This is a genomic window from Aequorivita iocasae, from assembly GCF_016757735.1.
Lineage (GTDB): Bacteria > Bacteroidota > Bacteroidia > Flavobacteriales > Flavobacteriaceae > Aequorivita > Aequorivita iocasae.
On record NZ_CP068439.1, the window covers coordinates 3,091,371 to 3,149,041 of the forward strand.

59 protein-coding genes (1 of these 59 only partly in view) are annotated in these 57,671 nt (G+C 36.4%); 35 read left to right on the plus strand and 24 right to left on the minus strand.

What is annotated here, in order from left to right:
• Positions 1 to 36: 36 nt before the first annotated feature.
• A complete protein-coding gene (locus tag JK629_RS14190) occupies positions 37 to 981 on the minus strand; it encodes a toll/interleukin-1 receptor domain-containing protein (protein WP_202336258.1) in 945 nt (314 codons plus the stop codon).
• A 217-nt stretch (positions 982 to 1,198) separates the two neighbouring features.
• Here JK629_RS14190 and JK629_RS14195 point away from each other — a divergent pair, with 217 nt between their 5' ends.
• Positions 1,199 to 2,773, plus strand: coding sequence for an IS1182 family transposase (locus tag JK629_RS14195; RefSeq protein ID WP_202336259.1), 1,575 nt, complete (start codon positions 1,199 to 1,201; stop codon positions 2,771 to 2,773).
• A 108-nt stretch (positions 2,774 to 2,881) separates the two neighbouring features.
• Here JK629_RS14195 and JK629_RS14200 read toward each other — a convergent pair whose 3' ends face one another.
• The 7 genes from JK629_RS14200 to JK629_RS14230 all read right to left on the minus strand — a co-directional run bounded on the left by JK629_RS14200 (position 2,882) and on the right by JK629_RS14230 (position 9,618).
• Complete coding sequence (locus tag JK629_RS14200; RefSeq protein ID WP_202336260.1) at positions 2,882 to 3,334, minus strand: hypothetical protein; 453 nt, start codon at positions 3,332 to 3,334, stop codon at positions 2,882 to 2,884.
• Positions 3,335 to 3,396: 62 nt separating this feature from the next.
• Positions 3,397 to 3,570: a hypothetical protein gene (locus JK629_RS14205; RefSeq protein WP_202336261.1), complete on the minus strand. Its 174-nt coding sequence runs from the start codon at positions 3,568 to 3,570 to the stop codon at positions 3,397 to 3,399.
• A gap of 192 nt (positions 3,571 to 3,762) precedes the next feature.
• Positions 3,763 to 4,977, minus strand: a complete 1,215-nt coding sequence (locus JK629_RS14210; protein ID WP_202336262.1) for a biosynthetic peptidoglycan transglycosylase — start codon at positions 4,975 to 4,977, stop codon at positions 3,763 to 3,765.
• Positions 4,978 to 5,180: 203 nt separating this feature from the next.
• Positions 5,181 to 6,755, minus strand: a complete 1,575-nt coding sequence (locus tag JK629_RS14215) for a hypothetical protein (protein WP_202336263.1) — start codon at positions 6,753 to 6,755, stop codon at positions 5,181 to 5,183.
• Between the two features lie 229 nt (positions 6,756 to 6,984).
• Positions 6,985 to 7,869 (minus strand): hypothetical protein, encoded by an 885-nt coding sequence (locus JK629_RS14220; RefSeq protein ID WP_202336264.1) that lies wholly within the window; start codon positions 7,867 to 7,869, stop codon positions 6,985 to 6,987.
• 286 nt (positions 7,870 to 8,155) lie between these two features.
• On the minus strand, positions 8,156 to 8,932 hold the full coding sequence (locus JK629_RS14225) for a hypothetical protein (RefSeq protein ID WP_202336265.1): 777 nt from the start codon (positions 8,930 to 8,932) through the stop codon (positions 8,156 to 8,158).
• 362 nt (positions 8,933 to 9,294) lie between these two features.
• Positions 9,295 to 9,618, minus strand: coding sequence for a hypothetical protein (locus JK629_RS14230; RefSeq protein WP_202336266.1), 324 nt, complete (start codon positions 9,616 to 9,618; stop codon positions 9,295 to 9,297).
• 520 nt (positions 9,619 to 10,138) lie between these two features.
• Here JK629_RS14230 and JK629_RS14235 point away from each other — a divergent pair.
• Genes JK629_RS14235 through JK629_RS14245 form a run of 3 tightly spaced genes read left to right on the plus strand, consistent with a single transcriptional unit; the run spans position 10,139 to position 17,218 of the window.
• Complete coding sequence (locus JK629_RS14235) at positions 10,139 to 13,120, plus strand: SusC/RagA family TonB-linked outer membrane protein (protein ID WP_202336267.1); 2,982 nt, start codon at positions 10,139 to 10,141, stop codon at positions 13,118 to 13,120.
• Between the two features lie 16 nt (positions 13,121 to 13,136).
• Positions 13,137 to 14,537, plus strand: a complete 1,401-nt coding sequence (locus JK629_RS14240) for a RagB/SusD family nutrient uptake outer membrane protein (RefSeq protein ID WP_202336268.1) — start codon at positions 13,137 to 13,139, stop codon at positions 14,535 to 14,537.
• Positions 14,537 to 17,218: a S9 family peptidase gene (locus tag JK629_RS14245; protein ID WP_202336269.1), complete on the plus strand. Its 2,682-nt coding sequence runs from the start codon at positions 14,537 to 14,539 to the stop codon at positions 17,216 to 17,218. Before JK629_RS14240 ends, JK629_RS14245 begins: the two co-directional genes overlap by 1 nt.
• 20 nt (positions 17,219 to 17,238) lie before the next feature.
• Here JK629_RS14245 and JK629_RS14250 read toward each other — a convergent pair whose 3' ends face one another.
• From JK629_RS14250 to JK629_RS14265, 4 genes are all read right to left on the minus strand, one after another.
• Positions 17,239 to 17,499, minus strand: a complete 261-nt coding sequence (locus JK629_RS14250) for a DUF6520 family protein (RefSeq protein WP_202336270.1) — start codon at positions 17,497 to 17,499, stop codon at positions 17,239 to 17,241.
• A gap of 54 nt (positions 17,500 to 17,553) precedes the next feature.
• Positions 17,554 to 19,071: a MauE/DoxX family redox-associated membrane protein gene (locus JK629_RS14255; RefSeq protein WP_202336271.1), complete on the minus strand. Its 1,518-nt coding sequence runs from the start codon at positions 19,069 to 19,071 to the stop codon at positions 17,554 to 17,556.
• Between the two features lie 97 nt (positions 19,072 to 19,168).
• Positions 19,169 to 20,146: a helix-turn-helix domain-containing protein gene (locus tag JK629_RS14260; protein ID WP_202336272.1), complete on the minus strand. Its 978-nt coding sequence runs from the start codon at positions 20,144 to 20,146 to the stop codon at positions 19,169 to 19,171.
• Between the two features lie 60 nt (positions 20,147 to 20,206).
• A complete protein-coding gene (locus tag JK629_RS14265; RefSeq protein WP_202336273.1) occupies positions 20,207 to 20,578 on the minus strand; it encodes a DUF7793 family protein in 372 nt (123 codons plus the stop codon).
• A 200-nt stretch (positions 20,579 to 20,778) separates the two neighbouring features.
• Between JK629_RS14265 and JK629_RS14270 the strand changes: the two genes are divergently transcribed.
• From JK629_RS14270 to JK629_RS14300, 7 genes are all read left to right on the plus strand, one after another.
• Positions 20,779 to 23,187 (plus strand): aminotransferase class I/II-fold pyridoxal phosphate-dependent enzyme, encoded by a 2,409-nt coding sequence (locus JK629_RS14270; protein ID WP_202336274.1) that lies wholly within the window; start codon positions 20,779 to 20,781, stop codon positions 23,185 to 23,187.
• A 26-nt stretch (positions 23,188 to 23,213) separates the two neighbouring features.
• Positions 23,214 to 24,053 carry an RteC domain-containing protein gene (locus JK629_RS14275; protein ID WP_202336275.1) on the plus strand — a complete coding sequence of 280 codons (840 nt, stop codon included), beginning with the start codon at positions 23,214 to 23,216 and terminating at the stop codon, positions 24,051 to 24,053.
• Positions 24,054 to 24,327: 274 nt separating this feature from the next.
• Positions 24,328 to 24,609, plus strand: coding sequence for a helix-turn-helix domain-containing protein (locus tag JK629_RS14280; protein WP_202336276.1), 282 nt, complete (start codon positions 24,328 to 24,330; stop codon positions 24,607 to 24,609).
• A 6-nt stretch (positions 24,610 to 24,615) separates the two neighbouring features.
• Positions 24,616 to 25,278 carry a hypothetical protein gene (locus tag JK629_RS14285; RefSeq protein ID WP_202336277.1) on the plus strand — a complete coding sequence of 221 codons (663 nt, stop codon included), beginning with the start codon at positions 24,616 to 24,618 and terminating at the stop codon, positions 25,276 to 25,278.
• Positions 25,262 to 25,918 (plus strand): P-loop NTPase family protein, encoded by a 657-nt coding sequence (locus JK629_RS14290; protein ID WP_202336278.1) that lies wholly within the window; start codon positions 25,262 to 25,264, stop codon positions 25,916 to 25,918. Before JK629_RS14285 ends, JK629_RS14290 begins: the two co-directional genes overlap by 17 nt.
• Before the next feature lie 11 nt (positions 25,919 to 25,929).
• Positions 25,930 to 27,042, plus strand: a complete 1,113-nt coding sequence (locus JK629_RS14295) for an exonuclease/endonuclease/phosphatase family protein (protein ID WP_202336279.1) — start codon at positions 25,930 to 25,932, stop codon at positions 27,040 to 27,042.
• A gap of 57 nt (positions 27,043 to 27,099) precedes the next feature.
• Positions 27,100 to 28,047, plus strand: coding sequence for a hypothetical protein (locus JK629_RS14300; protein WP_202336280.1), 948 nt, complete (start codon positions 27,100 to 27,102; stop codon positions 28,045 to 28,047).
• Between the two features lie 110 nt (positions 28,048 to 28,157).
• On the opposite strand, the gene JK629_RS14305 is transcribed toward JK629_RS14300, so the two are convergent.
• Positions 28,158 to 28,814 carry an N-acetylmuramoyl-L-alanine amidase family protein gene (locus JK629_RS14305; protein WP_202336281.1) on the minus strand — a complete coding sequence of 219 codons (657 nt, stop codon included), beginning with the start codon at positions 28,812 to 28,814 and terminating at the stop codon, positions 28,158 to 28,160.
• A 176-nt stretch (positions 28,815 to 28,990) separates the two neighbouring features.
• Here JK629_RS14305 and JK629_RS14310 point away from each other — a divergent pair, with 176 nt between their 5' ends.
• Genes JK629_RS14310 through JK629_RS14350 form a run of 9 tightly spaced genes read left to right on the plus strand, consistent with a single transcriptional unit; the run spans position 28,991 to position 36,122 of the window.
• Positions 28,991 to 29,278: a hypothetical protein gene (locus tag JK629_RS14310; protein ID WP_202336282.1), complete on the plus strand. Its 288-nt coding sequence runs from the start codon at positions 28,991 to 28,993 to the stop codon at positions 29,276 to 29,278.
• Positions 29,278 to 29,562, plus strand: coding sequence for a hypothetical protein (locus JK629_RS14315; protein WP_202336283.1), 285 nt, complete (start codon positions 29,278 to 29,280; stop codon positions 29,560 to 29,562). Before JK629_RS14310 ends, JK629_RS14315 begins: the two co-directional genes overlap by 1 nt.
• Positions 29,549 to 31,945 (plus strand): TraG family conjugative transposon ATPase, encoded by a 2,397-nt coding sequence (locus tag JK629_RS14320; RefSeq protein ID WP_202336284.1) that lies wholly within the window; start codon positions 29,549 to 29,551, stop codon positions 31,943 to 31,945. The genes JK629_RS14315 and JK629_RS14320 overlap by 14 nt, the downstream gene beginning before the upstream one ends.
• Positions 31,946 to 31,956: 11 nt before the next feature.
• Entirely contained in the window at positions 31,957 to 32,526 is a 570-nt protein-coding gene (locus JK629_RS14325; RefSeq protein ID WP_202336285.1) for a conjugal transfer protein, read from the plus strand.
• Between the two features lies 1 nt (position 32,527).
• The gene (locus JK629_RS14330) at positions 32,528 to 33,370 is read left to right on the plus strand and encodes a hypothetical protein (protein WP_202336286.1); all 843 of its coding nucleotides are present in this window, start codon (positions 32,528 to 32,530) and stop codon (positions 33,368 to 33,370) included.
• 12 nt (positions 33,371 to 33,382) lie between these two features.
• Positions 33,383 to 33,997 carry a conjugal transfer protein TraK gene (locus tag JK629_RS14335; protein WP_202336287.1) on the plus strand — a complete coding sequence of 205 codons (615 nt, stop codon included), beginning with the start codon at positions 33,383 to 33,385 and terminating at the stop codon, positions 33,995 to 33,997.
• Positions 33,987 to 34,910: a conjugative transposon protein TraM gene (traM, locus tag JK629_RS14340; RefSeq protein WP_202336288.1), complete on the plus strand. Its 924-nt coding sequence runs from the start codon at positions 33,987 to 33,989 to the stop codon at positions 34,908 to 34,910. Before JK629_RS14335 ends, traM begins: the two co-directional genes overlap by 11 nt.
• Positions 34,907 to 35,740 carry a DUF4138 domain-containing protein gene (locus JK629_RS14345; protein WP_202336289.1) on the plus strand — a complete coding sequence of 278 codons (834 nt, stop codon included), beginning with the start codon at positions 34,907 to 34,909 and terminating at the stop codon, positions 35,738 to 35,740. Before traM ends, JK629_RS14345 begins: the two co-directional genes overlap by 4 nt.
• Before the next feature lie 7 nt (positions 35,741 to 35,747).
• Complete coding sequence (locus JK629_RS14350; RefSeq protein WP_202336290.1) at positions 35,748 to 36,122, plus strand: DUF4878 domain-containing protein; 375 nt, start codon at positions 35,748 to 35,750, stop codon at positions 36,120 to 36,122.
• Here the strand turns inward: JK629_RS14350 and JK629_RS14355 are convergent.
• From JK629_RS14355 to JK629_RS14370, 4 genes are read right to left on the minus strand one after another with little or no spacing between them, the layout of a single operon-like run.
• Positions 36,119 to 37,750 carry a nucleotidyltransferase domain-containing protein gene (locus JK629_RS14355; protein WP_202336291.1) on the minus strand — a complete coding sequence of 544 codons (1,632 nt, stop codon included), beginning with the start codon at positions 37,748 to 37,750 and terminating at the stop codon, positions 36,119 to 36,121. The genes JK629_RS14350 and JK629_RS14355 overlap by 4 nt on opposite strands.
• Entirely contained in the window at positions 37,751 to 38,578 is an 828-nt protein-coding gene (locus JK629_RS14360; protein ID WP_202336292.1) for an SMODS-associated NUDIX domain-containing protein, read from the minus strand.
• Entirely contained in the window at positions 38,571 to 38,987 is a 417-nt protein-coding gene (locus JK629_RS14365) for a lecithin retinol acyltransferase family protein (RefSeq protein WP_202336293.1), read from the minus strand. Before JK629_RS14365 ends, JK629_RS14360 begins: the two co-directional genes overlap by 8 nt.
• Before the next feature lie 3 nt (positions 38,988 to 38,990).
• Complete coding sequence (locus JK629_RS14370; protein ID WP_202336294.1) at positions 38,991 to 39,164, minus strand: hypothetical protein; 174 nt, start codon at positions 39,162 to 39,164, stop codon at positions 38,991 to 38,993.
• 106 nt (positions 39,165 to 39,270) lie between these two features.
• Between JK629_RS14370 and JK629_RS14375 the strand changes: the two genes are divergently transcribed.
• Together JK629_RS14375 and JK629_RS14380 are read left to right on the plus strand one after the other, a co-directional pair.
• The gene (locus JK629_RS14375) at positions 39,271 to 39,939 is read left to right on the plus strand and encodes a sigma-70 family RNA polymerase sigma factor (RefSeq protein WP_202336295.1); all 669 of its coding nucleotides are present in this window, start codon (positions 39,271 to 39,273) and stop codon (positions 39,937 to 39,939) included.
• The gene (locus tag JK629_RS14380; RefSeq protein WP_202336296.1) at positions 39,926 to 40,657 is read left to right on the plus strand and encodes a hypothetical protein; all 732 of its coding nucleotides are present in this window, start codon (positions 39,926 to 39,928) and stop codon (positions 40,655 to 40,657) included. The genes JK629_RS14375 and JK629_RS14380 overlap by 14 nt, the downstream gene beginning before the upstream one ends.
• On the opposite strand, the gene JK629_RS14385 is transcribed toward JK629_RS14380, so the two are convergent.
• The 7 genes from JK629_RS14385 to JK629_RS14415 all read right to left on the minus strand — a co-directional run bounded on the left by JK629_RS14385 (position 40,654) and on the right by JK629_RS14415 (position 46,614).
• Entirely contained in the window at positions 40,654 to 42,036 is a 1,383-nt protein-coding gene (locus tag JK629_RS14385) for an RNA-binding domain-containing protein (RefSeq protein WP_202336297.1), read from the minus strand. The two genes, JK629_RS14380 and JK629_RS14385, sit on opposite strands and share 4 nt — an antisense overlap.
• Positions 42,037 to 42,090: 54 nt before the next feature.
• Entirely contained in the window at positions 42,091 to 43,683 is a 1,593-nt protein-coding gene (locus JK629_RS14390; protein ID WP_202336298.1) for a type IV secretory system conjugative DNA transfer family protein, read from the minus strand.
• A 4-nt stretch (positions 43,684 to 43,687) separates the two neighbouring features.
• Positions 43,688 to 44,737, minus strand: coding sequence for a MobB family relaxase (gene mobB, locus JK629_RS14395; RefSeq protein ID WP_202336299.1), 1,050 nt, complete (start codon positions 44,735 to 44,737; stop codon positions 43,688 to 43,690).
• A gap of 11 nt (positions 44,738 to 44,748) precedes the next feature.
• Positions 44,749 to 45,147, minus strand: a complete 399-nt coding sequence (locus tag JK629_RS14400; protein WP_202336300.1) for a BfmA/BtgA family mobilization protein — start codon at positions 45,145 to 45,147, stop codon at positions 44,749 to 44,751.
• 392 nt (positions 45,148 to 45,539) lie between these two features.
• Positions 45,540 to 45,737, minus strand: a complete 198-nt coding sequence (locus JK629_RS14405) for a hypothetical protein (RefSeq protein ID WP_202336301.1) — start codon at positions 45,735 to 45,737, stop codon at positions 45,540 to 45,542.
• Positions 45,738 to 45,755: 18 nt separating this feature from the next.
• Positions 45,756 to 46,181 (minus strand): DUF6876 family protein, encoded by a 426-nt coding sequence (locus JK629_RS14410; RefSeq protein ID WP_225626055.1) that lies wholly within the window; start codon positions 46,179 to 46,181, stop codon positions 45,756 to 45,758.
• A 79-nt stretch (positions 46,182 to 46,260) separates the two neighbouring features.
• Positions 46,261 to 46,614, minus strand: coding sequence for a single-stranded DNA-binding protein (locus JK629_RS14415; protein ID WP_202336302.1), 354 nt, complete (start codon positions 46,612 to 46,614; stop codon positions 46,261 to 46,263).
• Positions 46,615 to 46,926: 312 nt separating this feature from the next.
• Between JK629_RS14415 and JK629_RS14420 the strand changes: the two genes are divergently transcribed.
• From JK629_RS14420 to JK629_RS14480, 13 genes are all read left to right on the plus strand, one after another.
• Positions 46,927 to 47,205 (plus strand): hypothetical protein, encoded by a 279-nt coding sequence (locus tag JK629_RS14420; protein WP_202336303.1) that lies wholly within the window; start codon positions 46,927 to 46,929, stop codon positions 47,203 to 47,205.
• Positions 47,206 to 47,652: 447 nt separating this feature from the next.
• The gene (locus JK629_RS14425) at positions 47,653 to 48,348 is read left to right on the plus strand and encodes a toxin-antitoxin system YwqK family antitoxin (protein WP_202336304.1); all 696 of its coding nucleotides are present in this window, start codon (positions 47,653 to 47,655) and stop codon (positions 48,346 to 48,348) included.
• 8 nt (positions 48,349 to 48,356) lie between these two features.
• Entirely contained in the window at positions 48,357 to 49,580 is a 1,224-nt protein-coding gene (locus tag JK629_RS14430; RefSeq protein ID WP_202336305.1) for a hypothetical protein, read from the plus strand.
• Positions 49,577 to 49,921, plus strand: a complete 345-nt coding sequence (locus tag JK629_RS14435; protein ID WP_202336306.1) for a hypothetical protein — start codon at positions 49,577 to 49,579, stop codon at positions 49,919 to 49,921. Before JK629_RS14430 ends, JK629_RS14435 begins: the two co-directional genes overlap by 4 nt.
• A complete protein-coding gene (locus JK629_RS14440; RefSeq protein WP_202336307.1) occupies positions 49,908 to 50,387 on the plus strand; it encodes a PulJ/GspJ family protein in 480 nt (159 codons plus the stop codon). The genes JK629_RS14435 and JK629_RS14440 overlap by 14 nt, the downstream gene beginning before the upstream one ends.
• Entirely contained in the window at positions 50,377 to 51,513 is a 1,137-nt protein-coding gene (locus tag JK629_RS14445) for a type II secretion system F family protein (RefSeq protein WP_202336308.1), read from the plus strand. Before JK629_RS14440 ends, JK629_RS14445 begins: the two co-directional genes overlap by 11 nt.
• A gap of 42 nt (positions 51,514 to 51,555) precedes the next feature.
• The gene (locus JK629_RS14450) at positions 51,556 to 51,993 is read left to right on the plus strand and encodes a type IV pilin protein (protein ID WP_202336309.1); all 438 of its coding nucleotides are present in this window, start codon (positions 51,556 to 51,558) and stop codon (positions 51,991 to 51,993) included.
• Entirely contained in the window at positions 51,990 to 52,508 is a 519-nt protein-coding gene (locus tag JK629_RS14455) for a prepilin peptidase (protein ID WP_202336310.1), read from the plus strand. Before JK629_RS14450 ends, JK629_RS14455 begins: the two co-directional genes overlap by 4 nt.
• Complete coding sequence (locus JK629_RS14460) at positions 52,489 to 53,889, plus strand: GspE/PulE family protein (protein ID WP_202336311.1); 1,401 nt, start codon at positions 52,489 to 52,491, stop codon at positions 53,887 to 53,889. Before JK629_RS14455 ends, JK629_RS14460 begins: the two co-directional genes overlap by 20 nt.
• Positions 53,886 to 55,796: a type II secretion system protein GspD gene (locus JK629_RS14465; RefSeq protein ID WP_202336312.1), complete on the plus strand. Its 1,911-nt coding sequence runs from the start codon at positions 53,886 to 53,888 to the stop codon at positions 55,794 to 55,796. Before JK629_RS14460 ends, JK629_RS14465 begins: the two co-directional genes overlap by 4 nt.
• The gene (locus tag JK629_RS14470; RefSeq protein WP_202336313.1) at positions 55,797 to 56,969 is read left to right on the plus strand and encodes a PilN domain-containing protein; all 1,173 of its coding nucleotides are present in this window, start codon (positions 55,797 to 55,799) and stop codon (positions 56,967 to 56,969) included.
• Between the two features lies 1 nt (position 56,970).
• Entirely contained in the window at positions 56,971 to 57,495 is a 525-nt protein-coding gene (locus tag JK629_RS14475; protein WP_202336314.1) for a hypothetical protein, read from the plus strand.
• A protein-coding gene (locus JK629_RS14480; RefSeq protein ID WP_202336315.1) for a phage tail protein crosses the window boundary here: on the plus strand, positions 57,482 to 57,671 show its beginning. Its footprint extends 773 nt past the window's final position; only the first 190 of its 963 coding nucleotides appear in the window; the start codon lies at positions 57,482 to 57,484; its stop codon lies off the right edge, out of view. Before JK629_RS14475 ends, JK629_RS14480 begins: the two co-directional genes overlap by 14 nt.

Sequence of the window (57,671 nt, forward strand, 5' to 3'; positions counted from 1 at the left end):
AGGTATTTAACTTAGATCTTTGTTAAGCAACGTTATTTACCAATTCCAACGAATAACATACCTAGTCGCATATTTGGTAGCTTTTATTTCAAATTGATAAATTATACGATTGTCCTCCATAGACACCTTTTTTTCTTCAGTTATAATTCGTTCAAAGGTTCCTTCATTTTCAAAAATGTCAATTGAATAAGGTTTTCTTTCTAATGAAAAGTCAAAAATGATTTTCATTTTCTTTGATTGATGCCATTTTTGAATAAACCAATATTCTTCAGATTCAGGAAAACAATCAATTAGGAAGCATTTCAATTGCCTTTCTATTGTTTCGTTTTTTAATAAAGGTTTGGTGAATTGACTTTTGATAAAGGTTCTTTTATCATCAACTACATCAATAGATACTATTTTTGCTTTTGTAATCTCAATATTTTCAATTTTACCATCCACTATTATTCCATCAGTGTGAAAATTATAATCGCCTCGAACACATTTTAGGACTTGATTTTTCAAATAAGTAGTTCTATGGCCTGATTTATCAAAAGTTAGAGTTAGATCAGTACTAATAGAAACTATTTTAGATGATTCCAATCTTTTTTTATTTCTCTCAATGACAGAAATTATTTCATTAATACAATTCTTATAATTTTTATTGAATTTGATATACTTTTTGTCTTTTAAAAAAAGAGGCAACTCTATGTCATCAATAACAATTGGTAAAATCAAATTATCTTTTTTCTCAATTTCAAGCGTTATTGCTGCTGTTATTTCCTTCTCAACCCAAGGACTTTCTAGTGCTCTTCTTGAAATAAACAACAAAACATAATCTGTCATTAAAAGCCCTCTCTCTATGGATTTTAAGATTGAATCACCGATTAAAATTGAATCTTCATCAAGCCAAACATCAAAACTTTGTACTTCCAATAGTTTTTTAAATTTTCTCACTATTGGTTTGTCAATACTCGTATGACTTAAAAAGATTTTTTCCATATAGATTGCATAATGTTGCCTAATGGTTAGTATAAGAATAGGAGCCGATTGAGTGACCTTTTCCTGTCAAGTTACGAGAAAGTTGGAGCGGGTTACAACCCTTGAAAATACTAGTATCCCGGCAATTATTTTTATACATTGTGCCTGTTGCACAACCACCTCTTCAAATATAACAAAAGGCTTGTATAAAATTGAGAAGTTTATTAATTTCATGCCTATGCAAGGCAAGAAAAACTATCAGGAAAAACTCTTCACAAGCTTTAAGCTAAGTGACAGGGTTTCAAAAGAAAATTTTTACCGACGGCTAAAAGAAGTTCTAAACCTGGACTTTCTTTACCCACTCACCAATAAGTTCTATGGACAAAGTGGGCAAAAAAGCATAGACCCCGAGGTCTTTTTTAAGATATGCTTGGTGGTCTATCTGCAAAGCATAACCACAGACCGTGGCCTGATGGATCACTGCAGTATGCGTATGGACATCCTTTATTTCCTGGACTATGATATTGACGAGCCTTTACCTTGGCACAGCACCATCAGCCGCACACGGCAACTTTTCCCGGAAGATATTTTTGAAGAAGTCTTTACCCGTGTTTTAAAATTGTGCATAGAAGCCGGTCTGGTAAGCGGCCATACCCAAGCCATCGATTCAGCCCCTGTAAAGGCCAATACCTCGATGGACAGTCTTGAGATCAAAGTGCCGGCAGATGAACTTGAAGAACACCTTTCCAAGGTGCGCGTACAGAGCAGCAGGGACAGAAAGGCCAAAGAGAACAAAGCGCCTAAGGAACAACAAGAGATAACGGCCAGTAAAAAAGAATTACAAGAGATCAAGAGCCGTAACAAAAGATGGAGCGAAGACCAGGATATGCGCCCGGGAGCCAAGAACAAGGGCAGCCGTTACACCAGCAACAAGACCCATTACAGTCCTACCGATCCCGATTCCAGGATAAGTGTCAAGCCCGGGAAGGCAAGAAAGCTCAACTACCTGTGCAACATAAGCGTAGATACCGGGAGCCACGTGATTACCGATGTGCAGGCTTACCACGCCGACAAGAAGGACAACCAGTATTTGCAGGACACCGTGGCAAGGCTCAACAGGCGGTTGAGAAAGGAGGGAATGATCTGGGAGCACCTCTTGGCAGACACCGGCTACAGCAGTGGGGAGAACTATGCCTATCTGGAAGCCAGGGGCATTAAAAGCTACATTCCGCCCCACAGCCTGCCCCGAACTTGCTTTGGGGGGACTTACAAGGGCGGCCCCGAAGGCTTTAAATATATAAAAGAAGGAAACTACTGGCTGTGCCCACAGGGAAAGAAAGTAACCTTCCGCAAGCAGAAACTTGAAAAAGGCACATTAAAGGATAATTATTTTACAAAACGAAGTGATTGCAAGGGATGTCCCATCAAGGAAAGCTGTATAGGTAAAAGCCACGAAAAGCGGATCAATATCACTGCTTACCGGGAAGAATATGAACGCAACATAGCGAGAATAAAAAGCCCCACTGGTCGGTATCTAAAAAGCAAACGGCAAAGCACCGTGGAGCCTGTCTTTGGAACCCTCAAGGAGTTTATGGGTCTTCGCAAGGTCAATACCATTGGCATTAAACAGGCCAATAAATGCATGCACCTCTCGGCGATGGCCTACAACCTCAAGAAATACCTCAAGTTTATCCAAAAACGCGCAAAGAGCGGGGCGGAAAGCCTTGTTTTGTATTTTTTGCCAAAAATAGTGCTTCAGAATGTAGCATGGCATTTTTTAAAGGCACCAAATTTGGTTCATTCTCAAGCCTGACCAAAAAAGCAAAGCCGCTCATAGCGGCGTATATTGGTTTGGTTTTTAAAAATTATGGGCTTGTTCAACGGTTACAGATGTTGCCCTCCGGCTTTTTTACGTTTCCTTTTAAATATCTTCTATTCGTACAGGTTTCATAATCACAGAAAACCATCCCATTTGTGGTCCAGAAAATCCAATAATCTTGAAATTGCCTTTTAATCTCTTGGATGCTTGTCTATTATCATAAAAAAAATCGTCGCCGCTTTTTACATCTATTAAATATTCAATTCCCCCAATTAACTTTTCCCTTGCGTCAAAGTAATAAGAAAAACAAAATTTCGAATTTTCATTAATTTCATAGTTTTTATCATTGTCGAAATAAATATCTATGAAAATTATTTTACCTTGATTTTTAGTAACAAATTCAAACAATTTTTTAGTTACGATCCCATCATTTTCGTCAATTCCAATACGTCCTTTAAATTGAGGGATTTTATTATTTTTTTGGTATTCTTTGATTTGGAAAAAAAGTGCTATTCCGCCTACTAGTAATGCAAATACGCCAATAGCAATTTCCATAAATTTATTTTTCTAATTCAGGATTTGGTCTTAATCATTTGTCTGACATCTGCAATATCTACTTACCAATAATGCTCCTCTTTTAAATTTACTAAAAGCTGATTTTTATTTTTACCGTGTACTGTCCAATATTCATCATAATTGGATTGTGTCAATAATTTTCCGCTGTAGACATTATCGAAATAGATTTCATCTCCTATTTCAATTTCATCAATTTTGTATTTATTATATGCCATTTTTAAATTGTAATGAGTTATTTCAAACTTGTGGGCAACATATTTTCAGTTTCAAATCCCGTGATGGGCATTTCAAATGCAATAATAAATAGACACGGTTTTCAAAAGTGTCTTAGGTGTAATGCCATTCATTCTTCCATTGCTTATATTGGATCTTTAACGGCCAAAAATTTTTAGTAAATATAAATTGTTCTATTTAATGCGCTTATATCCCGAACTAGAATATAATGACAATAAATGACGATAATTTATAGTAAGCGGTTGACCGGTTATTTTTCTTAAAAGTAATTTAACCCTTTTTAAAGAATAATTCTCTTTAATACTTGATAATCTTTCGATCAAAAAGAAACTTTCTTCATTCGATAAGTCCTCATACCTATTGAAATTATGATGTTTAATAGCGTTTTTAATTCCATTTATTTTCGGATGAAATCTAGCTGAACTTAAGTATAAATTTAGTATCTCATTTTTTGTTAAAATCTTTTCAAGATAGAGGGCAAATATTATTTCTAAGATTTTTCTTCTCCACTTTTTATTATAATCTTTAATAAATAAGGTGCGTGCTAATTGCATAGTTATTGTTGAACCACCACTTTTAATTAAATTGAATTTTTTTCTAACTATTTTGAACCTACTTAAAAATCCTCTAATTAAAGATTTTGCCACAAAACCTTTGTGCGTTTTAAATTTCGGATCCTCAATACCCACCAATATTTTTGTGAAGTTTGGATTCTCTTTCTTAAAATATTTAGACCTGGCATAATATTTTAAAAAATGATGCTCAATATTTTCTACCAGACTTACATTTAAAATTTTTGATATTATAGTGGCTGTAAAAAATAGAAACCCCTTTCCAAATACTGCAACATCTTGTTTAATTAAAGTAATTGTACCAGTTGAATTAGCCGCTTCCGAAATAAACCAGCCTTCAAATCTATCTTTTTTGACGTTTTTTAAAAATACAAATGAGGAAATTTGTCTGCCATTATTATTTGTATGTTCATATATAAACTTTAATCTATTCTTTCTCGCCAGGTGCCATTCATAATCCCCATTAATTTTAAATTTGGTTCTTTCTTTAGCAACATAGTCTTTTAATCCTGCCTTTAAAGTAATTTCGGAAACTTTCTCTCCGGTTCCTTGTACATTTTTATCAGAGTGTAAAACATTAATCGTTGAAACGAGCTTCATTCCTATATATGGATTATAATCACTATTGTAAATCGTCTCATACATTAACCACCTACCGCTAATATTATTTTTCTTACTTAGGTAATCCTTAATAACAAAGAATACTATTCCCAGGAAAAGACCGGTGATAATTCCTGAAAATATTGATGAAAAAACCTCTTTGGTTAGAAAAAAATCAACAATCTTTATGAAATAACTGTATAAACTACAAATCATAATCATTTAAAATTTTTTTTCAAATATAAAACAAACTCAAACCCACCCATTATGGAAAACCATAAGAGTGGGTTTTTAAATCGGGGAGAATACCAAATATAAAGGTTTTTGCTCTATAGAACCGCCCTCTATTTAGTGTTTAGAAGATACCTAAAAATTTTGGGGTGGTGCAACGGTTACCATGGTTGCCAGTAGTTTTTTGTTCATTTATTTAGTAATTCCACAATAAAATCTCTAACTTTTTCAAATGCAAAAATGAAAGCAAGTATTCCAATAATTAATGAAACAACTTGTAGAATAAAATTAGTCCTATAAGTATTAAGTTCCTCTATATTTTTAAAAACCATATTAACATCATCTTTTTTCTTGGTCAAGTATTTTATTTGGTCTTGAAATTTTTCGATATAATAACTCAATATATTAGACTTCTCCATTTGTCTTCTATTTTTATCTGAATATTCATATTGACTAACATCACTACTATGATTTATTAAAAAGATAAGTGCTCTGTCATTAAATTCATTCTTGTATCTATTTGTAATTAAATTCAATTTTGTAATTTCCTTTTTGAGTTTTAAATATTTATTGTTTTGATGAAATAATAAAAAGTACTTATAAAACCTCCATTTATTGGTGTTTTCCAGAAAATCGTACATTTTTCTTTTAATGTGATTTAATTTAGAAAACTCCTCATTCAATATTGCATCAAAGACACAAGGAAAAGCCATACTTTGTAATAAATAATAACTTTCAAGCCAATCATAATCTGTATGGTCACTTCCAGTTCCAATTTTTTTACCGTGTTCTTCTTCTTTTATTATATATACTGCGTTATTTCCTTTGTTTGTATAGATATCAACAAGTTCATCTTTTGAGGTAAACTGAATAATATTTGAAAAATTAAAAAAAGAATAAAGACTATTGTTTTCCTTATGTTTTTTAAATTTCTTAATTGAATAATGTTCAATTTTTGGGATTTTATGAGTTAGTTTTGATGTAGTAAAATATCCATTTAAATGTTTTAAGAAGTTATAATCTAATTGAAACTGTAAATCTGAAATTAGATTATCAATATTTTCTCTTGTTAAGCTACCTTTAAAAGAAGTATAACCTGTAAAAAGTCTGTGTTTAAATATGTTTTTAAAAGAATGAAAATGGCGAGTAGATAAGCTTGTCTCTGAAGATTTAAAGATTTTGGCACTAATTTTATTAAACTTTTCACTTGGTTTTACTTCAATATGTAATATGAAGTACGATTCATTAGTTTTAATGTATGAAATGGTCAAAAAATCAACATAATCAGAATGATTTGTTTTAAGTTCTTTAAAGTTTAAGTTAATTAGGTTTCCAAATCCAGATGAATCTAAATCAATTTTGATTTTAGTTAGTTTTTTTTCTAATTCATCTTTATATCCAATTTCTTTACCGAATCTAGAATGTTTAGATGAAAATTTAGAAATAAGGTTTTTTTTGAAATTGTCAAATTTATCTATTTCTATAACTTCAAAAAAACTGATATATGGTAGTTTTAATTTTTTGTAATTTTTAGGTTGGTTTTTTGAAATTATTCTATCTGAATAGTAGTTTCGTGAGATATGAATTTCTCTATCATTTCTCAATTTAGTATGCCTATCAATTACATTGAGTTTCTTTTCGAAGTATTTGCTTTCTAAAAGAAAGTTGTATAGTTTTTGTTTTATTTTATAAGCGTATTCTTCTCTTTTTTCAGATTTAGTTTTATGCTTTTTATCGTAGTAGAAGTAATTTTCGCTTTTCACTATTTTCTTTTTCGGGTTTGAAGTGCCATATTACTACCAATTTGTTCAAATCGGCTACTTTGTATCCTTAAAATTCTCCTATTAAGCAACTACGCACAACTTATTAAAATATTCCTATTATCACGTTCCAAATATAAAACAAACACAACCCCACTCATTACGGAAAACCGTAAGAGTGGGCTTTTAAACCGGGGAGAATACCAAATATAATAATTTTATAGGAGTTGATTTAAGCCCTCTGTTTCAGTTTTACGTTTTTTCGCAAGTATGATTTAATGTTAGTTTCGTTTTGTAATTCCCTTTTCTTTAAGAGAATTATTTGATTAGCATTTTCTATATAATTGAAATTGATATTGGCATACTTTAAAATCGACATCCTAATTTTATATTTTCTGCTATCGGCAATAAATTTATATCGACTTAAATTCATAAAGGCCGTCTCATACTTTATGTAAAGCACTGTAAAGTAAATTAAAGGTACAAAGAGAAGTGTGAAAATGGGTGGGAGTAGAATGGACTTTAAATTGCTTAATGTAAAGAATTCAGAATAATTGGTTGTCAATTTATATATACTATAAATTAAAATTGCAAATCCAGTAATTGTAAGTATGCCTTTTAATAGTTCTGCAATAATCTTTGTATTTGGATCCTCTTTTTTCAGTTCTGCAACTACTGATAAAAGTGAAATAAAAGATACAATCGGAATTAATATTAGCTCCCCAACGAGTGAGAAATTATAAAATCCAATAATAAATTCAATTATAATGGTTAACGAAAGTGCCGTTAAAATTACCGTGGCAAAGTCTTTATAGGTTTTTAGATTATTAGAATTGAAAAACAATACAATTCCCGTGGTTAGAAACCAATAAGTAAAATCTTTATAAAGCGAAAATTCCCATATAGCATACTTATTTAAAAGACTTATAATTATACTAAAATAAACTCCGAATGTAATGTAGAATGGAATGAATTTTTTAGAGAATAATGCCTTTATTACACTCATTAATTTTCCAAAACTTCCTTTTGCTTTAATTATCAAAAATGTAAAAATTATTAATGTCCAAATTATTATGGAAATTTCTCTATTGGAAAGTAGTTTGAAAAATTCTAACATTATTAATTGCTAGGATAATTGCATATATATTTCACCTGTACCCAATCAAATTTCTAATCATCCATTTCAAATATAAGTCAAGCGTAGATACCATCATTACGGAGAACAGTAACAGTAGGCATTTTAACCGCGGATAATACCAAATATAAAGTTTTTTGCTAAATAAAACCGCTATCTATTTCAATTTTAGAAGATACTCAAAAAAACAAAGCCGCTCAACGCGGCTTATGTGGTTTTTTAAAAAATCTAAGGGTTGTGCAGCGGTTATTGATGTGGGCGGTAGTTTTTATTTATTAAATTCAAATTTTTCATCTCCAACCTCGAAAGTTGTTTTAAATCCATTTTGGATAAATTTCATTCCTAGGTCAAATGGTTCTTTCGCATTTTTTCCTTTAAATGACACATAAGTCTCAGCTGTTTCATAAAAAACCATTCTCAATGCAATTAGTCCAAAATTATCTGGTTTAAGGAATTGATAATAAAAAACTTTTGGATTCTCACCTTTAATTTCTCTATTCGATTCATATTCTAACTCAAAACTCTTTTTGAGCATTTTTTTGAACGTCTGCATATTTTCGTCCGCATATTCAATAAATTCTAAGACCATTTTTATTTCTCCTTCAAATCTTTCTTCGAACTCTTGATAATAAAGTCCGTAAGCGATATGTTCTAAACAATCAATAAGTCTTTCAGTATTCGGATTTCCTATTGAGACCAGTCGAAATTTTCCATCTGTTGTTTTGATTTTTGCATATTTATGATTTCTCAAAATTTGCTTTTCTATAAAATCTTTATTTTTTCTTTTTAATGACCTGTTGGCTTTAGTTATTTGATGGAAATTTCCAACAGGATTATTTTTCATTAAACCTGATAAAGACAATAAAAGAAATTCGTCATCGTCTGATTTTTTCGAATTGTGAACATCGCAGGAAGGAACTGTAATTAAATCTTTTCTATAATTAATTCCCTTTGTATCTTTCATTTCAGGAAATAAGCAAATCGGTGGAACGTGCTCTCTAGAAGTCGCTTTTCGTTCACATTTATAGCATATTTCCTTGTTCATTGTTCAATTCGTGTTCCTTTGTTCAAATTACTGGCAACTTGTTTATACTCCCACCTCTATTGGGTTGAGCCCATCAGTCTGTTTAGCTATGCCCAAGTTATTAAAAAAATTTCTTTGTATAGTTTCAAATATAAAGCAAACAAAAACCCACCCATTAAGGAAAACCATAAGAGTGGATTTTTAATCGGAGAGAACATAAAGTTATTGATATTTTATTATATCACTTTAGTACAATTTTCAAAAATTAAAATAAAATCTATACTTTTTTAAGGAGTAATAAAGAGATTATAAAATAAGAATGAAATATTTAATATTTCTATTTCGGACCTTATAAAAGAAAATTTATTAAAACGGAGGTTCGTCTATATTTTTCGTGTTTTTTTAAATTTTTCTACATCTGCTTCAGTAATACTGTCATATTTTTTGGCAAAGTCGGATAAAGTATATCCCATAGCTTTAACAATTAAAAAAACGGTGGTCGAGTTCGGACCTGTGATCGATTTAGCATTAAAAGCATCTGAAACTGTTGCTTTTCTGATATCAGCTTCTACGGCTATTCTATTATAGCTTTCAATAATTTGTTCATTTGTCTTATTAATGGGGCTGAATTTTTTGCTAGTTTCAAGCAAACTAATTAGGGTAATTGCGATTTGAATTTTAATAACTTGAATTAGTTCCTTTTTCATTTACGCAATTAAGTATTTCTCAAATAATTTATCGGTACGCTTTGGCGTACCGATAAATTTTAGTATATTTGATTTTGTATCTGAATATTTTAGATACATATTATATTTTTGCGAAAGCATTTCTAAACTTTTTAGAAGCATTCGCTTTGAATCTCGATCTGAAAACTGGTAATTTTTACGTGTACGAGATGATAAGCAAGGATGCTCACGACCCGGGCGTGGGCTCTCTTATCTGTACACAGGCATACCAGTGCCCCAGGTCGATAAGTTGAGTTCCGCGCCCACCTATTTTAGGTACCGCGTATCTTATTTTTCAACTTTATTTTTCAAAGCATCCGTTTTCAGTTTTGTTTAGGAGTTTTTGCAATGTCATTGAGTTCGTAGTGACCGCAAGGCAATATCCATTAGATTGCCGCGCTGCGCTCGCAATGACAAAAAAATGACCCGCTCCAAAGTTTTTGCACGACCGTAGGAGCAGGCCAGTAGTTAAAATTAATTCAAACTTAACTGATGCAAAATTATGAAAAATAAGTACAGGGGCTACTATGCCCTGCCCTTATCTTTTGCCCTACTCTGGGCATTAAGCGCTCCCCTAACCTCACAAAACGGCTCCCCTCCCATTTCGGGCATTGTAACTGATGCCAATGGACCACTTGGGGGCGTAAATATTATAGTAAAAAATACTTCTCGCGGTACGCAGAGTGATGTGGATGGGCATTATGAAATAACCACCAAAAGTTCGGATACTGTTGTGTTTAGCTATCTCGGTTATAAGACGCAAGAAGTTGCAGTAGGCAGTGGCAGTATTCTGAATGTAACTATGCAACCTGATGCTACTGCTTTGGATGCTGTGGTTATCAATGCGGGGTATTATAAGGTTACTGATAGGGAGAAGACTGGAAGTATTTCGCGGGTAACTGCTGAGGAAATCGGCACCCAGCCTATCAACAATCCTTTGGCCGCCCTTCAGGGAAGATTGGCCGGTGTCGACATTGTGGAAACATCTGGTGTGCCAGGGAGTGGTTTTCAAGTCCGTATCCGCGGTCAGGGAAGTATATTTGCAGGAAATGAGCCGCTATATATAATTGACGGTATTCCCTACGACGGCCAATCCTTGGGTTCCCAAAGTGCTGCGGGGTCTATAATTCCAAGTGGCGATATAAGTCCTTTAAACGCTATTAATCCTAATTCCATTGAAAGTATCGAAGTACTCAAGGATGCTGATGCCACTGCCATTTATGGTTCCCGTGGTGCCAATGGGGTGGTACTAATTACCACCAAAAAAGGAAAGGCTGGAAAAACTAGGTTTACCATTGGCAGTGGTACCGGTATAGCACAAATCACAAAAAAGTTTGAGCTGCTTAGTACAAAGCAGTATTTGGAAATGCGGCAGGAAGCATATGCCAATGACGGTATTTCGGATTATCCAGATACGGCCTATGATATTAATGGTACTTGGGAACAAAATAGATATACCGATTGGCAAGAAGTTCTTATAGGCGGTACAGCCGCTACGCGTTTTTTAAATGCTGCCATCTCTGGAGGAAATCAAGATACTCAATTTTTACTACAGGGCAGCTATCAAAATGAGACCAGCGTATATCCCGGCGACTTCAACTACGACCGTGTAAGCATAAATTCAAATTTACAGCATAACAGTAAGGACGGGAGATTCCATTTTGCTCTAACCACAGCCTATACCATAGAGGAGAATTTGCTACCTGGTGCCGACCTATCCGGCGCAGCCCTTCGACTTGCGCCCAATGCTCCTGCCCTCTATAACGAACAGGGAGACTTGAATTGGGAAAACAGTACGTGGACAAATCCGCTAGCGCAACTGCAAGGAGCGTATAATAACAATTCCAAAACCTTATTGGGCAACACAGTACTGGAATACGAAATATTTAAAAACCTGGATGTAAAATTGCAAACGGGCTACAGGCACACCAATTTCGAAAGTAATAACAAAATTCCACATACTATATACGATCCTGCCTTTGGGCTGGATAGTAGTGTCTCCCAATCTTATCTCCATACGGGAACCCATACCTCCTTTATTACTGAACCACAGCTAAACTGGACACTAAATAGGGCGAACCACCAATGGGATGCGCTGGTGGGAGCTACCTTTCAGGCGCAAAAAACCGAACAGCTTACCTTGCTTGGCTATGGTTTTGCCAATAATGGGTTTCTGGAAAACCTTAGCGCTGCGAATACGCTCATTATTTTAAATGAAAACAGTTACCAATATAAATACCAGTCCTTCTTTGCAAGGTTGAACTATTCCTTTAAGAAACAACTATTTCTAAACATCACCGCAAGGCGCGACGGTTCCAGTAGGTTCAGTGATTCCCACAGATATGGAAATTTTGGAGCCATAGGTGCCGCTTGGATCTTCTCAGAAAATTTGGATTGGGACTGGCTAAGTTTCGGAAAACTTAGGGGAAGTTATGGTATTACGGGCAACGACCAGATATCCGATTACCAATACCTACAGAACTATCTTTTGACGGACCATACCTATAATGGCAATATTGGTTTGCAGCCCGCACGGATATACAACCCGAATTACCAATGGGAGGAAAATGAAAAAAAGGAAGCCGCCTTCGAAATGGGATTATTGAAAGGAGCAGTGGAAATGACCATTGCCTATTATAACAATCGTTCTTCCAATCAGCTTATTGATTATGCCCTACCGGGAACTACGGGTTTTCCTTCCGTTCAAGCAAATTTGCAGGCAATCGTAGAAAATTCCGGCTTTGAATTTGAGCTGTCCACGGAATGGATTCACAAAGAAAATTTCAAATGGACCAGTGCCTTAAACCTTTCCCTACCAAAAAATAAGCTCATAGCGTTTCCTGACCTTGAAAATTCTACCTATGCCAATCAATTTGTGATAGGGGAATCTATAAACATCCTAAAACTCTATAACAATACGGGCGTGAACCCAGAAACGGGATTGTATGAATTTGAGGATTACAATGGGGACGGTGCTATTTCCGGTACAGAGGATAGACAGTATCTGGTAGACCTTACGCCTAAAGTTTTAGCCGGTCTCTCCAATTCATTGGACTACCGCAACTGGTCCTTCCATATGTTTTTTCAATATGTAAAGAAAGATGCCTTCAATGAATATTTTGGCACCGAACCTCCTGGAACCATGAGCAATCAACCCATTGGGGTTATGGATAGATGGCAGAACGTGGGAGATATTTCACGAATCCAACGATTTACAAGCGGGGCTGACAATGAAGCTTACACCGCACATTCCCGCTTCGTTCAAAGCAATGGCATTATTTCCGATGCATCTTTTTTACGTTTAAAATCCCTGTCCATCTCATATAACCTTCCCCTGGGATTAGATACTACTTCCTGTAAAATATCATTACTCGGGCAGAACCTTTTGACCTTTACCGATTTTAAGGGAGGGGATCCCGAACAGACAAAGGGGTTTCTGCCTCCTCTGAGAAGGATATCCCTCCAGCTACAAATTCAATTATAAATTTAAAAATTTGAAAATGAAATCATTCTTTAAATCATATCACTACCCTATTTTCCCGATAGTTATATCCTTCGTCCTTTTAGTATTCACGGGCTGTGAGGACTATTTGGAAGCTGAGGACCCCGTGGGCCAACTCAATACAACTACCGTATTTAATGATGAGAATACTGCCACGGCAGCTGTTACATCGCTGTATGGTCTGCTTAGGGACCAAGTTCTGCTCACTGGAAATTCCAATGGCCTTGGCCCCTTGATGGGCCTGTATGCCGATAAAATGGATTACTACGGTACTCCGGGGGAAAGCACAGAACATTTTTATACCCACCAAATAACCCCCGCCAACTTAATGGTCAAGGAGCTTTGGGATAATTCGTATCACCTAATTTACATGTGCAATGCAGCTATTGAAGGCCTAGAAAACTCCGAAAACCTTACAGAGGAAACTAAGGCACAGTTAGGTGGAGAGGCATTGGTGGTTAGGGCCATGGTCCATTTTTACCTTCTGAATCTTTTTGGTGATATTCCCTATATTCAAACAACTGATTACGAAACAAACACAAAGGTAAAACGTATGCCGGAGGCAGCTGTATACGATGCCCTAGTGACCGACCTAATAAACGCAAAGAATCTGTTAGGACCCGATTATCCTTCAGGAGAAAGAATAAGGGCAAATAAATGGGTGGCCTCGGCTCTACTGGCACGCATCTATCTCTATATGGGGCAATGGCAATTGGCGGAGGAGGAAAGTTCCCTATTGGTAAACCAGCAGTCAGTGTTTATTCTTGAACCCAATCCTGAAAACGTATTCCTTAAGGATAGTAGCGGTGCTATTCTGCAACTGAAACCAATAAATGAAGGCGACAATACCTTGGAAGGTGCCACCTATATATTTACTGCGCCACCCCCTCCTTTCGCTGCCCTAAACAATTCCCTTGTGGAGAATATGGATCCTATGGACCTAAGAAAACAGTATTGGATAGGGGAAGTTAGTGATGGCTCCAATACCTGGTACTTTCCTTATAAGTACAAGCAGAACCTCAACACGGGGACAACTATGGAATACTCGATTGTTCTGCGTATTGCCGAACAATTCCTCATTAGGGCCGAAGCGCGATTGATGCAAGGAGACCTATCGGGAGCTAATGATGATCTGAACAGAATCCGTTCGCGGGCAGGACTCGACAGTATTACCTTTTCAACATCCGAAGCAATTTTTGAAGCACTTATTAAAGAGCGGAATTTTGAGCTGTTTAGTGAATTTGGCCATCGCTGGTTCGATTTAAAGCGGTGGGGTCTAGCCAATAGCATTCTCGCTCCAATAAAACCCGGCTGGAAGGCTAGCAATATCCTGTTGCCTCTTCCAGAATCGGAACTTCTCCTGAATCCAAATCTCAAACCCCAAAATCCCGGCTACTAATGTTTAATACATTAAAACATAACATCATACACAATATTCTATCAAAGATTGGCATAGGAGATACTGCCTATCGACCTTCTATGATAGTGTTTATGCTCATCCTGATATTATGCAGCCGCCAACCTTCAGATGCACAAAACGTTTTGCAGGTAGTGGAGGAGGGAAAAGAAAAACACCAAAAACCCTACCCCTATGGACTCGATAAGGTATGGAGCAATAATGTGTCAGTAAACGCAATGTCACCCAATGGCAATTGGATTGTGTTTACGGAAAGTTTTTCCATTGGAGAAAATATCATGTACTTAAGACAAATAGATAAGGACACAAACATACGTTTGCAGGAGAGCTTTAAAAACAGGTTTTCGGAAAACAACCAATGGTTCGGGAGTTTATCTCAGGCGAATAACCTTGTTTTAATAAATCTCGAAAATGGGCAAAGCAAAAAGTTTGGTTCGGTCCAGGAATTTGAATTTTCATTTGACGGAAGATTTCTGGGTCTTCTTCAAAAAGATACGGACGATACATCTTTGCTGAAAATAATTGACCTAAAAAACAATAGGGACCGATTGGTTCAAAAAATAAATAAGTTCGTGTGGAATCCAACGGATAACAGCTTGTTAGCGGTTAAGACCGCGAATGAAAATGCCATTTTTATATATAATGCCGCCAATGGCATTGAAGTACAAATTGAAAAGGTACCGTTTGGGAATGTTGAATTTTTAAAATGGAACGAAACCGGATCTGCCGCAATTGTTATGGGATTTACCAAAAAAAGGCAGCGTATGGGCGTATATTACCCCAAAACAGGATTTGTCTCCTTCAAGGATGACCTTATGGAGCGGTATCTTCCCGATTTTGAACTTGCCAATAAGGAACCGTTTCTTTCCAAGGACGGAACCACTGTATTGTTTTTTAGAAAACAAAAGGGCCAGAAATTAGGGACGGAAGATAAAGTGGAGATATGGAAAACCAGTGATCCCTTACTATATCCCAGCTTAAAATTGCGAAAAAATTTTATTTATCCATTTCTTCTTACTGCTTGGTTTCCCCAAGGGGAAATGCTAAAAGAAATTGCGAGCCCGCAATTTCCAACTGCCGAAATGGATATAGAACACGGATTTGCTCTTGTATACAATGAGTTGCAGTATGGGGACCAGAATACGGAATTCCTAAAGGTGGATATTTATTGCAAGGATATTCAGACAGGAGAAATGCATCTTATTGTTGCAGAACAATCTTTAAACGATTTGGTATCCATCTCCCCTTCAGGAAAGTATGTTGCCTATTTCAAAAATGGGGACTGGTGGATATACGATGTCAGGAAAAACCAAGCTAAATGTTTAACACAGGGACTTGCTACAAACTTTCAAGATAGGGATGATGATTTTCCCAAAAACAGAATTGAAGTGTATGGTAGGCCTGCTTGGCTTAAGGACGACAGCAAAATAATAGTGTTCAATAAGTATGATCTGTGGGCGGTAAACACCGACGGTAACGAAGCAAAGAGGATTACAAATGGTAAGGAAAAGGAATGCCGTTACATTTTGAGAAGTAAAAATAATATAGAAGATTACTATAGATTAACGGTAGGGACCTTCGGGGGCAGAATAGTCGATTTGGAAGGTGACACACTTTTACTGAAAATTAACTATGAGCTTCAGGCCATGGGTATTTCATTACTCGGGCAGGATTTCTCAACCACAAATTTAATTTTTGGAGATAAAAGCATCTTTCAGGCCTATCAATCAAGCGACGGCAAGAAAGTGATATATAGTACGGAATCCACAATTCAGCCAAAGGCATTGCACTACTATAATTTGAAGACTGGAATAGGAGGTTTAATATACCAGTCGAATGCAGAACTATTGGAATATGACCTTGGGCAAAAGAACTTTATAGAATATACCATAAGAGACAAAAAATTGAGAGGAATCTTGATGTATCCCACGAACTTTGACCCCTCCAAAAAATACCCCTTAATAGTAAATATCTATGAAAAAACATCTCGAAACGCAATGGAATTTTATCCTCCTACAGGGTATAATTTTCAGGGTTTTAGCCTCTTGGATTATACTAGTTCAGGTTATTTTGTTTTATTGCCGGATATTAGTTATGAAATAGGAAAACCTGGTCTCTCTGCACTTGAATGTGTAAATGTTGCTACGGATACCGCTCTTAAAAATAAAAGTATAGATGCAGAAAGGATAGGGCTTATAGGGCATTCGTTTGGAGGCTACGAAACAGCATTTATCGCTACTCAAACCGATCGGTTTGCTACCTACGTTGCTGGTGCGGCCGCAACCGATTTGACCAGTCACTATCACGGAGTAAATTGGAATAATTCAGCTACTGATTTATGGCGTTATGAGGATCAGCAATGGAGGATGGGATTCAGCTATTATGAAAACAAACAAGCCTATTTACGGAATTCACCATTGGAATATGTAACCGATGTAAAAAGGCCCATTCTATTATGGACGGGTGATAAGGATTATCAGGTAGCCTGGATCCAAAGCCTTGAAATGTACATTGCCCTTAGAAGATTAAAAAAAGAAGCATCATTGATACTGGTAAAGGATGAAGGACATTCCCCTTGGGATACTGAAAAACAGTTGCTACTATCAACTGAGATTAAAAAGTGGTTTGAGCGCCATTTAAAAAAAGAAAATGGGGCATCATAATACGCCCCACTTCCTACAATTTAAAGAGGTCTATGAGTCATGGCATTAGCACACGATTTTCCCAAATCCAAGCTGTACACTTGGTTTCCTCCCACTTGACAGGGGATAGCACCCTGATTGTTACAAACCTTTGTGGTAGTAATACAGTCATTATTCCAAAAAATGTATCCCTGAACTAGGGCATCATCCTTTGGAAGGTTATTCTCTGTGGCAAAAGCAAAAACGATTCCCAGTAAAAATGCCATCAGGGGCATTCCGAACTTTAAAATTTTTGTTCTCATAATATAAAAGTTTTAATGAATTAGCGACCTACTATTTTTTACAGGTGTTCGGTCTTAATCCTGATACTGGCCAGTATGTGTTGGGTTAGAGCTGGAGTCAAAATACTCTGGCTTTAACCTATATATAAATAGTTTGTTCTTGGCAAGGGCTATAAGCACATTATTATAAACTTGAAAGTCATATAATTTAGTCCCAGGTTGATGGTATAGGTAAAAGCTGAAGTTATAGCTGTTCTCAATAATATTATACACATCTATTATGGAAGCAGACTTTAAGGGACCTTCATCCTCAAAACGTCCGAGTCTGTCGCTGTTTATAAACAAGTAATTGTTTGCTGATGTGCTCAGTCTGTTAATTGTTATAGATTTACCACCAAGTGTATACATATCTTCTTTTTTTGAATAAGTTACATGGAGGAGGGGTTTATTAACAGTATCGATAGTTGAACCGGTACGTATAAAGTTCAGGTCTTGGTCAAATACTTCATATTTATTTTTGTAATAATATGTATAGAGAAAATAGTTCAAATCTTCATTCCAGGTTAAAAGGCCGTCGTCGGCAAACGGTTCGGACAAGGCCGTCCTTAGTTTAGTAGGTTTAAAAAAAGTATCCGTGCCGTTTATTTTACTAGTTAAACCCACTAATTTATTAGCCGATTTAGCATCTACTGTGACTATACCTTGCCTTATGGAATCTATTGTAACAAATTGGGTGAAATAAATTGAATGAAAAGGTGTTTTACTCAAGGTTAAATCATCCATATCCCCCTGTAGCACTACAGGAACAGTTCCATCTGCCAGTGTAATAATAGGCGGCTTTACTCTTATTTTTATTTTTTTATATGGCAGGCTTTCATCGTTTAGTTCCAAAGGAAGAACTTTCTGTTCTTTAGTTATAATATTATTGGTGGTTAAATAAAGCGGGGCGCCGAAATTTCCCAAATAAGCTATTGAATCCGCATAACCCGCTAAATAAAAAGTATCATAATCCAAGGAAAACTCTCCGATTTTCTCTATCGGATGGGGCAAATAACGCCTTTGAAACGCATTGTTTCGATGGATCTTTTTCTCAGAAAATACAAAAAGTAAAGTCACCGTACCTATTCCAATAATTGCTAGTACGGCAAGTAGCAGCACTTTATTTTTTTTCGGATCAGGAGAACAAAGAAAAATGGCGACAGCGGCCATAGCAATAAAAACCACATTAAAAATAAGATGTTGTGTCCAGCTAAGGTTTTCGAGAACCCCACCGCAGGAGCAGGGAATAAAATCTGAATAATTAAGGATGATAAATATATAGGCCGTAAACATTATCATCAAGAAAAAAGCGGCGTATAAAGCCAGAGTTCTCGTCCTCTCGGAAATTAGTAAAACGGAAATGCATATTTCCATGCTAGGCACCATCCAAGCAATAATTCCAGCATAGGCACTAAGTACTGGGGATTGTGCCAGTTGGACGGTGAAGGTTTCAAAATCGAGAAGCTTACTTATGGCAGCATACACAAACAGAACAATAAATAGAAGACTAATTACATTTATTGTTAATTCCCAATGTTTTTTATTGAATATCATATCGTTTGATTTGATATGATAAAATTCTGTATAAAAATTTCAGGAAAATGAAAATAAACTTATCCCAGCGGTATTATTTTCAAGAAAGGGAAAAAAATCAAGAATTTTCTGATGTAAATTTCCTTCGAAGCTGTTTGGGTGTATAGCCAAATTCATTCTTAAAAGTGGTCGAAAAGGATGGAACACTTTTAAAACCGCATAGCTGGGTAATTCTTTTGAAGGTAATATTACTACCCTCCACCAACATTTTGGCTTTTCGCAATCGTTCGTTCCGAATAAAATGAAAAACGCTAACTCCATACAGTTCCTTAAAACCATATTTAATCTTGAAGGTATTGGTACCAAATTCACGTGCGAGCTTTTCGATTGGCGGAAAGTCCCTTTCGAGATTTTCTATGAAGTAGTTTCGCACCTGTCTTATTTTTGCTATATCTGAAGATGTTAGAATCACCTTGTGTTTGTTGACCATTGAAGAAAGAACTGGTTTTTCCCTTTTAGAATTTTCCCTACCATTTTTCTCTTTCTCCATAAGGTATTCCTCCAATTCCACCTGCTTTTTGGAATGTTTCACAACCGTTACAATTAAACTTTCCATACCACCCGCTTCCCCCCCTAGTCTATTAATATAGCACGCACTGGGAACCAATAAGCCATGTTTGTTTCTAAAGGTTAGATCAAGTGACGTATCCTTCATTTTTTTGTCCTTAAGTTTATTCCAATGCCGTTTCCATTTGGGAACAGACTTTTCATTTAAAAAACATTCAAAGGACTCTCCAACGATTTCCTCGCAGGTATAGGATAAGATATCACACGCTTGTTGATTAATGGCCTTAACTTTACCGTTCAAATCGATTTCAAAAATCATCAAGACTATATGTCTGATTGTCTCGTTTGAATTGACATATCCCTCGTGTAATAAAGCTTCACTAATTTCTTCAGCCATCATATTAATTCCAGATATAAGCGCGTCAATATTATCTTTCTTGCTGGATTTTTCAATATGGTAATAGAACCTTCCCGCTGCCATTTCCGCTAATGCTTCTGCAATTTTTTTGAGTCGTTTCTCTTTCGACATCTCGTTTTATTTTGAATTTCCCTTTTACATTTCCCATTTTCCCAATCTACAATTCAATGGTTAAATATATTTCTCCAAAAATAATTTCGCTTCTTCCACATTCTGAAAAGCTTTTGTTGGGATGGAGGGTTTAGTAGTCTTAAGGTAGAAATAGGAGATTATATTGGACATGGGGTTTCCCACAATAAAAGCTACCGCCTTAAGAAGAATGGAGCCCTCGCTTGCCAAGTAGTCCCTAGCAGGTTTGTCAACTTCTTCGACTCCTGTTATATCGCACAGGGCTGGGTAACAGATTCCTTGCTGGAACCGTAGGCGATCTGCCACAATTTTAACGGCGCCTTCATACTTGATTACAATATCTGCGTGATACCGAATGTATAAAATACCTCCGTCAAGGGTGTACAAAGCATAATTATTCTCAATAGAATTCATTTTGATTGAAAACTGGCAATTTCTTCGATAAAATTACAAAAATATCGATGTTTTAAACATTTAGTTAATGGTACAAGGCCTTAGTCAGCGTATTTTTCTTATTCAAAATGTAAAAAAACTTATCCCAGCGGTATTATTTTTAAATCGCACTTTTATTTCCCACTAAATGCAAGTAAATTTTATTCTTTAAATGAAGAATTATGGCAAAAATAAAACACAACAATTTTTTGGATACTGTAAATGAAGTATTTACAGATGCAAAACAGGAAGGCGTACTCCATCTGTACGCTGAAGGAGATTCTTTTACGGGACGTACGATAGAAGTGAGAAACAGAAGCCTTTTTCATTTTGGTACTACAGGCTATTTAGGTCTGGAACAGGATAAACGGTTGAAGGAAGCGGCCGTTGATGCAATACGAAAATACGGCACCCAATTTCCTTTGTCGAAGTCGTATATCTCCAATCCGCTTTATAGGAAATTGGAAGAAAAGGTAGGGGAAATGTACGGCCATCCGATTATCATTACCAAAAACAGCACCCTTGGCCATATAGGGGTAATCCCCAGTGCCGTGAAGGATCAGGATGCCATTATTTTGGACCATCAAGTACATTGGAGCGTGCAAAGTGCTGCGAAAATATTAAAGAATAGAAGTGTACCTATTGATATGATACGGCACAATGACCTGAACATGCTTGAGGACAAGATCAAGCGATATTCAGACCAGAGAAAGAAAATTTGGTATATGGCCGATGGCATCTATTCCATGTATGGCGACTTCGCTCCTATCTCCGATCTGATGAGCCTAAGCCAAAAGTATCCACAGCTCAATTTCTACTTTGATGATGTGCACGGCATGAGCTGGATAGGGAAAAACGGAACTGGATATGTACTGAGCGAACTCGGGGAATTATCGGAAAATGTACTGCTCTTTGGCACCCTAAGCAAGACCTTTGGAGCCAGCGGGGCGGTTTTGGTCTGTTCCAATAAAAAAATGTACGGTGAGATAAAAACCTTTGGTGGGCCTTTGACTTTCTCAGCACAACTGGAGCCGGCATCCATTGCGGCAGCGACTGCATCGGCCGAAATACATCTTTCCCCGGAAATTTATGTTCTGCAACAAGAACTTCGGGAACGGGTTTCATATTTCAATGAGCTGCTACAGCCGACAGATTTACCGATGATTGACGAGAATATTTCACCTGTGTTCTATATAGGCACCGGCATGCCAAAGACCGGGTACAATTTTGTAAACCGCTTGATGCAGGAAGGATTTTATGTAAACCTTGGCATCTTCCCTGCCGTTCCCGTCAAGAATACCGGTGTACGCATTACCATTTCAAGGCACAACCAAAAAGAGGAAATCAAAGGACTTGTTGAAGCGATGGAATACCATTTTCCAAAGGCACTGGAAGATACCCATACCCATAGTGAGCGGGTTTTCCAAGCATTTAAATTGGAGCCAAAACAAGAAAAGACTTTTTTAAAACCAAAAATGACTGCGGATTTAAAAGTACAATTAGAAGACTCAATTGTAAAAATTGACAAGCAGCTCTGGGACAGCCTATTGGGAAAATATGGTGTATTCGATTGGGATGGATTGAAATTTTTGGAAGAATCATTTAGAGGCAATTCCCAAATGGAACATAACTGGGAGTTTAGGTATTTGATTATCTATGACCAAGAGCAAAAACCAATATTAGCCACATTTATGACCGTGGGATTATGGAAGGATGATATATTGGCCGCCGTGGGAGCTTCTCAAATTGAGGAAGAACGGAGAAACGATCCATATTATTTAACCTCAAAAGTATTGAGCCTCGGTTCCTTATTTACGGAGGGCCACCATTTATATGTTAATAACGAGCATCCGCAAAAAAAGGAAGCTCTCAATGTATTGATAGGCACGCTGGAAAAATTGGAACACACGCTGGGAGCCAAAATGATCGTACTTCGTGATTTTAATGATGACAAAGACCTTCATGCCTACTTTCAAGGACAAGGTTTTATAAGGGTGCAGATGCCGGATTCCTGTGCTATTGAACTTAACAAGGAAGAAAATCTGGAAACTTATATCTCCCGTCTTTCCTCCAGAAATAGGAAGCACTTACGAAAAGAAATTTTGAGAATCGAAAATTTACTGGACATCCAGATAGTGCAGGATGCGAACTTAGTACAATTGGAACAGATCGCTGAACTATATTCGAATGTTCATCAAAATAATTTGGGGCTGAACACCTTTTCCTTTCCCACTAAACTATTTGCCAACATGTGGGTCCATCCCAATTGGGAATTTATTACCATAAGCCCTAAAGACGAACCGGAAAAAATGATAGGCGTTATGCTGTGTTATAAAAATATCCATAAAACCTATATTCCTGCCTTTGTGGGTATGGACTATAAATATTTGCAACAATTTCACATCTATAGACAATTATTATTCCAGACCATAAAGCGAGCTATTGAATTAAACTACAACCATATTGCCCTTGGCCTAACGGCAGGCTTTGAAAAAAGGAAATTGGGAGCTACCGTATATAGTACCTACGCGTATATACAGACTGCAGATAATTACACCTTGGAATTGATGGGTATACTGGAATCCAGTTGATCCCTCTAAATAACTGCCCCATATGTATGAAATATCAGGATTTAATATTGGAATTCGAAGGACAGTTGGAAGCTTTGGAATCTTGTACCGATGATATATTATACAAGGCGGAAACCGGTATTGCCTATACCAAAAAGTGCATCAATTCCCTAAGAAGGGAAGTTATAAAACATGGATTTAAATCGCAACAGGAAGAGATATATTTCTTTAAGCATACCAAGCCCCAAATACTGAGCAAGCTGATCTACTACGCAAAACTATTCAATATTGAAAGCAAGCGACCAAGGAGCAGTTCCAAATTTCAGGTTAAATACCTCAACAGACAAATTAATAGACTTCAGGTTTTCTTCAATGACAACCTGGAGTTCTACCATTACTATCGCCGAGGTGCGACCACCTTGGACGAACAATATTTTGTCCGTGGGAAATCAGATCTTCGGGCCACTACCGAAACCTTTCATCTTTCGATTGACGAAAACTTTTCCACCAGTCAGGATGGCACGGTGGCCACAATTATGGCCTATGACATGCTGATTGTTTATTTGCAACAGGAAATCGAAAAACTTGAAACCCATACCGATAACTCAAAAACTGATTTAATGAAGCATACATCAAAACTTTTCTGGACAGGAAGTAAAACTGAGCTAATAGAACTAATCTACGCCCTACAAAGTAGTGGTGCCGTTAATAGTGGCACTGCCGATATCAAGGAAATGGCCTTGCTCTTTGAGCAGGTATTCAATATAGATTTGGGGAACTACTACCACACTTTTATTGAGATCAGGGCGCGAAAAGGCAGTAAAACCAAGTTTTTGGACAGACTTCAGGAAACCTTGTTGAAACGCTTTGAGGAGTCGGATGCCTAATCCCAAGCTCTTCCCAAGTTGGGAAATTATTTGAATGGGAAACGCATAATACTATTTATGTTATTTCAGGATTATTTTTCTCATCTAGAAGAATTCTTCCCGCTCAAAATCCCTCAAAATTTATTTAAAAAAAATCTTTCCCACCTCTGGATTGACTATTGAAAGATATCCTCCATAGATCTTCAAATTTGTAGAACGAAAGTCAAATCAAGTTAGGGACTATCAAATTAGATAATAGCAATGTGGTAGTCCCTTTCATTTAAAACGTTCTATTATGCCAACAAGTATTATTACCACAGACGATCTTCGGGAATTCAAAATGGAATTGCTCGATGATATTAAGACAATCCTTAGCAAACAGACTTCCGGTACTTTGAAAAGGTATCTAAAATCCTCGGAGGTAATGGAAATGCTACAGATAAGCCCCGGCACCTTACAAAATTTAAGGATCAATGGCACTTTGCCCTATAGTAAAATGGGTGGGATTATTTATTATGATTCCGAGGATATACAGAAAGTCATGAATGACAGCAGGGTCCACCATAGCTATGAATAAGTATGTATGAACTATATAAGACATCTGAACGCTGTATTTCAGCAATTTTCAATGGATTCGCGGTTGAACCCTACGCATATCAGTCTGTATATGGCTTTGTTCCAGTACTGGAATATTAACCGGTTCCCACAGGAGTTTTATATAAACCGGGAGGATATTATGAAGATGTCAAAAATAGGTTCCAAGGCAACTTACCATCGGTGCCTAAAAAACCTCCACGGATGGAAATACATTCGGTATTTACCTTCACATAATCCCTATAAAGGGAGTAAGATCAGGTTGCCCAAATTTGATACAAGTACCGAACCAAATAAAGGTACAACTACCGAAACAACCCCTGAACAACTAGAGGGACAGGCACTGGTACCTTATACAAACAGTAACAAACAGATAACAAAGAGTAAAAAAGCTAAGCTGCCAAACAATAAAAATGAGGTGCTGGATTTTTTTGGGAAGCGAAAGTGGCCACCCCTGGAAGGAGAAAAATTTTACAATCATTACAGCTCCATTGGCTGGAAGGTAGGTGGAAAGATAAAGATAATGGATTGGCAAGCGGCTGCCGAGAATTGGATGTTAAAAGCCAAGGAAATTGAAACGGCCAAACCAGTGTCCCAAAAACGGGACAACCTAAAAACAAGTAAACACAAAAATTATGGTCAACCCCTCTAAAATAACCGAAGGTGACATAGAATATTCCATTGGAAGGTTCAATGGTTTTGAGATGTTCTATGATTTTCCAAAGATTCTGGTCTATTTGGAAGCGAAGGGAAAATTGTTGTTTGGGAAGCATTTTAAAATCTTTGATGAGGATAAGGACATCATTTATAAACTTAGTAATTACTTCATCCAGGACAAAGATAAATGCGAAAAAGCAGGATTGGACCCGGAAAAAGGAATTTTATTTTCAGGTCCCGTGGGCTGCGGTAAAACTTCCCTGATGAAATTATTAAAATTCATAGTACCCTTACAACGCCCCTATTCCGTGGTTCCGTGTAGAAATATTGTCTTTGCCTTTAACCATTTGGGCTATAAAATCATTGAGGACTATGGAAATGGCAGTTTCTTCTGTTTTGATGATCTGGGCGTGGAGCCGATGGGGCGGCATTATGGTCAGGACTGCAATGTAATGGGAGAAATTCTGCTTTCGCGTTATGAGCTTTTTTTGAAGAGCAAACTGAAAACCCATACGACAACCAATCTTAATGCGGAGGAGTTGGAGGAACGCTATGGCAGTCGGGTACGAAGTAGGATGCGGGAAATGTTTAACCTCATTGCCTTCGATGAAAGTGCTAGGGATAAAAGAAAATAAATACAGTAATTATGAAAATAGCAACCTTTAACGTCCAAAACCTGTTCCATCGGGATCGAAGTCTGCTTCAGAAAACCAGAGGCAAATGTGTATCCGATTGGATAGTGGAGTTTGATGCTTTATTATTAAAAGAAAGGTGCCCCTCGAATACAGAACGGTTAAAGGAACTATCCTTTCTATTGGATTTTGACAAAACCTACAATAATCCATACGTGGTAATGCGAAAGAAGGCAGGATTGCTATATTTAAAAGGAATGAATTGTTCCAAAGAATTAAAATCAGGAGAATTGACGGACTGGAATGGATGGATAAAAGTACAGACGCTGCCCATTGATCCAGAAGCCACAAACCATAAAGCCATGGTTATTTCCGAAATAGATCCCGATATTTTGGTATTACAGGAAGTAGAGGATAAAATGTCATTGGATGAATTCAATAACTTTGTTTTACCAAAATTCGACTGTGAAGCGTTCCAAGACATTATATTGGTACCAGGATCAGAGGGTAAGGGTCGTGAGCAATCGTTGTTATTGAAAAACGGATATGAACTTGAATCCGTTAAAATCCATAAACTGGAATCCTCAGAGTATGTAAAACAGAAATTATTGGAGTATGAAATCCAGTCGCCAAAAGGGGAAAAAATTAATCTACTCTCGGCATATTTCCCTGAAAATAATCTTGATAAAGAAAAAGCTTTTGAAATACGAAAAAATCAAGCTTATCAAACCTCAATGATTTATAAAATGCTACAGATGCAAGGGAAAACAAATATTGTTATAGCGGGAACTTTGAATGCTCCCTCCTACTGCAATTCCTTATCGCCATTACTACAGGAAACGGACTTAAAGGACATCAGTAAAAGCAAAACATTCAATGTAGATATTGATGAAGGGAAGGACGCGACATATTATCGCATGGGCGCATACCGAATGGGGGTCAATATTAAGCAGAAGGATTATTTGTTGTGGTCCCCTACTCTTTTTGCCAAAGTAAATAGGAGTGGACTGAACCGGAAGGGGGTTTGGCCTGAGAAGCGGCCTAATTGGCGGATTTATTCTTCGATACGGAATAAGGAGCAGGCTGCTAGTTTGCATCCTGGGGTTTGGGGAGAGATAATCTATTAATTGATGTAATCGAATATTTTTATTAACTTACTCAGAAGATAAAGTAAGAATAAGGTATTGGAAAACTGGAGTGAAAATTATAGTAAAGTAACAGCAATTTTGTCAAAATACGGTTGGTTTATTTCTCCAGTACTAACAGGTGGAGAATTTATTGAAATTGAAAAGATTTGTGAAAAAATAAGTAATTCAAAAATACCCGAAAATGAAATTAATAAAGAAATCAACAAAGTAATTGCCCCAATCATATTCCATCCGAATTATAGAGCATTTTTGGTTTTTAAAGCTATAAAGCTGACTCATCTTAATAAATTTTCACATTTAATAGATAAGGCGACTTTTCACTACTATAAAAAAGATTTTATTTCTGTAATAGTATGTTTGGTCACTATTGTAGAAGGCGTTTTGCTTTCTCATTATAAATGTTCAAATTCATTTCAAAATAAAAAGCCTTCTACAAGGGAGCTTATAGATACATTCTGTAATATGCCTTTAAGAACACTTAAACCATATTCTCGCCTTGTGTACTCTAAAGCTCTACAAGAATGCCTGTCTAACTGGTATTTTGCTAATACTAATAAATTTGATTTTTCTCATTCATTTTTAAATAGGCATTATATCGCACATAGTCTTGGCCATGAAAATTATTATTCTATTTTAGATTGCAACCGAATGTTTACAATTATAGATTTAATTAGCGAGATAATAGTAAATGACGATTACTACCATTTTCCTTTTATACCAGATGGAGAGGAAATACTTGATGAAAGAAGGGAATATTTTTTTAAGCTTATTAATGGAAATCTTTCATTAAATAAAATGAAAAAAATTGAATCTAAATTGCTACTTCAAAACATCTTTTATATTCCTACTGAAAACGATATTAACTTCAAGGAAATAATTAGTAATGAAGTTCGGAGAATCAAAAACTTTCAAGAAGATTTCGAAGAAAAATTTGGCTCAAGAAAAAAGAAAAAATCAATATTTGGAAAATTTAAACGAAAGTAAATCATATTGATTTAGAAATTAAAGTTTGTTTCTCTTTAAGTATTTTAAACCTTTACTAACTGTTTTCAAGACTTCTTTTAAATTTTTAAAAATTTTTACTGTGAACTCTTTCATTGTTTTCTAATTTTATAAATTGTTTCAATTATCAAAAGGGCCATTATGCTATTATTTTTTTTAAATTTTAAGAAAGCATTTTCATCCTCTTGGGAAAGAAAACCCATTTCCAAAAGGATAGCGGAAAGTTCATTAACCGTCTCTCTCAAAACATGAAAATTTGCAAATTTCACTCCCCTACTCTCAAATCCAAGATTAATCTTTAAATCCCTTTGAAGTGCATAGGCCAGTAATATTGATTCCGGAGAATATTTGCCTTGCTTCTTTGACACATAAACTTCTACACCCCGGGCATTTGGGTTGTCCGAATAATTACAATGGAGTGAAAGAAATAAATCAGCTTTAAGTGTCCTTGCCAACTTTGTTCTGTCTCCCAACGAAATAAGCGTGTCCTTATATCGAGTAAGATAAATTTCAAAGTGGTTTTTAAAAGTGATCTCATTTAGTTCAACAATTTCCTTCGCGATTTTCAGGACGATATCCTTTTCCAGACTACCATTAACCCCCACAGCCCCAGAATCCGTTCCACCATGGCCAGGATCAATTACAATTATCTGTTTTCTAGTTTGGTTTGTTTGTGCCAAAACAGGGCTGGGCAATCCAAATAATTCTAAGGCAAAAATGATCGAAATTAAAAACTTGATCTGAGTCATAATAACTTCTTGTTTTGAACAAAATTCAAAGATTCATTTCCATTTCTAACAATCCTCCAAAGTTTAACAATGGTTAGCGTTAAAATTTAAAGATTTTCTTTCCCTCCCTTCATTTCATAATAGATTTCGCAAAATTTCAATAACCAACCTATTCCAGGTCTATAAAACGCATAGTTATGAAAAGATCTATTTTCATTTTAACCGCTCTTTTATTTTCATTCACACAAAGCTTCGCGCAGATTGGCGGAATCGAAGAATCCGTAAATGATGTTTCCGATACTATACGGACCATCTTCCCTATTATTCTCGGAGTTATCTTTCTTATTGGATTTCTCTTTAATGCTGGGCATTTCTTTGGAGAGAACGCAGACCTAAAAAAAGGGATTACCCGAGTTTTGGTATTCGTCCTGATCGCGGGAGCCGTGGTCGGAATTTTTACTTATTTAATCGGAATTGTGGTATAATGAAACAATACGAGCCCTATAGAAACATCAGGAAAAGGGCGGTCATTTTTGGGCTGCCCATATCCCTGTTTGCCCTAATGATGATCTCAGTAGTGGCTTCGCTCTTGGTCATTATTTTCTCTTTCAGTTTCGGTATAATCGTCGGAGCAATAGTATTGAATATAGGCCTGTATATCGCGCTTATAAGGATTACAAACAATCCACAACTGTTCCATTTCTCAAAACCTTTTCCTCAGATTATCAGCAATAAGAAACCCACACTTTTCAATTATGAAGAAGATTAACGTGGCCGCATATCACCCAATAGTGGATATTCAAGAGAATGTCATTTTTGCCAATAATGGCAATGTGGTTTTGTGTTACGCGGGCAATCTTCCAGAAATATATTCCCTCTCCGAAAAAGATTTCGAGGATATTCACGGGGCTTGGTTTCAGGCCATTAAATCCTTGCCTACTGGATGCGTTGTTCACAAACAGGATATTTATCTAAAAAGAAACTTTTACTCAGAAAATCTACCTAACAAAACCTTTTTGGAAAAAGCCACACACAAGCATTTTAAGGGACGGGAATATATGAAGCACAAATGTTATCTGTTTTTCATTCTTACCAAAAACAAAGCGCTAAACAATTCAAAATATATCAACCCCTTTAAAAAGGTGACAAAAACAATTGTCCCGGAAATGGACGATACTATTCACAGTTTTCTTGGTGCCGTTAGTGATTCGGTTTCCTTTATAAACAACAGTCGAAAAATGGAATTCACTCCTTTGGATTCAAAGGAAATCCAAAGTATGACAAATGGCTTTTTCAATGGTTTCAATGAAGGGTTTGATACTGATATAATTTTAGAGAAAAGGGAATTGAATATTGGAGAAAACTATTTCGATGCTCTTGCCGTAAACAGTGAGCTCTGCTTTGGCGAAAATGTACAGAGCAGCAAGACCAATGAACATTTTACTTCAGACGATTTTGTGTTTCATCAAGGGTTTATCGATGGACTTGGACTTACGCTGAATGAAAACCATATTGTAAACCAAATTATGTATCTGGATGACAAACAGAAGTGGCGAAAGATCCTCGACAAGAAGATCGAAGAACTCAACAAAAGCTCCAATTTTGGATCGCAAAATAAAGTGGTTTTAAAGAAGATCCAATATATACAGGACCAAATAAATTCCGATGACAATGCGCGGGTAATCCGGGGACATCTCAATATTATTTATTGGGATAAGGAGATGAAAAATCTTGAAAAAATCAGTTCCAAGATAAAGACTGAATTTAAGGAATTGGACATTATTCCTTACTATCCCCGTGGCGAGGAACGTAAAAATTATATCCTGAATAGCTTTTGCTGCTTTTCTTCCAACTTTTCAAATGACGATCTGTATGTAACGGATTTAAAACATTCGCTATGCCTATTGATCAACAACACCAATTATAAATCGGATACAACGGGAGTAATATTCAACGATAGGGAACATAACATTCCTGTCCTTAAAGATGTCTGGGATGACAAAAAGAAACGCATCAAGGCCAGAAACTTCGCAATCTTCGCGCCTACTGGGGAAGGAAAATCCTTTTTAGCCAACAATATCTTGCGTCAATATTTTGAAAGCGGAGTTCGTCTTGTTATTATAGATTTGGGCGGCTCATACACCAAGTTTGCAAAACTTTATCCCGAGCAATACACCGTGCTCCGCTATGAAAGTGGAAAAAACCTTGGTATAAACCCCTTTTATATAAGTGACCTTAAAGACTTGACCCCTGAACGTTTGGAGGATCTTTCCGTATTCCTTTTTGAATTGTTCGCATCAGATTTAAAAGTTACCAAAGCGCAATCGGTATCCGTTAAGAAAATCCTACGCCATTATTATAAGCAAATCAAGACCAATCATTCACTTAGCAGTTTTTATGCTTTTATTGAGTCCAATCAGGATTCACTTTTAAAGAAATTGAAAATACATTCCGATTATTTCAACATTACCAATTTCCTGCACATTATGTCCGAGTATGTTGGGGATGGACTGTACAGTTTCCTCTTTGAGGTAAGTGAGGACCAAACCTATAAAATTGAGGACAAAAGATTGATTGTTTTTGAACTGGATGAAGTGAAGGACAATAAAGAAATTCTTTCCGTAATGCTGAAACTTATAAAATCGGCGATCCAAAGAACCATTTGGAAGAACCGTGCTGAAAAAGGTGTCATTTTGTTCGATGAGTTTGCAAAGCAGCTCAAGTTTGAAAATGTATTGGAGAGCGTGGAATTCTATTACCAGGCTATCCGAAAACAGAATGGAGCTATTGGTATCATCCTACAATCCATCAACCAACTTCCAAATAATTCAACATCCGCAAGTATTCTGGAGAACACACAGGTCATTTACAGCCTTCACAATGAAAAAGGATATGACGAGCTGCAGAAAAGGTTGCACCTCTCCAGCCACGATTTAAATCAGCTGAAATCAATCAAAAACAATCTTTCGGGGCCACGCAAGTACACGGAAATGTTTATAAAAATCGGAAGGGAAAGCAACATTTTTCGTTTGGAAGTTCCCAAAGAAGTTTATGCAGCTTACTTAACGGACGGGGCTGAAAATGAAGAAATAATGAAGCTTTATGAAAAGCATCAAAATATGGAAAAAGCAATCACTGAATATACATCCTAAAAACAGAAATTATGAAGTCAAAAATTTTAATTCTCGCAATGGCACTATTGTTCAGCCTAAATATCAAGGCCCAAGGAATGCCCGTTTATGACAACACAAACTTTATCAGTTTGATTAAACAGTTATTGGAGTCTGGAAAGCAGACGTCCAATCTTATGAAAACGGTCAAATTCTTAAAAACCCAGAAAGAAAACCTTGAAAAGGTAAACGATGTGATCAAACAGCTGAAGGCAGTTCAAGAAATCAACCGGGACAACCAACGTTTGATTGACATTGTAAATGAGGATTTACGAGATATATTGAACTCCCCTTTTATAAAACCTGACGAGATTACCCGTATCTCAGATTCCTTCAACGCTATAATCGATACCTCTTTGGACAATCTTGACTTTATAGATCAGATCCTCTCCAGCGATTATATGAAAATGAGCGATGCCGAAAGAGCCTCGATTTTGAAAGCAAAGGAAGTCCAAACAAAGGAAATGGTTGCCGAAATCACAAAAAAGACTGAGCGCTATCGGGATATTATTTCCTTTAGGAAAATGCAGGACAAGATAAATAACCGGGAAACAGCCTACTAAAATGACCGGCGCAATCTCATTGGGGATAGGTCTGGAATACGTTGACACGATTTACCAGACCATACAGAACAGCGACTTTTCGCAATACACAATTGGCGGAATGAAAACGCTCGCGGTGCTGTTCTTTCTGATCAACATTCTCAAAAAATACAATGAGGGTGCGGTAGATAAGGATGGATACACTTGGGGACTTAGTCCTGGCGAACTAATCAAAAATTTTATGATCGTCATCCTCGTCATTTTCTCAACGCAGGTATTGGGGTTCTTTGATGGCATATTGGTGGCCATTGAATCCCAATATCGCAACACGGCTCCTGCCTTACTTCCTTTACAATTGCAGGATATTCCACTGGAGGAGGATGTAGGGGCAATGGATATGTTCAAAAAGGCTATGGCCTTGTTGTATGATGCACTGGTTACTCCCTTGTATGGATTTAAGATTTTTGCATTTATCATCGGACTCTTTCTATGGATATTAGACCTATTCATCTACCCATTATTTTTGGCAGAACGATTTTTCCTTTTGGGAATTATGCGTGCCTTCTTCCCGCTTGTAATCAGCTTGGCGGTTTTTGAGAAATTCCGCACCCTTGCCTATAACTATTTCAAGCTTTATGCGGCAGTCTATATGTTGGTGCCGGCCTTCTTTCTGGTCAATGTTTTTATCAATGCGATCTACACGGAAATCAACACCAACTTTTGGGTAAACCTTTTTGGCACCGATGTGGGCAATAAAGTTTTTGCGCCCGTTGTAGAACTCGGCTCCATAGGATTTATTGTATTTCTAAAATTCAAGCTCTATAGACGTGCCACCACATTCACCTCGAGACTTTTTACAGCTTAAACGGATTTAATAATGAAAACACCCTATAAAAATATCTATAAGGTCCTAAAGACAAATCGGTTTATCGTAATTGCCGTTGTGGCTTTTTCCTTTCTGTCCAGCATCATTTCCGTTTGGTCTGTGTTCAATATCAATAATAAGGCATTGAACAATGCTTTCGCAATCAATACTGACGGATCTGTAATTCCCTTAAAATGGGTTGCACAAAAAGAAAATTTAAAAGTTGAAGCCTTGGCACATCTCGAACTGTTCCATTCCTATTTCTACAATATAGATGCGAGCAACTACGAAAAGAATTTGGAGAAAGCTTTGTGGCTTGGAAACAGCTCTGTCGATAATCTGTATCGACAAAAGAAAGCCGATGGCGTATATAACAGATTGCTCCAATATTCACTGGTTCAAAAAGTTATCAGCATTGAATCCCAATTGGACCTGCAGAGCAATCCTTATAAATTTCAGACCAAAACAATTTTTGAAATCAATCGCGGTACCGTGGTGGATCGGTATGAATTGATCTCCACAGGAAGGCTGATTGTCGTGGACCGAAACTTTCCCAAGAATACACACGGTCTTTTGATCACTGATTATTTTGAAAAATCACTTAAAAAACTTACAAATGAAAATTGAAAAGAATAAAATAGTTTTTGGTTCCGTCCTCGCCATTGTGGTAGTATTCATTATCGCCTACACCATATCAGTGATGTCGGGGGATGAATCCGAAAGCGAAAGTTTGACACAGACCGCCGTGCCGGAACTGGATGAAAACCAGAAAGAGTACAAGTCAAAACTGGAAGCAATTGATGCCCTAAAGGAAGTGAGGGAAACAAATGCCCCGAGTATCTATGACGAAAAGAACATCGATTCCCTTGGTTTCTACGATCCTGATTTTATGGACAAGGAAAAAGTGAGAATTGTGGATAGTATTTACAAACACAACAGGATCAACTATTCAAAAGACACCTACGTGGTTCCCGAAAGGTATCGAAGGAAACCAAAAGTGAACGAGGATACCCTAACGGCCAAGAAAGATGAAGCCATTGCACTAAAGGAATTGGGCCTGGAGCACCAATTGTTTTTTGCGTCGGATCCAATGGCCAATCCCAAGATGGACATTGCCAATACCGATGCGGAAATATTTGTGGAAGTTGACGGAAACCAAGTTGTAAAAACTAATTATCGATTGCGGATGCGCCTGTTAAAGGATGCATTGATAAATGGAGTGAAAGTTCCAAAGAACACACCCGTTTTCGGTTTTATTAGCTTCAAACCAAACCGTGCCCTGATTGAAATTGAGAACATTAATCATCGTCCCGTAAAACTAAAAGCCTTTGACCTCCAGGACGGAAGTGAAGGGATTTATGTGGAAAACAGTTTCCGTGCTGATGTGAGCCGCGAGGTCGTGGATGACATTGTGGGAGACATCAATATAGCAGGGGTTCCACAGGTTAGTGGAATCCAAAAAGTATTTCGTAAGAACCAAAGAACGGTCAAGGTTACCGTGACCAATAATTACAAACTCATTCTAAAACCAGCGTTATGAAAAATTCAATTTTATTGGGAAGTTTATTCCTTGCCAGCTTCTTTATGGAGGCCCAAAACACGGCCCCGCTCGACACCATCTTTGCCAACGACCAAAAGAACGTTGCGCTCTTTTTCCCAAATCCTATTCGACAAGGAATTACGGGTGCGGACAACTTTGTTTTCACGTATAATCGAGAAAAAGAACAATTCTTTGGATTGCTTCAGGCCAAGCCTGGAAAGGCAAGTAATTTGCTCGTAATCAATACAAATGGCTCAATTTTTTCGTATATTGTTAGCTATAGGGAGCAACTGGAAAAGCTGAATTATTTTGTTCCACAGTCCGAGAGTATCGGTTTTGAACAACCAAAATTTACAGAGGGTTCTGATTCTACTAATATTGCCAATCTGTTCACGGACAAAACATTTTACTACGAAAGGTTTTGCTCTTATCTGTTGACCAGAAAACAAAGAATTGGGAGTATCCAAAAACGTAAAAACGGTATTATTCTCAGTTTGGAAAACATAGTTTTTGATAAGGAAGAACTTTATTTCGTAATTAAAATTCAAAACAAATCTTCCTTAGATTACGATTTGAACTTCTTGGATATTTCGACCCAAACCAGAAAACAGGGAAAAAAGAAATCATTACAGCGAATTTCACAGTTTCCTAATTTTAAATATGATGTTCCTACGAAGGTTGCCGAGAAACAAATAAAAAGGATGGTTTATGTTCTTCCCAAGTTTTCATTGAGCAATGACAAAATGGTAGTTTTGAAACTGAATGAAAAAAATGGAGAACGAAATATAAAATTGAAAGTCTCAAATAAATATATCAATAACCCAAATTGAAACTTATATGAAAAATTTAGCGTTAATACTTCTGCTACTTGTTGGTGCAGCTTGCTCCCAACAAAACCTGTCCCCTACTGAAACCGCCAAAATTGTTGTGGAAAGCTTTTATAGTAAAGACAATCAGAAATTGAAAGAATACACAACTGTTGAAAGCTATGAATCATTCTTGGCAATACAGGATATAATGACCGCAAACACTTCCGGAAAATCAAACTTTAAAGTATTGCAGGAAAAAGTTGATGGAGATATTGCTTGGGTCCAGTTTTCTACTTCGTTTGAGGAGAAACCTGAGACTTTTAAGCTTGTAAAGGAAAATGGACAATGGAAGGTTACGGAAAAAGATTTAAAGGAAAAGGACCATTTTGAGATAAAAGATTAGTGCTTAATCTCGTTAGCCAACCAAATTCCATATTTTTTCCAAAGCTCGTACATTACTAGCCATTCTGATATCCAAGGAATTATATCAACAAAATTTAATTCTAGATGTTGTGGTAAATCTTTTGGGTAATAAAGACAAAGACTATTTCCAGGATATAAATGCGGTGTCGTTCCGAATTTAATTTTACTATCGTTCAAAATAAATACCCTTTCTTTTCTACCAGTGTCGTTAATATCATAACTAACAAGTATTTCATATTCTTTTTTGCAGCCTTTAGGTTTAATTTTGCCCTTGCCCAAAAGTTTGCCGTCTTTAACTACAGTTTGTAACCAAGGAAAGTTTTTATCAACATATTCCTTTTGAATGTATGGCGCAATATAATTCTTTGAAAATATTGTATGTTGTCTTGGACGAATGTCTATTTCCACACTCCCATAATTACGGTTGGGTTTACTTTTATATCCGTGGGTTTCAGTAATATTCCCGCCCCCATCTACATAATTATTTCCCGATAAAATAATAAGACCAGCTTTTTCAAGAGTGTTTGATTTTGTTGATGCCAAACTCTCCAGTTGTGCTTTTAAAATAGTCTTTGTTCTTGTACTACCGAATAAATCCTCTGCCACACCAAAATCACCATTTTTTAGACGCTCCCAATTTTCCTTAAAACTTCTTGCAAATGTAATAAACTGAATATAGTACTCATTATCTTTATCCCATTTCTCTGTAAAATCTTCGTCTTCATTCACAGGGTTTAAAACCTTGATTCTGTTATAAACACCACTACTTTCGTATAACATCTCATAGGCACTATATCTCCTTAAAATTTTATTTAGAACGTTATCAATGGTTTCATAAATAGACGCTTCACCATCGTAAAATTGCCCAAAAATCGTTGTAAGAACTATACTGGAAGTTCGATATTTTGGTTTATTTGCAAAAAAGATATCCCGATAACGTTTTGTGAGTTGCACAGAGCGTTTCAATGGCTCTTTGTCATAATAGTCCTCATTTGGCAAATCTTCTTGTTCTGCTTTTGCTTCGGAAAGGGCAATATATCCACTAAATGCTTTCTTCAATAAAGTTTCTCGAACGTTTTCTGCTCTGTCCAAAAACCATTTTGAGTATCCTTTTGGGAATGATGAAGTCCAAGATGCCAGTTCTCTGTCGGGAACCATCAATTTATCTTCTGTTTCAATGATTATACAACCGGGAAGTATATCGAGGTGAAAATCACCCTCGTAGTTTATTCTCGCACATCGATTTTTTTCAATTAGCTTTGGTTTGTAAAGTTGGTTGTTTTTGAATACCCGGATGAGATGATTATAAATCTCTGATGAAGTATAAATATGGTATGACTCTCTGATTTGGACTACTATATCCAAATCAAATTCATCTTGGCCAATGGGTTTTGTAGTCGTACCTATCGCTTTTGAACCTTGTGGATATACCACAAAGTCCACTTTGGAAAAAAATATTGGATCTGCCTTTAATACATCATAAATTGCATTGTAAGCGGATTCCATTCTTTTGGAACGTGATTCATCAAGTTCAAGCGATTCAGCGAGTCTTGCAAGTAAGTCTTCTCTTTGAAAACCGTGGTTGTATAAATATTCTTGAAAATTCATTTATATTGTAAATTTGGCGTGTTGTCCTATTTTAAGTTTGTGATTGTTAAAGCATTCTTTTTCAATTTCATCTTTAGTTACGAATGCGTATTTTTTGGTAAATCTGTTTGCATCCAATAAATTATTGAACTGGTTAAGTTGATCTTGGTTGAGTTCAATCTGAAAAATATCGTATATCAACGTATGATATGTCTCATCGCTAAACCTATTCTGTTTATTGAGAATATTCTCGTGAGTACCAAGATATTCAGCCCGTATGGTTTTAAAGTTTTCCGGCTTTAAAATTTTGGTTTCAACCAATTCTTCAAAAAATTCTCTCCACACACCAATTTCTCTATCTTTTCTTGACTTAAACCACTGTATAATATTGGGAATATGTTTTGCCCTTACAAAAAAGCGCAAGTCCTTCGGATTCTTGATGTCTGATTTTGGATAAGCTTCCCATTCTTTATAAGTATCCTTATTGCCAACCAATTTATATACGCCTCCAACAGGTTGGTACTGATTAATTTTAGAACCTTTCACTAAAAAATATAGCTCATTTCCCTGTATTTTTATCCGAAGCAAATAGCTCAATGACACATACACTTTTTTGTTTGGAATTAAGAGAGAACATTTTAAGGCTATCCAAAAATATTTGCCTTGACATTTTATGGTTTCGTAAATCCCCATCAAGCAGGCCGTAATAATTGCAATTGCAAATGCTACCAAAATTTCCTTATGAAAATCTGTTACTGGATTAAGGAAAAAATACCTATAAATTAAGTAGCCGATTGCTAAACAAAAACCGACGACGTAACCAAAAAATCTTTTTAATTCACTACTCATCCCTTGCCATCACTTTTAAGGCAATTGCACCTGCCAGAATAAGAAAACCGGTCGTCACTTGACTACTTTCTGCTTTACCGAACTGAACCCAATTTGCAAAGTGTTCACAGTTAAAATTTAACAAACTGTACCTGTTACCTAATTTAGAATAAGCCCTATGAATTGCTAATTGCCGTTGAAATATTGTTCCATTGAACGGCCTAACGCCTATTGGTTCATAATCTTGTAGTAATCTCATTAATTCGTGATGATGCAATTCTTTTACTCCATCAATAAGATTACCAATAAATCGGTTATCTCCAACATACACTATGTAATGATTAAGAATTCTACCGAATCCAGTACGTTTTTTAGCAATAATTACATCCCCTGGCGAAAGACCAGAGAGATTATATAATGTATTTATCATATTTTATTTTTCTTTTCTGACCCCTTTAAACTTTCCGCCAGTTGTTTTCACGTCCATAAATTGACCGTTTTCGCCATTTCTTTTTACGTACAAGTTTGTTTTTGGGTTAAGGACTTGTGACCTTTGTTTTACAGCTCCTTTTCGAGCATTGTCTCCCATTGGTTTATTTTTTGCCATCTTAAAATTTGTTAAAAATTATTATTAGTTTTACGCGAGCGTGTTACTACCCTTAATACGCTCAACCGTTCCCAACGCTTTTGCGTACAGTTAATGAACCAACTAAATGTCTGACTGGACTATACTTAAAGATGAAGAAACCCTACAATTGACTGAACTTTATCAGGATAAAGGTAATCCCGATTCTTTACGGGAAAACGCATTTCACGCTTTATGTCATAGATTTAAGAAAGATGTGTTGAACAAATGCGAAATCACTTCTAAAAGATTTGGTCACGACATTACGGTCGCTGAATTAGTTGCCACCGCTACATTCTCTTCATATGCAAAAAAGGGGGACTTCCAAATAAATAAGGCAAGGAAAAAAAATGTGGATGATGCTTTTAAAAATTATTTATATAAAATTGCGAGAAATGAGTTTACAAACTATTATCGTCAACAGCAACGGAAAATTAACAATCCTTATGACGGGTCAGAAGAAATTGTAACTGAATTGCCTAATCTAAAGGGTGTGCAACTCAATATGGAACAGGCTATTATCATCAAAGCAATAGAATCACTAACCCCAGCCCAAAGAACTGTTTATTTAACTTACACCAAGTATGAGAAGTTAGGATTTAATCTTCCTAAAAAACTTCGTGAAGAACTCCGCGCTCATTTAGGTGGAATTGAACAATCCACTATTCGTACTTATAAAAAGGAAGCGCTTGAAAAGATTAAAAGTTATAAGGAAGTAATGAAATTAACTCAAGAATTATCTGATGGAAAAGTCTAAAATAGATGAAATACTAGGTTCTTTAGGTTTTGGTTTACCTGAAAATAAAATTGAAATAAAAGCATTTGACGAAAGTTTTAGAAATTATCAGTTTGAGGCAGACGAAACTAAAATTAATTCAGAAGAGATTCTAAAAAATTTACGGCCTAAAATAAAACCTACTAATATTGATTTTCATCGTAGAACAGTTTTAGCCGCTGAAATTGTATTTAAACTTCATAAAGAAAACACTTTAGGACATCTTAAACTCCAAAAGTTAATATACCTATGCCAGCATTCAACACAAATGAATCTGCATACGAATTTTCTCAAACAGGCAATGGGCCCTTATGACAATCGATTGATGCGGTCATTGGATAAAAAATTTAGAGAAAATCAGTGGTTTACTTTTTCCTCAAACGACTACCTTAAGTATCAGCCGTTAGAAAAAGTTGGTGGTCATAGAGAATGGTATGAACGTTATTTTTCAAACGAGCTTTCTGACATCGATTTTATTATTGAAAAATTTAGAAAATTTAGAACTAGAAATGTAGAGTTAATCGCTACAGTTTTTGCTTGTTGGAAAGAAATTATAGAAGAAAAACAACTTCTCAATGATGACATTTTAATAAAGAAATTTTATGCTTGGCATCCAGATAAATCCAAATATCAAAGACAGGAAATACTTGATACTATAGATTGGATGAATAATGAAGGATTTTATCCCTCAAGTAATTAAGATTTATCTTCCACATTTACCTGCCAATATCCGCGAGTTCCACCTATGCGTTCTATATATCCAGCTTCTTTTAGATTATTTAGGTGCTTTTGAATAGCAGATTCATTTATATGAAGAACCTCTGCAATTCCAGAACGACTTATCCTATTATCTACGTATATAAGTTTTAGTATTTGCTTTTGTCTTTGTGTTAATTCAGAATTAGCATCTATTGCTTTTTCAGTTTCCTTATTTATTTGACCACCTTTTTGACCACCCATTTGACCACCTATTTCATTACCATCAGCATCATCTTTATTAACAGCAGTTTCTTTTGCCATAAAAGTCATTCGAAGAAAATTTTCGCTAAAGCTAAAACTTTCCTTTCCATAGTGTTCCAAGATGCGAGGTATGCCAGAACCCAGCTGTTCCACCAATTCCAAATCTTTAAAAACACGCATCAGTTCCTTATTCCGCGGAACGGAAAAGCCTTCAAAAAATTCCTGTTTGCTCAAACCTTCCGGTAAACCACCAGCAGATGTAATCTCAATTCGGTCTGAAAAGATTTCGAACTTTGGGGTAATTTCATTTGTATAGTCATTATGCACAAAGGCATTGATGATGGCCTCGCGTAAGGCAATGGGATTCCAAAGATTGTTCTGTTTTCGTTCTTTGGATGTAATTTTAGTATTGGTTCTATTTTCTACGGCAATCTTATCGATGACTTGCTTCGTTGCTTTTACCAAACTTTCGTGTCCATATTCGTTGCTTTCTATGAGATCAGCACGATTGGCACCTGAATATTTGGCAACTTTTATAGAGGTATTGTTTTTGTCCGCCAATAAATAGGCTGCATAATTGTATAAACCATCTTCAGTAAGCAATTCCAGATTTTTCGCAAAATTATTACCAAGATTATAACCCGATTCCTGATAGTATATCTTTAATTGACTAAAGGTTAAATCTTGCCTATTTGCCTTGATTTTACTTATGGAATTACGGGTTCGGCTGGCAAAAAGCTCATCAATCATCTTTTGGGGCATAGGTTCTGCGGCAGACCCTAAACGGATAAAACATCCCTTTTCACTCATCCCATATTTTTTGAGATGATAGGGCTTTTCCGGGCCACTGGCGACAATGACTTTGAGGATGTCCTTTCCTTCCCTAACTTCACTCACGATGTCGAACAGCCCCATTGCAGAAGGACGAATGTTGTTTTTTAACCTGTCTTTTATTTTGAGTTGGCCTCCATCAGCATCCGCCAATCCGTAAGTGTTTCCATTTTTATCGACACCAATGTATACAATACCGCCTTCACGATAGTTCAGGAAAGCAACGACCTCTTTTTCAAGACCATCGGACAATTCTCGTTTGTATTCTATTCGGTTGGTTTCTGGCATATAAATTTGAATTCCTTTTCTACCCGAAATTTTAAAAGCATTTGGATAAAGATATTAATTTTTGAAGATTGATCTCGCTTCTCTATAAACCCGTTCAAAGTTTTCTTCCAAATCCGCATCAGTATAATTATTTCTTTTGATAGGTAATCGTCTTTCTATTTTGGAAAGCTTGAATTGGACCTTTTTATCCTCTCCATCCGCAAAGGTTATAAACTCTCCCTGTTTAAGCCTAAAAAACACATCGGCTCTAATCTTTGACACCTCACGTTCCCCAGTAGTGATTCGGGTATCAAAATTGAGGTTATGTCCTCGGTTCACACTTGTGGTTTCCTTTTTGACTATTTCAAAGAAACGTTCGTAATATTTGGCAGTGTCCGGGTCGTTTACCTTTCCGAAGAATTGATAGGACAAATTGCTTAAGATTGCCTTGCTCGCCTTGTCGCCATACATCATATCATTCTGGATTTTGTCCTGCATTACGTAAATGGTCGCAATATCATAACTGCGCAATGTTGCAGGGATGCGGTGCATATTGAGCAATCGAATTGTGGGTGCTTCCTCCATCAACAGGAATGATGGTTTTGAATTCCGCACACTCATTTGTTTTGTTATCGTATGAATTATGGTTGCGATAATTGGCGAATAGGCCGTTTCATATTTTGGATTATTCACAACTGCTATTACGGTAGGCTTATCTTGGCTATTGATATTGAGCGGTACATCATCAGCGGAAAGCACCATAAAAATACGTTTGGTGCTTATCTTTTTAAGCGCATTGGCCAACGTGCTTTTAACCCCCGCGGTCTGTCTATCCGATTCCTTGCCACTGATAAAAGCGTCTGCCATTGCTCTGGACGTTGTATTTGAATTTAAAAATGCGGTTAGACTATCCGTGTCCAATAGCTGGTAAATGGCAATCAGATGTGGTAATGTGCAGTATTGGGGATAGGATGTACTCAGTTTCCAAATCAATCCTCCTATAAGTCCTTCTGCAGCATCATTGAAGAATTTACTCGTTCCCGTACTGCCAGATTCTTTCTGCTCCAATAGGTTTTCGATAAGCACCCTTGCTACTTCATTCACACTTTCCTCATCCTGCATATATTGGGGCGCAATGGGGTTCACACGGTCAAAAATCTCATCAAAGGAGATGATCCGAAATTCTATCTGCTTTTTTTCAAACAATGGATATGCCATTTCGGTAATTTCAAAGTGCTTGTAATCGTGGATCAAGCCACAAAATGAGTGGGAACTGAAATGTGATAAAAAGTTGTAAACCACACTTTCCGTCTTCCCACTTCCAGCAGATCCAATGACGGAAGCTCCACGTTTGATATTGTTGATTTTAAACGGCCTTCCCTTTGTCTTAAAATGAACCTGGTATTTATCATGCAGGTTCCGTGATTGATTGCCTTTGTGAAGAAATACATAGCATACCGTATTTATCAAAAGTAGCGGACAAAATAAGGTAAGTAGATAAAATATGAAGTCTGAATTCGTTTCAAAATAAAACAATATTGCAAAGCAGCTAATCAGTAGTACGACATTTATAAAAAAAGCAAATCGTGTCAGTTTAAACAGCGCATAGAAAAAAAAGCTTATACCAACAATCAATGTTATTATTACTGTTAAACTTGGTGTACCCATAACTCTAAATTCCTATTGAACCCGATTTAATGGCCACTTCAACCCCCCTTTTTAAATATCGAATGGTTTTCAATGCAACTTGAACCTTATTGGTGGGAAGGCTTGCAATGGGCACACCCGATTTCCCAAGAATCTTAAAGGCTATGACTTTTTGGCTTGCTGGCAGACCCAATAAAACTGAAAAATACAGCTTTGGATTTTTGATAAAATCCTTTTTCGATTGATAGGATTCGGCATAGTTACGTTTATAACCAAAAGTGGCATCGAAAGTTTTTTCAGCTTTGGCAAAAAATGAGTCCCTATCGAAGCCACGCTTTACCATTTTTCCATTCATCATTACTTCTGATGATCTATATTTACTTCCCGGTGAAAGGCTCACGGAATTGGAAGTATCCTTCCGACTGACTATGATGTGAATGTGGCTTTGGTTTCCCTCTTTCTGCATTCCCTGGACGATCCGTTTCCCATTTTGTTGGTGTGGCGCGCTGGCCTCAAGTTTAGCTATTTCTGATTTTAATTGTTTGATATTTCCAGTGAGCTGGCCGTTTTCTATCTTCCATAGCTCCTTTTTTAATTTAAGTATTTTGGTCGCGAAGGGTTGGTTCTCCCTCACCTGCCTATCCGTTCCCTTAAAGGTTCTTTGGTGTTCAATCTTCGCGAAGTATTTTATGTCATCAACGGTAATCGGTTTCCCATTTATCTCACGATTGAAGGAACTGGCGTAATCTTTCATTATGGCTCTGGTATATCGTTTCAAGTCCTCACTGCTATTCTGCAATTTTCTCAACTCATACTTACTTGGATTTATGGTAATCGAATAAAATTTGGGTTCCACTTTTTTGAGTTTTGCCGTATTGTTATCAATCTCTTTGATGACGTTTTCTGCACTGATTTCATCGCCATATTGATTGAAGAAATGTTCCATTCCTGCTTGTCCGTCAGGCAGGTCATCCTTTTCCAAACCTTGGTTTTCCTTCTCCAGATACTCTACAAATTCCGCAGCACTTTGTGCATAGGTCTTACCCAATTTCTGGGCTGTTATTGTGATATACATTTATAATGGTTTTATAGTTCGTTATTGGTATGTTTCTTCTCTTGGAATCGTATTTCATTCTTTCTAATCGGAATCTCCTTTTCCAAAATGAGTGGCTTCTTGGTAGGTTCCAATTCTTCAAAAAGCGATTGCATCATTGCGACCGTAGGCTTGGTTTGGTTCTTTTCTATGTGCTTCATAATGGCAATGACCCCATTGATCCTTTTCTTTATCAAAGCTTCCAATGTCTGCATTTTAGGCCCGATGGATTCATTTGGCGAAATCCCGTTATCCTCAAAAAAGTCAAGCATCAGAAGCAAGGCCATTGACTGGGATTTGGACATTTTTTTGCAAAACCGTCTGAATTTAACAGCCACGATCGTCTTGATTTTCAAGGTCTCAAACCGTTCTTTTTCATATCCTTTATCCATTCTTTTTAGTAAAAAAATTTCCTGTTTTATTGCGCCGACGTGTGTTTTTAGTAAAAAATAATCCCGAAATCCAAATATTCGAAAAGGAATCAATTTCAACGGCTTGATTTTTAATTGTTTGCAAAACCACAAATATCGAAACATCGCGCCAGCGTGTTACCCTCTTGCTATTCCTTTTCGTCCAGCTCGCAGGACCAAAAAAAATACCATTACCTCTGAATGTAATGGCTTATTTACTGACTGAAATGAGATTTGAATTTTTTAAGATTTTAAAAATGAAATTTTGTAAGTATTACCAAAGAAGAAATAGAATTATTGAGAAAAATGGAATCCGCTTAAAAACAAAGACCCTTGAAAATTCAAAGGTCTTGTGCTTTTTTCGTTTTTAAGATTTAAATGACAAATACAACATCATAGCTGTAAAGATTTCGCTGTGCTTCCTCTTCCAGCATCGTATCAAAATCAATGTGATTTTCATCGGCGTACCTTCGGATATCATCCCCAAACCGTTCCTCGATTTCCTTTTTGGAGTTTTCAAGAAGTTGGTTTTGGGTCTCCTCGTTCAAGTTTGAATAATTAAGATAAATCATAGCTTACATTTTAAAATCTTAATATTCACTTGGCAACAAGAGCGTGTTATCGATAAAATAAAGCCGGAGTTCATCCAATGGAAAATCCGTTGCCCTGTATTTATGGGTTTCCAAAATAGTTCCATTTCCATCGCCATAAGTGATGGTCGCCTCGCAACCCATTTTTTGCTGTTCCTCTTCCGGTAACCTTTTAAAATCAATGGTTATAAAATAGCTTTTCTTTAGTAAACTTTTAGCAATTATAGAAGTATCCGTGACCAACCAAAAACATTCAGCGGCTTCCACCAAATACTTAATTCCGTTGGTAAATCGGGTGCGTGTCAGTGGGATTTGATAGAACATATCCGTTCCAGAAAAATGTTGCAATCCCTGTTTTATTTCGTTAACTTGTGCTTTACTCATTCGCGAGTATTTATTTTGGTATTCGTGAATCTGTGATTTCATTGTTGAATTTTTTTAGAAGTTAATAATGAATAAGAGGGCGCTACTTTCGACGGGAACGCCCTCTTAAATTTTACCGCTGTTATTCAGCGTTTGTGTTGTCCTTGGTTCCGAGCAACAGGATTTCATCTGCTACCACTTCGGTAACATATCTTTTCTCCCCTTTTTCGGTCTCATAGGATCGGGAGGTCAATTTGCCCTCAATGGCAACTTCCTTTCCCTTGCCCACGTATTTCTCAACGATTTCGGCAATCTTGCCCCAGGCAACAATATTGTGCCATTGGGTATTCTGCTCTTTCTCGCCATTGGAATTCTTATAGAACTCATTGGTTGCAAGTGAAAAATTTGCGACTTTCCTGCCGCTCTCAAGGGTCTTGGTCTCGGGGGCATTGCCCACGTTCCCGATCAGATGTACTTTGTTTCTAAGTGTACTCATGATTGAAAAATTAAAGATTGATTAAAATTCCGTCCGAACCCTTCGGACGGTTAGCGTTTATTTTTTTTTAAGTGATTTACTTATTATATCCAGAGCGTTTTCCTTTTTTTGTTTTTTTAACTTTGTTCCCGCTTCCCTTTTATTGATTTTGTAAGATTCCATAATTTTCGTTTTAGATTTACTTCCCATAGAGCCGTCGCTGTTACCTTTTTTTGTTGCCGGTACATTTTCAATATTTGGAATTAATAAGGACTTATAAAAGGGAGCCCGCGACCGGTTATGCAGTCCGTTTAACTTCCAAATGTTGGTTCTTTGCCATCAAAAAAAGGTAGGGACAGTGGCGGCATGGGAAGTTTTCTAAAGAATGTATGTGAAATACAAAACCAAGGGAAGTGGGAACAAATGCAAAGTATGGAAATTCCGAATAGGCGGACTCAGTTCCCGATTTGTGGCTGGAATGTAGCCTTCCCTCCCAGCCTGCGGGAGGGTCAGCGCAATGGAGGGCAAAAATTGGGGACGGTGTCCAAGATAATTGTAGTGAAGCTCTTTTCCCGGAATGGAGCCTTCGCGGAATGTAGGGGAATGGGCTGAACGGCAAATAGAAATGGCTAATTTAAAAAGCGTGTGCAGAACGGACTGAATTCATTAGAAATAAACGGAAAAAGTTGAATCATCTCGCCGCTTGGAGCCAAAGGAAATAAATTCTGCGGGAGACCAATAACCCCAGTAATATTATCCATTGTTCACCATAGCAATATTTAAAATTGTATCACCTACTTCCTCATTCATTAATTGCTTCTATAATTTTTTATTTCATATTGTTTTTAAATTAACTTTAATAATAGTCAAAAGACGACAAAAGTAAATCAGAAAAAAATGTGGGATAATTCCTTAAATTAATTAATAAAAACAATCAAATGTTAAGGAATTTAACATTTAAAACAATATATTTAAGCCCAAAAAGTAAATATGTCTCTTAAATCGAAGACCCGCATTTTAATATTAATTGGTTGTATAATTTTAAGTGTGGGATTCAATATGGATCCTATACAAAAAAAAGTTATTCGGACAAAAGAATACGATATTCATTTTTATGTCTCCCTAAAAGATAGGATAACAAAAAAAGATAAGGAGTATTTCTGGTACAAAACCGGCGAAATACACAATTCTTTTGGTGGTGCAGCTGGGGAACTTTTACATCTTGGATATGTAAAATACTATGCGGGCAATAATCTTGCTGAAAAGGGAGAGTTCGAATACGGACTGAAGACCGGCATTTGGAAAAGATGGTATTCAAATGGTTCACTTATGGAAGAAAGCAGATGGGTAGACGGGGAAAAATATGGCCCTTATCATTATTATAATGAAAATGGTGAACTTATGACCCAAGGGAAGTATCGGAACAATATTAAAACGGATATCTGGATTGACATAAAATCAAAAGACACTACCTGGTATAGAAATGGTGAGCCGTTCAAAGATCATCCTCGCGTTGTAAGAAAACGTTTGGACTCTATAAATGGCAAAGAAAGTCTCCTAAAACGGATTTTTGGTAAAAGGGATAGTACAATCGTTGGAAAAAAAGAGGGCTTTTTCGGGAGGATATTTAAGAAAAAAGATAGCGCAAAGAATTCGAAACTTACACCTGATCCAAAAGAAAAGAAAAATAAGAATACTTCCATATTAAAAAGAATTTTTGGAAAAAAGGAAAGGGCTACGGACAAAAATAATTAGGTATTAAAATGTTAAAAGCAGCATCTTTAATCTATGCAATATTTATTGCTCTACTGATTGGAATTTTATGCTATTCTATCGTGTTGATGTTTTCAGTACAATTGAATATTGATAACCATTTTGATACAAAACAGGACCTACTAAACAATAATAGGTCCGCCGTGGAGTATTTTAAGGCCCATTATCAGGAGATGGACGCGAAGACAAGTGTTACTATATTTCCGCAGGCTAACAATATAGAGACAAGTTTTGAGATCAGTCCATGGGGATTGTTTAAAAAGGTTAAGATATCCAGTTTTATCAAGAAAGATTCGATAAGCCAAATATTTCTAACTGGTGAACGACATATTAGCTCTTCACCGGCAATTTACTTAAGGGATAATGATACCGAACTTAAAATTTCAGGGAAAACAGAAATCCAGGGTGATCTCTACATCTCGGATTATGGTCTAAAAAAAACTACAATTACGGGCAACAGCGGATTTTATGAACCCATTTTCCACGGCAATATATTCAAATCAGAAAAGGTGCTACCCCCAGTAGCTAAATATGAAATTAAGCAGCCGGAATATTCTGAGCTTTTACTGCTGGAGGATATACATGAAAGTTTCGTAATAAATGCTTTCGACAAAAAAACGAAGATTATTGAAGCTAATGGAATTTTAGAAAACATCGAATTAAAAGGAAATATAATCCTTCGCTCACAAGATACTCTCACCATAATGCCATCGGCACATATGGAAGACATTATAATAGAAGCACCCAAAGTTATTTTCACTGCCGGTACCCAAGGAAGTGCACAAGTTTTTTCTACCCACGAAATCCTTGTTGGGGAAAACGTAAAACTATTCTATCCCTCAATACTAGTGGTAAATTCGAATGATTTTCCAACTGGACGAAAAAACGTAACCATTGGTAAAAATTCAATCGTGGAGGGCGCTATATTACTGTATGGAGATGGAATAGTAGATGAGGAAAAAAACAAAATTATATTGGAAATTGATTCTATGGTTACGGGTGATATTTACTGCGATGGGATGTGCTCCATATATGGAAAAATACGTGGAAGCGTTTTTACTTCCTCTTTTTTACATAAAACTGAAATAACCGAATATAAAAATCTAATCTTTAACGGTACAGTCCTTAGCACTGAGGTGCCTGATTTTTTTTTCCAAGTACCCTTAATGGATCGTTTTAAAAGCATGGAACCGTTAATAATAAAAAAAGTATGACCATCTCTTCTAGAATAAAGGGAGCTTCATTGATCGAAACGGTTATTGCTATTACAATAATAACCATATGTTCACTTGTTGCAACCTTGCTATATTCGAAGATTGTCCAACAAGCTCCTCCCCTCCAAAAATATGAAAGTTCGTCGGAGATAAACAAGTTGATGGAGGCTAAAAATTATAAACCCTTTAAAAAGGAATATGAAGGGTATAGTATTGAAGGTAGAATACCACAAAAATTTAAGGATGAGGATCGACTAGGTTATTTTGAATTTGTCATTACCAGTGAAAAGGACACTTTCATTGTTCCTGTATTAAACTTCAGAGCTATTGATGAACATTAGAGCTTTTACAATTTTGGAAATGATTATAAATCTTGCCTTGATGAGTATTATTGTGAGCATGGTATATGTAGTGTATGGCTATATTTCAAAGAATGCTTCGGATTACTCCTTGATGACAGCCGAAAATTTAGAACTCAAAAGTTTCAGCACGAGACTGAAAGAGGATATGTTTAAAGCGGATCGAATTTCGACAACCAACTCCCGAGAATTTAGGATGACTTTTTACGACAACTCTTTTGTAGAATATGTCCACCAACAATCACATTTGATTCGCATGGCTGGAATCACAAGGGATTCCATTAAAGTTTCATCAATCTCCATTAATTATTTGGACACAATTCCTGGGCAAGGCGAAATGTTGATCAAAAATATGCTCATAAATGCTGACCTCTACGGTAGCACTGCTCCTATCTATATTTATAAAGACTATTATTCCAACTATTTAAACCGATCAGATGGGAATTGAAATAGGCAAGATACAGGCAAGAAAGGCCTATACAAAAGAGAGGGAAGTAAATGCTTCGCGGAAGCTAAAATCTTTTTTTGGTTCAAAAAAACTAAATTCAAAAAAGAAAGGGTTTATCTATAAGGACATGGCCACATTACTTACGGCAGGTATAGATTTCAAAACAACCCTTACCATCATTAGGGACCAACAAAAAAATGAACACGCCTCCGAAATAATAAATCAGTTGTTAACCAATGTGGTTAAAGGAAAAGCATTCTATGAGGCAATGGAAATTTCAGGAGAATTTACGCCGTATGAAGTTTATAGCGTCAAAATTGGGGAAGAAACACGCCGGCTGGATACCATACTATTGGAACTGCAAAAATATTTCGATAGAAAGCTAAAATTGAAAAAACAAATTATTTCCATCCTTACATACCCTGCCTTTATTCTGGTTTTGACATTGGCAACCCTCTATTTCATGTTAACATACGTGGTTCCCCTTTTCGAATCAGTTTTCAATCAGTTTAATAGGGAATTACCGACACTTACACGATACGTCATAATACTATCGGAACACTTCAACCTGATTACGCTATTTGTAGTTGGGATCATGGTTATTACTGTATTCATTTATAAGAAGGTGAAGAAACAAGAGGCATTTCAAAAGGCGTTTACCTCAATGATATTGAAAGTTCCCTTTTTCGGTAAGCTAATCAGGGAAATCTATATAACCCGTTTCTGTCAATCGATGGCCTTGCTTTTGGTATCGAAGACATCCTTGGTAGAGTCCATTGGGTTGGTTAGAAAGATGATTGCTTTTTATCCCATAGAGGCTGCACTGATTGTAATGGAAAAAGATATTTCAAAAGGGATCGGCCTTGGAGATTCGCTCTCAAAATTCAAAATTTTTGATGCCAATATTATTTCAATGGTACGGGTCGCTGAACAAGTGAACCAATTGGATGCCATGTTTTTAACCCTTGCCAACCATTATGATGCCGAAGTAGAGCACAAAACCAAGGTTATGGGAACCATAATAGAACCCATGCTTATTTTGTTTATCGGAAGCATTGTGGGATTAATAATGATCTCAATGTATGCTCCAATGTTTGACCTCAGCGAGGTGATTGGAGGCAGTTAATATAATATCGAATTAATAAAAAAAATCAGAAAGAATATCGTTATGCCAGCACAAAATTTAAAACTTGAAAAGAGATCCAAAAAAAAATTCTACGTTCCCGGATATTCAATGACCGAGATTCTGATCGTCTTATGTATTATCGGCATCCTAATTTTGATGGTCCTACCCAATCAAACCTCCGTCATAAGTCAAGCCAAGGCCATTGAGGCACAGACCATGTTAAATCATCTATACGCATTGGAGAAGAGTCATTTTTATAGGTTTTCCCGATATACTTCCGATTTTGACGAATTGGGATTTGAGCCGTCACTCGGTATTGATAAAGGCGGACAGGCCGTTTACTTCATTGAGGTTATTGAGGCCGGAACAAATAATTTTAAAGCCCGGGCCACAGCGCTTTCGGATTTTGATGGGGATGGATCCTTCAATGTATGGGAAATAGATGAGAACAAACTTCTTAAGGAAATAACCAAGGATTGATCGAATCAACTCCACATATCGTCTTATGCATTTTGCTTATTGCAATAGCCTACCAGGATTTTAAATTCAGGGCAATACATTTTTTCTTGGTTTTGGGGTTATTTATCTGCGCTTTGTTCATTTTATGGTTCTATCTAAATAGCTTTGAGGAATTTTTGTATACCGCTTTATTTATCGGGGTGGTTTTGTTTTTACTCTGGATCTATATCCGTATAAAATACAACCATGTGGAAAAATCCTTCGTAAACAGTATCGGTCTTGGCGATATATTATTCTTCTTTGCCGTCGCACCATTATTTTCTTTAAAGAACTATATGCTCTTTTTTATAAGTGGAATGGTGATTTCGTTAATTTTTTACATACTTTTCAAAAACAAAATGAAAACTTTATTGATACCATTGGCGGGTATTTTGTCGTGTTATCTTTTTTTATTGATAATAATTTCCTTTGTTTTTGATCTTGATTTATTTTATCAACCTATTTCAATAATTGCTTTTGGAAACGAACACTATTAATTTAACGACAGAAAGTCAACAGTTGGTTCCAGCAGATGTTGCCTTTCATTATGGCGTTATACCAAAAAACATTCAGGATAACAAATTGACCCTTTACATAAAGGAGAGTTTAATTGGCACTACGCCAATAGAAGAGATGGAACTTTTACTCGGGTTTGATGTATTATTGGAACCTTGTGAAGATCCACAAATTGATAAAGCACTGTCCCAATATTATCGCTCAGAGGGCACGAGGAGGAGTGGATCTGAATTTATATTGGGAAATGATTTTTTGGAGAATTTGATATGGGATGCCAAATCTACCTTAAGTAGTGATATCCATTTTGAGATCTTTAAGGATGCCGCCCGGATAAGATTTAGAATAGACGGGAAATTGATAGAAAGATATAAGGTGAAATTAGAGGATTATCCTGAACTGATAAATAAAATTAAGATCAAGGCAAATCTTAACATTACGGAAAAAAGATTGCCCCAGGACGGCAGAATAAATTACAGCGACTTTGATATACGGGTATCGATACTACCGACGTTGCACGGGGAAAAGATTGTCATGCGGATTTTAGGGAAAGATACTTCAAATCTTTCCATTGAAATGCTCGGCATGAATGAAGAGGAAAAAGCCAAATACCTGAACGCGGTTAATGCCACCAAAGGGATAATACTTATCAGTGGCCCCACCGGGTCGGGAAAGACCACTACATTATATGCCACATTAAAATTGTTAAATAAGATTACCACCAATATTCTAACGATTGAAGATCCTATAGAATATACCATGGAAGGTATAAACCAAGTACAGTTAAAGGAAGATATAGGGTTAACATTTGCGAGTGCCCTAAAAACCTTTTTGAGACAGGATCCCGACATTATAATGTTGGGGGAAATAAGGGATGAACAAACTGCACAAATGGCAATACGTGCTAGCTTAACGGGCCATCTGGTGCTTTCCACCATTCACACAAATTCAGCAGTGGGTACTCTTTCGAGATTGATGGATATGGGAATTCCCCCATTTTTAATTGCTGAAACCTTAAGAATATCTGTGGCTCAGCGCCTTGTTCGCAAGCTTTGCAATAACTGTAAGGAAAAGAAAATTAATGACGGATTCGGACCTGAACATATTTCCCATCTAAAGGAGCATTTTACAGCAAAGGGATGCAATGAATGTTACCAAACGGGATATCGAGGGAGGATCGCCATATATGAACTGATACCGGTTGATCCGAAAATAATGGGTTTAATAAAAAAGGGCAATATAAATATGGGTGAAAATTTAGATTATAAGAAATTATCAAAAAAAGCACTTGAACTTGTAGAATCAGGGGTAACGACCTTGGAAGAAGTTTATCCAATATTAATTGAAGATACAATTCAGGCATGAGAAAAATTTTATTATTTATTTGTATTTCATTTTCCTTTACGGTGTTGGCGCAAACTAGTGACATCCAAACCATAGAAGCAAAATTTAATGAAATAGCTAAGACGCGCAAAGGATTGAGCGAGAAAATAAGAATCGATATTTCTGGATTGTCTTTATATGATTTCATAACGTCCATAGCCGAGGAACACCAATTGAATGTAAGCGTGGATAACAATTTAAATCAAATTGTAAATAGCAATTTCTTTGATGTGGAAGTCAGGGATGTATTTCTATTTCTAATCCAAAAATACGAGTTGGAGGTTTCCTTTTTGAACAGTATTATTGCGTTCAACAAAAAAGAGCCAATAGTCATAATAGCCCCGCCTAAACCGATTCCCCCAATAGATATAGAATATAATAAACAAAACAACTTTCTTTCGGTAAAGCTCAAAAATGATTCATTACCTCGGGTAGCGCAAAAAATCACGGAAGTGTCCAACAAGAATGTGGTCCTTTCACCTGATATAAAGACTATGAATGTCTCTGCCTATATTTTGAATCGACCTTTTGACCAAGTAATGGAAATGTTGGCAAAGTCCAACAAACTATCCATGACGATTGATGATAACGGATTTTATTTTCTTGAAAAAGATGTTTCTGAAAATGCTAATGAACCTAAAAATAACAGGAACAGCAAAAATAATATATCCCGAATGAGTCAGAGCTCCGGTGACTTGACGGTGAATTTAAATGCGAACGGGTATCTTTCCGTAAAGGCAAATCAATCGGATTTAAACAGTATTATAATCCAAGCTGCGGCGCTTTTGGATATCAGTTATTTTTTGTATAACCCAATAGGCGATGAGACAACAACATTGATCGCCAATGAAATTACTTTTGATGATTTATTGGAGCATATATTCAAGGGCAAAAAATACACTTTTAAAAAGACGGATGATCTTTACTTAATCGGCGAACAGAATACAGAGGGGCTTCGAGTTACCGAACTCGTCCAGTTGGAAAACCGGACAATAGAGTTGGTGCTACCTACCCTTCCCAAAACCTTATTGGAAAATGTGGAAGTAAGAGAGGTAATCGAACTTAACGGGATAATAATCGCAGGATCCAAACCCAAGATTCTGGAAATAAAAGAATATTTGCGGGAAATAGATAAAATTGTTCCCTTGGTGCAAATTGAAGTTTTGATCGTACAATATCAAAAATCCCATGACGTACAGACAGGACTAAAGGCCATTTTGGGAGATGAAGGTCGGGACATTAAGACCGAGGGGGTTATTTTCCCCAACGCTGACGTAACTTTGAATTCCAGTTCTATAAACAACCTTATAGATAGTTTCAATGGTTTTGGAATATTTAATTTAGGAAAGGTAACCGAAAGGTTTTATGCGAATTTGTCAGCCTTGGAAAGCAATTCGATCATAGATCTGCAATCAACACCAAAGATAGCTACCCTTAGTGGCCACGAAGCCAGTGTTTCCATTGGAGAGACAAATTATTATTTTGAACAGACAAATAGGTTAATAAATTCCGGCATTAACGAAAATATATTACAATCGGGCGTCTGGAAACCAACCGAAGCCAATTTAAGTGTTTTTATCAAGCCTTATGTCAGTAAGGACGAACAGGTAACTCTAACCATCAGTGTCGAGAAAAGTGCTTTTCTGGGGAGGGCCGGTGAAGATGCGCCTCCAGATAAGGCAACACAACGATTTGAATCCTTGGTACGCGTTAAAAATAATGAGATGATTCTTTTGGGCGGGCTCGATGAGTTGGATCGGCAAAACTCGGGGTCCGGAACACCACTATTATCTAGGATTCCTATAATAAAATGGCTTTTTAGCAGCAAAAGAAAATCGAGATCAAAATCAAAACTACATGTTTTCATCAAACCTACAATAGTATATTAGATGGTACGCGAACTGGTATATAAATATTTTGTCAAGGAGTTTTACTCCCTGGAGATAAATTTTGGTGACCGGGAAGCGGAATATCGGATATTATATCTCAAAAGGCAAGCTTCCAAGCTCAATATCATAGAGCAAACTATTGAGAACGAGGAAGGGGTTTTTAAAAAGCTAAAAAAGGACCTACCACTGATTTTGGCATTTTCAGGTAAAAGGATCATAAATAAAGTAGTTCCAAATGAAACCAATTATCTTCAAAAGATCCTTTTCAACAAGGATCCCGACTCATATTATATACAGGAATATACCAAGAAAGGAAATATGCTCCTGTCGGTGGCTAGAAAAAAAGATATTGATGAATATTTGGATAAATTTAAAAATCATAACTTTAATATTTTGGACTTCTCCCTTGGACCATTTGTCCTGGAAAGTTTAACCCACTTATTCAGTGAAACTAAGATTTTTAGCACAGAGGATTTTAAATATGATCCCTTAAAAAGTGAATTAATTACCGAAGCCGATCCCCTCGTAGAGAATGAAAACCATAATATTGGGGGTGACACAATTTTAAACACACACATTTTAGCGTTTGCAACATTCCTGTGTTATGTTCATCCCGAAGGCTTTTCTAAAAATTTTCAAGATTATATCGATAAACAATCCGAATCCTATTCATATCGAATCGCATTCGGGGTCACCGCCAAATCAGTAATAGTTCTTTTCCTTATCTTGTTGTCCATAAGTTATGCCGTCAGATCACACTACATCGGCAAGAGTACGGAAATTCAACAGGAGTCACTTATGAACAGTCAAGTCCTCAATGAAATCGCTACCCTTACCAAAGATAGGGATTACAAAAAAAATATTATATCCAACTCCAGTTTGGGAAGCACCGACTTTTTGAGTTTTTATATTTCCCAAATAACACTTGATCTTCCAGAGGACATATTATTGAAAAGATTGGAAGTTTTCCCTTCCAAAACTTCCAGTAACCCTAATGAAAAAATTCAAATAAAACCCAATACTATAATCATTGATGGTATTACACCCTCAAATTTAAGCGTAAATGAATGGGTCAATCTACTGGATGAATATAAATGGATACAAAAAGTTGAGCTTTTGTCATATTCCCTCGAAAAGGAAGAATATGTATTTAAATTGAATATAACCCTATAATATGTTTAGAAACCTAAGCTATAAAAGAAAATTTCATCTGTTGCTACTGTTTATAGTGGTTTTAGGCTTTACGGCATATAAACGTTCTTTTAAGGGAACCCTAGAGGCCATAAATTTTTATCGGGAGTCAATGGACAAAATAGACGCCCGTTCGTCCGCTACCTTAGAATTATCCGATCTAAAAACGGAAATTCGGGTTCTTGATGATATGATTGGAAAAAAAGCAAAAAATCCCACCCTGGTCCAGAATGAAATCTTGGGTTTCTTAAGTCAACGAGATGAAGATATTACCCTTGCCAAAATCGAAAATCTACATATCTCAGATGATAGTTATTTTCGAATATACTCTAACATAATTACCCTTAAGGGCAAATTCAATCCATTGATAAAAACCATATATGAATTTGAGAGCAATTTTGAATATGCTAGGATCGCAAGTATGACCTTTAGGGTTGAGCGGAACAATAAGACTTCTAAAATAGAATTATACAATGACATTATATTCCAAAATTATGAAAAAAAATAGCAGTATAATAGGGGCCGTTTTCGCTCTCTTTTTATTATTTTCCTGTGATGACATATTGGAAAAGGATATTTCGGACATGCAACTAACCGTTATAAGTCCCAATGAAGGTGATACTATTGCCGGGAATACCGTACAATTTTTATGGAATACGATCGAAGGTGCAAATAACTACACCA

Coding starts and splice junctions, on each gene's coding strand:
- JK629_RS14445 (WP_202336308.1), top strand. CDS start 50,377: ATGGGAATTGAAATAGGCAAGATACAGGCAAGAAAGGCCTATACAAAA.
- JK629_RS14315 (WP_202336283.1), top strand. CDS start 29,278: ATGAAACAATACGAGCCCTATAGAAACATCAGGAAAAGGGCGGTCATT.
- JK629_RS14270 (WP_202336274.1), top strand. CDS start 20,779: ATGGCAAAAATAAAACACAACAATTTTTTGGATACTGTAAATGAAGTA.
- traM (WP_202336288.1), top strand. CDS start 33,987: ATGAAAATTGAAAAGAATAAAATAGTTTTTGGTTCCGTCCTCGCCATT.
- JK629_RS14370 (WP_202336294.1), bottom strand. CDS start 39,164: ATGGCAAAAAATAAACCAATGGGAGACAATGCTCGAAAAGGAGCTGTA.
- JK629_RS14290 (WP_202336278.1), top strand. CDS start 25,262: ATGGTCAACCCCTCTAAAATAACCGAAGGTGACATAGAATATTCCATT.
- JK629_RS14320 (WP_202336284.1), top strand. CDS start 29,549: ATGAAGAAGATTAACGTGGCCGCATATCACCCAATAGTGGATATTCAA.
- JK629_RS14375 (WP_202336295.1), top strand. CDS start 39,271: ATGTCTGACTGGACTATACTTAAAGATGAAGAAACCCTACAATTGACT.
- JK629_RS14210 (WP_202336262.1), bottom strand. CDS start 4,977: ATGATTTGTAGTTTATACAGTTATTTCATAAAGATTGTTGATTTTTTT.
- JK629_RS14390 (WP_202336298.1), bottom strand. CDS start 43,683: ATGGGTACACCAAGTTTAACAGTAATAATAACATTGATTGTTGGTATA.
- JK629_RS14355 (WP_202336291.1), bottom strand. CDS start 37,750: ATGAATTTTCAAGAATATTTATACAACCACGGTTTTCAAAGAGAAGAC.
- JK629_RS14250 (WP_202336270.1), bottom strand. CDS start 17,499: ATGAGAACAAAAATTTTAAAGTTCGGAATGCCCCTGATGGCATTTTTA.
- JK629_RS14275 (WP_202336275.1), top strand. CDS start 23,214: ATGAAATATCAGGATTTAATATTGGAATTCGAAGGACAGTTGGAAGCT.
- JK629_RS14385 (WP_202336297.1), bottom strand. CDS start 42,036: ATGCCAGAAACCAACCGAATAGAATACAAACGAGAATTGTCCGATGGT.
- JK629_RS14405 (WP_202336301.1), bottom strand. CDS start 45,737: ATGATTTATCTTAATTATTCAAACTTGAACGAGGAGACCCAAAACCAA.
- JK629_RS14360 (WP_202336292.1), bottom strand. CDS start 38,578: ATGAGTAGTGAATTAAAAAGATTTTTTGGTTACGTCGTCGGTTTTTGT.
- JK629_RS14425 (WP_202336304.1), top strand. CDS start 47,653: ATGGATCCTATACAAAAAAAAGTTATTCGGACAAAAGAATACGATATT.
- JK629_RS14280 (WP_202336276.1), top strand. CDS start 24,328: ATGCCAACAAGTATTATTACCACAGACGATCTTCGGGAATTCAAAATG.
- JK629_RS14235 (WP_202336267.1), top strand. CDS start 10,139: ATGAAAAATAAGTACAGGGGCTACTATGCCCTGCCCTTATCTTTTGCC.
- JK629_RS14220 (WP_202336264.1), bottom strand. CDS start 7,869: ATGTTAGAATTTTTCAAACTACTTTCCAATAGAGAAATTTCCATAATA.
- JK629_RS14430 (WP_202336305.1), top strand. CDS start 48,357: ATGTTAAAAGCAGCATCTTTAATCTATGCAATATTTATTGCTCTACTG.
- JK629_RS14295 (WP_202336279.1), top strand. CDS start 25,930: ATGAAAATAGCAACCTTTAACGTCCAAAACCTGTTCCATCGGGATCGA.
- JK629_RS14265 (WP_202336273.1), bottom strand. CDS start 20,578: ATGAATTCTATTGAGAATAATTATGCTTTGTACACCCTTGACGGAGGT.
- JK629_RS14380 (WP_202336296.1), top strand. CDS start 39,926: ATGGAAAAGTCTAAAATAGATGAAATACTAGGTTCTTTAGGTTTTGGT.
- JK629_RS14205 (WP_202336261.1), bottom strand. CDS start 3,570: ATGGCATATAATAAATACAAAATTGATGAAATTGAAATAGGAGATGAA.
- JK629_RS14195 (WP_202336259.1), top strand. CDS start 1,199: ATGCAAGGCAAGAAAAACTATCAGGAAAAACTCTTCACAAGCTTTAAG.
- JK629_RS14465 (WP_202336312.1), top strand. CDS start 53,886: ATGAGAAAAATTTTATTATTTATTTGTATTTCATTTTCCTTTACGGTG.
- JK629_RS14450 (WP_202336309.1), top strand. CDS start 51,556: ATGCCAGCACAAAATTTAAAACTTGAAAAGAGATCCAAAAAAAAATTC.
- JK629_RS14410 (WP_225626055.1), bottom strand. CDS start 46,181: ATGAAATCACAGATTCACGAATACCAAAATAAATACTCGCGAATGAGT.
- JK629_RS14310 (WP_202336282.1), top strand. CDS start 28,991: ATGAAAAGATCTATTTTCATTTTAACCGCTCTTTTATTTTCATTCACA.
- JK629_RS14245 (WP_202336269.1), top strand. CDS start 14,537: ATGTTTAATACATTAAAACATAACATCATACACAATATTCTATCAAAG.
- JK629_RS14200 (WP_202336260.1), bottom strand. CDS start 3,334: ATGGAAATTGCTATTGGCGTATTTGCATTACTAGTAGGCGGAATAGCA.
- JK629_RS14415 (WP_202336302.1), bottom strand. CDS start 46,614: ATGAGTACACTTAGAAACAAAGTACATCTGATCGGGAACGTGGGCAAT.
- JK629_RS14365 (WP_202336293.1), bottom strand. CDS start 38,987: ATGATAAATACATTATATAATCTCTCTGGTCTTTCGCCAGGGGATGTA.
- JK629_RS14190 (WP_202336258.1), bottom strand. CDS start 981: ATGGAAAAAATCTTTTTAAGTCATACGAGTATTGACAAACCAATAGTG.
- JK629_RS14255 (WP_202336271.1), bottom strand. CDS start 19,071: ATGATATTCAATAAAAAACATTGGGAATTAACAATAAATGTAATTAGT.
- JK629_RS14260 (WP_202336272.1), bottom strand. CDS start 20,146: ATGTCGAAAGAGAAACGACTCAAAAAAATTGCAGAAGCATTAGCGGAA.
- JK629_RS14435 (WP_202336306.1), top strand. CDS start 49,577: ATGACCATCTCTTCTAGAATAAAGGGAGCTTCATTGATCGAAACGGTT.
- JK629_RS14475 (WP_202336314.1), top strand. CDS start 56,971: ATGTTTAGAAACCTAAGCTATAAAAGAAAATTTCATCTGTTGCTACTG.
- mobB (WP_202336299.1), bottom strand. CDS start 44,737: ATGTATATCACAATAACAGCCCAGAAATTGGGTAAGACCTATGCACAA.
- JK629_RS14325 (WP_202336285.1), top strand. CDS start 31,957: ATGAAGTCAAAAATTTTAATTCTCGCAATGGCACTATTGTTCAGCCTA.
- JK629_RS14470 (WP_202336313.1), top strand. CDS start 55,797: ATGGTACGCGAACTGGTATATAAATATTTTGTCAAGGAGTTTTACTCC.
- JK629_RS14345 (WP_202336289.1), top strand. CDS start 34,907: ATGAAAAATTCAATTTTATTGGGAAGTTTATTCCTTGCCAGCTTCTTT.
- JK629_RS14335 (WP_202336287.1), top strand. CDS start 33,383: ATGAAAACACCCTATAAAAATATCTATAAGGTCCTAAAGACAAATCGG.
- JK629_RS14240 (WP_202336268.1), top strand. CDS start 13,137: ATGAAATCATTCTTTAAATCATATCACTACCCTATTTTCCCGATAGTT.
- JK629_RS14400 (WP_202336300.1), bottom strand. CDS start 45,147: ATGGATAAAGGATATGAAAAAGAACGGTTTGAGACCTTGAAAATCAAG.
- JK629_RS14225 (WP_202336265.1), bottom strand. CDS start 8,932: ATGAACAAGGAAATATGCTATAAATGTGAACGAAAAGCGACTTCTAGA.
- JK629_RS14330 (WP_202336286.1), top strand. CDS start 32,528: ATGACCGGCGCAATCTCATTGGGGATAGGTCTGGAATACGTTGACACG.
- JK629_RS14230 (WP_202336266.1), bottom strand. CDS start 9,618: ATGAAAAAGGAACTAATTCAAGTTATTAAAATTCAAATCGCAATTACC.
- JK629_RS14350 (WP_202336290.1), top strand. CDS start 35,748: ATGAAAAATTTAGCGTTAATACTTCTGCTACTTGTTGGTGCAGCTTGC.
- JK629_RS14285 (WP_202336277.1), top strand. CDS start 24,616: ATGAACTATATAAGACATCTGAACGCTGTATTTCAGCAATTTTCAATG.
- JK629_RS14305 (WP_202336281.1), bottom strand. CDS start 28,814: ATGACTCAGATCAAGTTTTTAATTTCGATCATTTTTGCCTTAGAATTA.